Below are 57671 nucleotides of genomic sequence, written 5' to 3' on the forward strand. Positions count from 1 at the left end.
CACTGTCCTGATATTTCGCATCCGAAATACCTCGGCCAGCGCCCACACGAATTACTTGGTCAACTTTTTAAAGAGCGTTTGAGCTGTTGCTCAATCAAGGCCGCGTATTCTACATCGTTCCGCTGCCTTGTCAACCGTTAATCTGAAGAATTTTAAAACTCGCTTTCTTCAGTACTTTCAAACAGTTGCCTTCGTCTGGGAGGTTGCCGTTAGTGGCTTGTCCCTCAGAAGTGGTGCGCATTCTACAGGCGTCAGGAAAACTGTCAACGAGGTTTTTGAATTAATTTATAGCGGTCTCGGTTTCCACGTACTTCGCTGATCAGACAGTGATCATTTCGTTCAGTTTTCAGGCTGAAATCAGCCTCTGGCAAAAGGAATCACCCCTCGAGCCCCGCCCCATTTCCAGCGCAATGCCAGTAAACCCACGATTACCAGGCCGTAAGCGACCATTTCACCGATATCGCTTCTCGCTTGCCAGATGAAATGGATCCAGGCAACTATGGCAATCAGATAGACCAGCTTGTGCAGTGGCTTCCAGCTCTTACCCAACCGCTTCATCATTCCCTTGGTTGAAGTTAAAGCCAGGGGAATCAACATCAGAAAAGACAATGCACCCGCCACAATATAAGGCCGCTTGGTAAAGGTGGCCCAAAGATCACTCCAGCCCAAGATGAATTGCAGAAATGCCAACACGTGCAGGACGGCATAGAAGAACGCAAACAGACCGAGCATTCTGCGAACCCGGATCCAGCCCGCCCAGCCGGTCCAGCGCTTGAGCGGAGTCATGCATAAGGTCACTATCAACAACTGGAAGGCAGCAATACCCAATAACTCCGTCACTTCCTGCCCCGGGTCTGGCCCGAGCGACTGCCCTGCAATGTTGATAACCAGCACCAGAAGGGGAACGCTGGCGAGAAACGCGACCAACAGGCGAAAAATCAGAACAGAGCCTGAACGATCCACTATTCGCTTACCGCTCATCAATAGAACTTACTCAAATCCATACCCTTATACAGATCGGCAACCTGCTCGCCATAACCGTTGAACTTGACGGTCTCCATCCAGTTTGGCGAAAGCAAACCTGAAGGCAGCCTACGTTCCCGCTTCTGACTCCACCTTGGATGGTCAACGTCCGGGTTAACGTTGGCATAGAATCCGTACTCTTGAGGCGCGAGCATTTCCCAGGTGGTTTTCGGCCGCTCCTCCTGGAACCGTATCTTGACGATCGACTTGATGCTCTTGAATCCGTATTTCCAGGGGACAACCAGCCGGATAGGCGCGCCATTCTGGTTCGGCATGGTTTTGCCATAAAGCCCGACCGCCAGGAAGCTTAACTCGTTCATAGCCTCATCCATTCTCAAACCCTCCTGGTAAGGCCAGTCGATGGTGCTGAACAATGAGCGCTGCCCTCGCATCTGATCCGGATCATACAGGGTCTCGAAATAGACGTATTTCGCGCGGGAGTTGGGCTCAAGCCGTTTAATGATGTCGGCCAGCGGAATCCCGATCCAGGGGATCACCATCGACCAGGCTTCGACACAACGAAGTCGGTACACCCGTTCCTGATATTCATGGGGCTTGAGCAGGTCCTCCAGCGCATACTCACCGGGCCGCCCGCACTCCCCCTCAACCACGACGGACCAGGGATCAACGCTCATTTCATCGGCGTACCTGGCAGGATCCCCTTTGCCGGTGCCAAATTCATAAAAGTTGTTATAGCGAGTGACATCCTCGAAAGGCGTCTTTTTCTCATCGGTTGAGAAACCGGGCATTGCAACGTAGTCCAGCGCTTCCCCAGGGACCGGAAGCTCTGCAGCGGATAATAGACCCGGCATTGAAAGGCCAGCGGCAACGGCGACAGTGCCGGACATGAATTGCCGTCGGTTGAGGTAGACAGATTCGGGGGTAACTTCTGAGTGAGGCAAAGCCCAGGATGGGCGCTTCTTAATGAACATGGAAAGTCTCCGTCAGGGCGTCAGCCAGCTAGGGCGTTGACCGGAGACTGTGGTTAAAATTCCCGGACCTCGATGAGGAAGCCCGGGAAGCGAGAGCTCAGTCAGCGGCCCCTGAAGCTTTCCGGGGCTTGCCACGGAACAGCGCACGAACAGGGCCGGACAACGCGTATATCAGAAATCCGGTAAAGAGTACGGTAGCCGGATCCAGCGCGATCACTACAAACACCAGGACCACAAGCAGAATAGCAGCAAAAGGCACCCGACCACGCAGATCCAGATCCTTGAAACTGCGATAGAGGATGTTGCTGACCATCAGCACGCCCGTACCTGCAACCACCACCATTGTCAGCAACGTGAGCCAGGCAGCGGGTTCAAAGAGATGGAAGCACCAGACCAGGCCAGCTACGCACGCTGCGGCAGCCGGGCTGGGCAAACCAACAAAGAACTTCTTGTCGACCGAACCGATCTGGGTGTTGAAACGGGCCAGACGAAGCGCAGCGCCAGCCACGTATATGAACGTAACGGCCCAACCGACCTTATCGAAGGCGTTCAGCGACCAGAAAAAAGCGACAAGTCCCGGGGCTACGCCAAAGGCCACCATGTCGGCCAGGCTGTCGTATTCTTCACCGAATTTGCTCTGGGTATTGGTCATCCGGGCAACACGGCCATCAAGACCATCCAGGATCATGGAGACAAAAATGGCAATCGCGGCATTATCAAACACGCCGTTTGCGGCAGAGACTATGGCGTAGAAACCCGAAAACAGCGAAGCCGTTGTAAGCGCATTGGGGAGCAGGTAAATACCTTTGCGGCGGACCGGCGCACCTTCCACCAGCTCTTCTTCAACCACTTCCCCGGCCTCTACCTCAAAGTCCGGGTTCTGCTTGCCGTCGGCGGCTTTTCTTTCTTCAGTCATTCCCATTACTCCGGAAAGCGTTTGGGCGGAGTATATACGAAAAACGCGGCCACCCGGGCCGCGTTTTTCAAAACCAGGCGGAATTCCGCTTAGTTTTTGTCCTTATCCACGATCTTGTTCGCGGAGATCCACGGCATCATACCGCGCAGCTTCTCACCAACCACTTCGATTTCGTGAGCTGCGTTCTGGCGACGACGGGCGGTCATCGAGGGGTAGTTCAGAGCGCCTTCAGAGATGAACATCTTGGCGTACTCGCCGCTCTGGATACGCTTGAGTGCGTTACGCATGGCTTCGCGGGACTGCTCGTTGATGATTTCTGGGCCAGTAACGTACTCGCCATACTCCGCATTGTTGGAGATGGAGTAGTTCATGTTGGCGATACCGCCTTCGTAAATCAGGTCCACGATCAGCTTCAGCTCGTGGAGACACTCGAAGTAGGCCATTTCCGGCTCGTAACCGCCTTCAACGAGCGTCTCGAACGCCGCTTTAACCAGCTCCACAGTACCACCGCAAAGAACGGCCTGCTCACCAAACAGATCGGTTTCGGTCTCATCCTTGAACGTGGTTTCAATGATGCCGGTACGGCCGCCACCGATACCGCTGGCGTAGGAGAGCGCCAGGTTCTTGGCGTTGCCGGAGGAGTCCTGGAAGATGGCGATCAGGTCAGGAATACCACCGCCGTTGGCAAATTCGGTGCGCACTGTGTGGCCCGGTGCCTTCGGAGCAATCATGATGACATCCAGATCCTTGCGCGGAACGATCTGGTTGTAGTGGATGGCAAAACCATGCGCGAACGCCAGGGTGGCGCCCTGCTGCAGATTCGGCTCGATTTCCGCCTTGTACAGCTGTGCCTGGTACTCATCGGGAGTCAGAACCATGACGACGTCGGCGGCAGCAACGGCAGAGGGCACGTCGCTGGTCTTCAGGCCATAGGCTTCCGCCTTGGCAATGGAAGAAGAACCCGGGCGCAGACCCACGGTAACGTCGACGCCGGATTCTTTCAGGTTGCACGCGTGAGCGTGGCCCTGGGAGCCGAAGCCGATGATGGCAACTTTCTTGCCCTGGATGATGGAAAGATCGCAATCCTTATCGTAATAAACCTGCATGAGAAACCTCTGTTATTTGTGATGGCCCCAGAGGGCCATAATGTTCAAACCCTGTTTGAAATCGTTAAAGGCTGAGCACCTTCTCGCCCCGGGCAATACCGGATACACCGCTGCGTACCACTTCCAGCACACCCGACGTGCCAACGGCCTGAATAAAGCCGTCCAGCTTCTCGCTGTCACCTGCCAACTGAACCGTGTAGACGGAGCTGGTCACATCCACGATCTGGCCGCGGAAAATGTCCACCGTACGCTTGATCTCGGCACGCTGGGAACCGGTGGCTTTCAGCTTGACCAGCATCAGCTCACGCTCGATGTGGGCACCTTCGGTGAGATCCACCAGCTTGACGACTTCAATCAGCTTGTTCAGTTGCTTGGTGATCTGCTCGATCACCTTGTCCGATCCCGACGTGGTCACGGTAAGACGGGACAAGGTCTCGTCCTCGGTTGGCGCCACGGTGAGCGTTTCGATGTTGTAGTTACGCTGGGAAAACAGACCAACAACCCGTGACAGGGCGCCGGGCTCGTTTTCGAGCAAAACAGAAATGATTCGACGCATGATCAGACCCTCTCCGTCTTGCTGAGCCACATATCCTTCATGGAACCCCGGGCAACCTGCATCGGATAAACGTGCTCAAAGCGGTCCACGTAGATATCCACGAATACCAGATCGTCCTTCATTGCCAGCACTTCTTTCAGCTTGGTCTCCAGATCTTCTTTCTTCTCAATCCGGACACCCTTGTGCCCATAGGCCTCCGCCAGCTTGATGAAGTCGGGCAGCGATTCCATGTAGGACTCGGCATGACGGGACTCGTAGTTCATGTCCTGCCACTGCTTGACCATACCCAGCGCCTGATTGTTCAGATTGATGATCTTCACAGGCAGATTGTACTGCTTGCAGGTGGACAGCTCCTGGATGTTCATCTGGATACTGCCCTCACCGGTAATGCACAGCACTTCATCGTCCGGATGGGTCAGCTTGACACCCATGGCCGCCGGTAAACCGAAGCCCATGGTGCCGAGACCACCAGAGTTGATCCAGCGGTTGGGCTTGTCGAACTTGTAGTACTGGGCAGCAAACATCTGATGCTGACCCACATCGGAAGTCACGAAGGCTTCGCCGTTGGTCAGGCGACACAGCATTTCAATCACTTCCTGGGGCTTGATCACATCCGGGCTGGTCTCATAACGCATACCGTGGAATGCCCGCCACTCGTCAATCTGCTTCCACCAGGAGGCGATGGCATCCGCGTCGGGCTTTTCCTTCGCTTCCTTGACCAGCGACAGCATTTCCTTGAGCACAGCGTCTACCGGACCAACGATCGGCACGTCCGCATCCACCGTCTTGGAAATTGATGCCGGATCAATGTCGATGTGGATAATGCGCGCACCCGGACAGAACTTCTCGGTGGCATTGGTGACTCGATCGTCGAAGCGAGCCCCCACGCAGAGAATCAGATCCGAGTGGTGCATGGCCATATTCGCTTCGTAGGTGCCGTGCATGCCGAGCCAACCGAGATGCTGCTTATCGCTGGCCGGGTAACAGCCGATCCCCATGATAGTATTGGTGATCGGGTAACCAATCATCCGGACAAGCTCAGTCAGCTGATCTGAAGCCTTGCCGAGAATAACCCCGCCGCCGGCGTAGATAATCGGACGCTTGGCAGCCAACAGCATGTCCACTGCTTTTTTGATCTGACCGGCATGGCCGCGAATGGCGGGGTTGTAGGAGCGCAGCTTGACCTTCTTCGGGTAAGCGTACTCGTACCGTTCATTCGGCGTGGTCATGTCCTTGGGGATATCCACAACAACCGGACCAGGACGACCGGTGGCAGCAATATAGTAGGCCTTGCGGATAATCTCCGGGATTTCCTCGGGATGACGGACACTGAGGTTGTGCTTAACCACCGGACGGGAGACACCCATCATGTCGGTTTCCTGGAACGCGTCCTCGCCGATGAGAGTGGACGCGACCTGGCCGCACAGAACCACCATCGGGATGGAATCCATGAAAGCGGTAGCGATGCCGGTGATGGTGTTGGTGGCTCCAGGACCCGAGGTCACCAGTACGGTACCTGGTTTTCCGGTCGCGCGGGCATAGCCGTCGGCCATATGGACCGCCGCCTGCTCGTGCCTTACCAGAATGTGCTTGACTTTGTCCTGCCTGAACAGCGCATCATAAATATGAAGGGCTGCACCACCCGGATAGCCGTATATGTATTCGATACCTTCATCTTGAAGGGACCGGATCAGCATATCGGCGCCAGACAATAACTCCACGATTTTCTACCCTCTTCTACGAGTGAATGAGCCGGGACGGGTCCCGGTTGCCTGGATTCACGGTGTCCATGCTTCTTGTGAAAGCGGAACCGGCTGCTCCTCCACACCTTGTTAAGAGGTTGTCTCCTGGCCAGCCGCCCTCCTGAGGGTTGCGGAGAACGGCCAATCAACGGGTTGCACGTAAGCAACAACCATCCCGCGACGGATGCGCGGCGCGTTCAGTGTGGTAATTGATGGGGGATACTCGCTCGGGATTGCCTGCCGTATTGGCCCCAGTCTTCAGGCAATCGGTAATTCTGACAGCGCGAAACTCCCTGTCAATAGCCGCTGCAGGTTTCTGTGCCTATACTGGCCGAAGGTCTGCCATACTTGACACAAATCCGATACAAAGATTTGAACCAGACAGAAGAAAATCCGCAACACCAATGGCATGATAGGCAATAATAAGCTGAGAAAAAACGGGCCCGGTTTATCCAGGTTGTCTGCCTGCCCGGGAGCAGTGAACATACGCGAGTAGAGCCATGAACAGAAAAATCCTGACGCTGACCTTATTACTGGCCGTTGTACCAGGTGTCGCCATGAGCGCCTCTGTCTATAAATGGACCGATGAAAACGGGGTTACCCACTTCGGGGACCGGCAGCCCACGGGCTCAAAGGCCGAGCGCGTCAATGTTCGCTCCGGCACGTCTACCGACGCATCCGGCAATCGACAGAGCCCTCAGGAGCGTCTGCAGAGTATGCAGGAACAGCAAGCGGATGAAGCGGAGCAGCGCCAGGAAACAGCAGTTGAGGAAGCCCGCAGAAAACAGCGGGAAGCGAATTGCGTGACAGCACGCTCGAACCTGGACGTGATTGACCGTAACGCTCGCATACGGGTCGAGGAGAATGGCGAGCAACGCTACCTCAGCCCAGAGGAAATTGCCGAAAAACGGGCAGAATTTGAGCGGATTGCGGAAGAGAACTGCGGACCAGCGGAACAGTAAGAACTAAAAAAGGGGTCAGATGAAAGCGTTCATCTGACCCCGGCTTTCAAATCAGGCCTTGGCGAATGCCAGGTGGTGGTCCTCCACCGTCCCCTTGATGACATCCCCCGGCACAAACTCTCCCTGAAGCAGCCGCTGAGCCAGCGGGTTTTCGATCATCCGCTGGATCGCCCGCTTGAGTGGGCGCGCACCGTAAACCGGGTCATAGCCTACCTCAGCCAGCAACTCCATCGCGGCGTCATCCAGGTCCAGCTTCATATCCTGTTCTTTCAGGCGCTTGCTCAGCGATTCGATCTGAATCCGGGCAATACCCTGGATCTGGCTCTCCGCCAGCGGGTGGAACACCACCACTTCATCCACCCGGTTGATGAACTCGGGGCGGAAATGGGTGCCGACGACTTCCATGACGGCATTCTTCATAGCCTCATAGTTCTCCTCGCCCGCTTTCTGCTGGATGATGTCCGAGCCGAGGTTTGAGGTCATGACAATGACCGTGTTCCGGAAGTCGACGGTCCTGCCCTGCCCGTCCGTAAGGCGACCATCCTCAAGCACCTGCAGAAGGATGTTGAACACATCCGGATGGGCTTTTTCCACCTCATCCAGCAGCAATACTGAATACGGCCGACGGCGAACTGCTTCGGTCAGGTAGCCACCCTCTTCGTAGCCAACATAGCCCGGAGGCGCACCGATCAGACGAGCGACGGAATGTTTCTCCATAAACTCAGACATATCGATACGAACCATGGCTTCCTCGGTATCGAACAGGAAGGACGCCAGGGCCTTACACAGCTCGGTCTTACCGACACCGGTCGGGCCGAGAAACAGGAACGAACCGTTGGGGCGATTGGGGTCGGACAATCCGGCCCGGGAACGACGCACCGCGTTGGAAACAGCTTCAACCGCCTCATCCTGGCCGATAACCCGACCATGAAGCGCCTCTTCCATGCGCATCAGCTTATCGCGCTCACCTTCGAGCATCTTGGACACCGGAATGCCGGTCCACTTGGAGACGATCTCGGCGATTTCCTCGTCGGTTACCCGGTTCCGGAGCAGCTTCATCTCCATCATCTCGGCCTGGCTGGCCATATCCAGCTGGCGCTCCAGCTCGGGGATCTGTCCGTACTGGAGCTCGGACATCTTGCCAAGGTCGCCGGCGCGACGGGCGTTTTCCAGATCAATCCGGGCCTGCTCCAGCCGGCTCTTGATCTTCTGGGACCCGTGCAACGCAGCCTTCTCGGTATTCCAGACTTCTTCCAGATCCGCGTATTCCCGCTCAACACCGGTAATCACGTCCGACAACTCGGACAGGCGCTTTTTCGAGGCCGGGTCGGTCTCTTTCTTCAGAGCCTCCCGTTCAATTTTCAGCTGAATCAGGCGCCGCTCCAGCCGATCCAGGGGTTCAGGCTTGGAGTCCATTTCCATACGGATCTGGGAAGCTGCCTCGTCCACCAGATCAATGGCCTTGTCCGGCAGTTGACGGTCAGCAATGTAACGGTGAGACAGCTTGGCAGCGGCAATGATCGCGCCATCGGTCACTTCAACCCCGTGGTGCACCTCATAACGCTCTTTCAAGCCGCGCAGGATGGCAATGGTGTCTTCCTCGTTAGGCTCACTGACCAGGACTTTCTGGAAGCGACGCTCAAGGGCGGCGTCTTTTTCGATGTTTTCACGGTATTCATCAAGGGTGGTCGCGCCCACACAGTGCAGCTCGCCGCGGGCCAGGGCCGGCTTGAGCATGTTGCCGGCGTCCATGGAGCCTTCGGCCTTACCGGCACCGACCATGGTGTGGATCTCGTCGATGAACAGGATGATCTGGCCTTCCTGCTTGGACAACTCGTTCAGAACCGCTTTCAGGCGCTCTTCAAACTCACCCCGGAACTTGGCGCCGGCAATCAGGGCGCCCATGTCGAGTGACAGGACTTTTTTGTCCTTGAGGCCATCGGGCACTTCGCCGTTGACGATGCGCTGGGCCAGGCCTTCGACAATGGCAGTTTTACCAACACCAGGCTCGCCGATGAGAACCGGGTTATTTTTCCGACGACGCTGCAATACCTGAATGGTGCGGCGGATCTCATCGTCTCGACCAATAACCGGGTCCAGCTTGCCGGCCTCGGCTCGCTCGGTAAGGTCGATGGTGTATTTGGACAGGGCCTGACGGTTTTCTTCGGCACTGGCATCGTTGACGGCTTCACCACCGCGAACCTCGTCGATAGCCTTTTCCAAGGCAGCTTTATCGACGCCCTGCTCCCGAAGTACCCGGCCAAGGGTGCCCCGGTCTTCCAAGGCGGCCAGCAGCATAAGCTCACTGGAGATGTACTGGTCTTTGCGCTTCTGGGCGAGTTTATCGGCAATGTTGAACAGGCGGCCCATGTCATTGGACATGGAGACGTCGCCGGCGGATCCTTGCACTTCCGGCAGGTTCTCGATTTCCCGGGCGATCGCCTGGCGAATGCGTCCCGGTTCTGCGCCAGCCTGTTTGAGCAGTGGCTTGATGGCGCTGCCCTCCTGATCAAGCAACGCTTGCATCAGGTGCACCGGCTCAATGAAATTGTGATCTTTCCCGACCGCGATGGATTGCGCGTCCGCGAGGGCGGTCTGCAACTTGCTGGTCAGCTTGTCGATTCTCATGTGTACTTTCCCCAAATTTCTGCGAATACCGTGGTGCCGTGGGTGGCGGATATTCAATTGCTTTGACACTTAATGTAGGGGCAAGTAGGGGGACTTCAAGCGGGGCGGCGGCATATTCGTCAGAAAATTGACGGCCGTCAGTTTGGAATCTGGACTCGGAGGAAGGTCTGGCGCAGGACTATGTTCCAGAACACGCCGTGAATACATCCATGTAGGCTTGGCTGCAGCATCCATGCTGCAGACAGTTCTGGAACATAGTCCTGCGCCAGACCCCAGAATTTGCGGCAAAAACAGGGCCACACAATTCAAGACACCAATAATCAGCCTTTCAGCCAGATCAAAGTTGCCATCCGCCCGGTTTGACCATCCCTGCGGTAAGAAAAAAACCGATCGGGATCTTGAACGGTACACAGGCCACCGCCAGTAACGTTGTAAACACCGAGATGGTTTAACCGTAAGGTGGCGAGGGCATAGATATCCGCCATGAAATGCCCTGGCCGAGCGGCTTCCGCTTTGAAGGCGTGGGCGGCTTCCGGATCATGGTTCAAGAAAGCGTCACGGACTTCCGGGCCGACCTCGAAGCGTTCTGGACCAATGGCCGGGCCGAGCCAGGCTTGCAGGGTCTCGGGTGAAACGGCCATGGCGCTCACCAGATTCTCGATAACGCCGCCACACAGGCTTCGCCAGCCGCAGTGGGCGGCGCCGACGACTGTTCCTTCGCAATCTGAAAGGATAACGGGCAGGCAGTCGGCTGTGAGGATGGCGCAGGCGATGCCCGGATGACGGGTGTAGCTGGCGTCAGCCTTGACGGTTTGCCCGACGTTATTCGGGGTTAGCTCAACAACCTCTGTTCCGTGTACCTGGTTCAGCCAACCAATCCGGTCGCTATCCAGTCCTGTCCACTCGGCGAGTCTTCGCCGATTCTCTTGGACGTGTTCCAGGTTGTCTTCGACGTGACTACCGAGGTTAAGACTGTCCCAGGGTCGACCGCTGACGCCGCCAGCGCGAGTTGTGCTGACGGCCCGCACTCTATCGGGCGCGGACCAGCCCGGTTTCAGGGCGTTGCCTTCAATAGTCACGGGTTTCCAGCTCCCGGGCGTGTTTGCGCAGAGCGTGGATCAACGCAACCATATCCTCAGGCAGGGGTACCTCCCAGGTCAGTATTTCACCGGTTTCCGGGTGCTCCAGAGTCAGCTGCCGGGCATGGAGCGCCTGGCGGTTGAACGCTGAAAGCGCCTCTCGAAGCTCGTCAGTGGTTCCCTTGGGCAACCTGAGACGGCCGCCGTAGAGCGGGTCTCCGACCAGCGGGTGTTTTACATGGGCCATATGAACCCGAATCTGATGGGTTCGGCCGCTTTCCAGTTTGCAGCGAACATGGGTGTGGGCGGCAAAACGCTCCACCAGACGATAGTGGGTGACTGCCGGTTTGCCGGAGGCTACCACCGCCATCTTCTTGCGCTCCCGCGGATGCCGGCCAATGGGCGCATCAACCGTTGCGCCGCCTGTTAGGGTACCAACCACGACGGCCTCATACTCGCGCCCCATGGTTCTGGTTTGCAGCTGATCGACCAGGGACGTGTGCGCAATCAGACTGCGAGCAACGACCATGATGCCGGAGGTGTCTTTGTCGAGACGGTGTACGATGCCCGCCCGTGGCAAATTCTCGACTTCCGGTGCGTAGTTCAACAGGGCGTTGACCAGGGTTCCATCGGCATGGCCGGCAGCCGGATGTACCACCAGGCCCGCAGGCTTGTTGATGACCAGCAAGTGCTCATCCTGATAGACAATATCCAGGGAGATCTCCTCGGCCTGCCAGCTCACCTGGGCTTCCGGTTCCGCATCCAGCGCCAGGCGATCATCCAGCATCACTTTGTCCCGAGGCTTTCGCGTCTCTCCATTCACCGTCAACGCGCCGCTTTTGATCCAGGACTGCAGGCGGGAACGGGAGTGTTCGGGCATCAGTTCGGCAGCGGCCTGGTCAAGGCGCCGATCACTCAGTTCCGGCGGCACAACAAAGTTGGCGATGATTCGTTTTTCAGATGACATTAAGCCCCCAGGGCCTGTGTGTGTTACGTTTCGGTCAGATTATTGGAAACAGCGAGGCATTGCTCTGCACATGGAGCCACTTCCCCGCTACAATGACTGCCCTTGAATTAATCGACATTATACGGGATTCCGGAATGAGATCAGGTCTTCGTTTGCTGCTACTTTCCACACTGGTTGTTCTGGCCAGTGCCTGCGCCTCCAACAAGCAGGAGGAAGTACTTCCGGAGAAGACCTATTATGAGAACGCCCGCCAGGCTATGACCTCTGGAAACTTCAACGAGGCAGAGCAGAACCTGGATGCCCTGGAAACCTACTACCCCTTCGGTCGCTACGCGGAGCAGGCGCAGCTTGACCTGATTTATGCCCGTTACCAGAACCTGGATCTTGAAGGTTCCCGTGCCGCCGCCGACCGGTTTTTGCGCCTTAACCCGCAAAGCGACCACGCGGACTACGCCCTCTATATGCGCGGCCTGGCCTCCTATAATCTGGACATCGGGCTTGCCGCGCGCTACTTCCCGATTGACGTAGCCGCCCGCGATCCCGGCGAGCAGCTGCAGTCGTTCAGGGACTTTTCCGAACTGCTGAACCGCTACCCGGACAGCCAGTACGTGGCGGATGCCCGCCAGCGGATGATCGCGGTGCGCAATCGGATGGCGGAACTGGAACTTCACGCAGCCCGCTATTACATCAAGCGCCAGGCCTACGTGGCGGCCAATAACCGGGCGCGTTACGTCATCGAGAATTATCCGACGGCAACGGTTTCCGAAGAGGCCCTGATTATCCTGGCGGAAACCTTTCGCTTCCTGGAGCTGAAAAAAGGTTCACAGGACGCAATCGCCATGCTCCGGACCAACTTCCCGGAAAGTGAGGCGTTTAATGACAACGGTGAGTTTGAGGTGGATCTGCTGAAGGGCGAAAACCGCTCACTGACGAACGTTGTTACCTTTGGTTTGATGGGCGACGAGTAAAGACTGAAATTGGGGTCAGTCAGATGAAAAAAGGGTCAGATGAGATTCTCAGCTGACCCTTTTTTCATCTGACCCCGAACTCCTCAACCCCCCCTTCGCTACTTACCACTCTTCCAGCCGTTGGTAATCGGATAACGCCGGTCCTTGCCAAACCCTCGCTCGGTAATCCGGACACCAATCGGCGCCTGCCGACGTTTGTACTCGTTAATATCCACCAGGCGGATTACCCGCTCAACATCGACCCGCTCAAAACCCTCGGCAACGATCGCATCGGCACTGAAATCCCGCTCTACATACAGATTCAGGATCTGATCCAGCACATCGTAACCGGGCAGGCTGTCTTCGTCTTTCTGGTCCGGCGCCAGCTCTGCCGACGGAGGACGGGTGATCACCCGCTCGGGGATGACTTCGCCCTCCGAGAGCGTGTTGCGGTATTTAGCCAGGCGGAATACCAGGGTTTTGGGCACATCCTTGAGGACATCGAAGCCGCCAGCCATATCGCCATACAGCGTTGAGTAGCCCACTGCCATCTCACTCTTGTTTCCGGTAGTCAGCACCAGTGAACCGAACTTGTTGGAAAGCGACATCAGCAAAACCCCGCGCAGACGCGCCTGCAGGTTTTCCTCGGTTGTGTCTGGCGTGGTGCCCTCGAAAGGCCCCGCCAGAGTTTCCATGAAGGCGTCGTACATGGGCTCAATGGAAAACACATCGTACTGCACGCCCAGCGCAACCGCCTCGGCCTCGGCATCCTCAAGGCTCATGCTGGAGGTGTAGCGAAACGGCATCATCACCGCCCGAACGCGCTCCTTACCCAGTGCATCAACGGCAACTGCCAGAGTCACGGCCGAATCAATACCGCCAGAGAGCCCCAGAACCACCGACTTGAATCCGTTTTTGTTCACGTAATCCCGAACACCGGTCACCAAAGCGCTATAGACATTGGCCTCCAACGCCGGCTCTTCCGGCAGCGGCTGGGATACCGGCTGGCAATGGTGCTCGCAGAGGAAGTCGACCGGGTACAGGCCCTCACCAAACTGCGGGGCCTCTGCAGTCAGCACACCGGAATGGTCGAACACCATGGAGCCACCATCGAAAACCAGTTCGTCCTGGCCGCCCACAAGATTCACGTACACGATACTGACCAGATTCTCCCGGGACTTTCGCTCCAACAGGGCCTTACGACGTGCCTGCTTATCGATATCGTACGGTGACGCATTGAGATTCAGGATCAGACGGGCGCCGGCCGCCGCACAGTCTTCTACCGGGCCCTCCTTCCAAAGATCTTCACACACGGTGATACCTACTGGAACGCCGCGGATATCCAGAGTCAGGACACCCTGACCCTCTGCGAAGTAACGCTTCTCGTCGAAAACCTGATAGTTGGGCGGGAAACGCTTGAAATACCGACCGGTGATTTCACCACCGTCAATGACCACCGCCGCGTTATACAGTAGCGCTCCATTTCGCAGCGGCGCGCCAATCACAATGACCGGATCCAGCTTTTCTGCTTGCAGCCTTTCCAGCGCCTCATTTACGCGAACTTCCATGCTGGGCCGCAAGAGCAAATCTTCAGGTGGATAGCCGGTCAGGCAAAGCTCCGGGAACACCACCACGTCCGCCTGATGCTGGGACGATGCCCGGCGGGCTGCGTCCAGAACTAGCTCGGTATTGCCAGGAATGTCGCCCACCAGAAAATCCAGCTGGGCCATCACCACCCGCAGTTTTCTGGCAGACACCCCGGACGCTGCCTGGTTTCCGGACACGGACATAAATCGGCTCCTGTAACTCATTGCCATGAAAAGGCTATTATAACCCCGCATAGGCGTGGATTTCTTCCGACCAACAGCGGATTCCTGTAAATCATGGCAGCAGATACACCAGCACAGTCGGCCGAAGCGCTCGGCCAGGCCCCTTCGACACCGTCCGGTCAGCAGCAGGCAAAACTGTTCAGGATCTACAACCACTACCGCCTGGTGGTGAGCCTGATGCTGGTGGCGCTGTTATTTGTGGATCCCGTTAATTTCGACATGCGGTTCCGGCTGCTGGATTACTACCAGGCAGGCGTCTCCGCTTACCTGGGCCTGAATGCCTTCATTGCCCTGCTTCTGGTGGCAGGCTTTCACCCCAGCCAGCGCCATATAACGCTTTCGATCCTGCTGGATATTCTCATCATGCACGGCCTGCTGCTTGCCAGTACAGGCATTACCAACGGCCTGGCCAACCTGGTTATCGTGTCTGTTGCGGCGGGCAACATCCTGACCCCGAGTCGCATGGGAACTTTCTATGCGGCTCTGGCTGCGATCTGCTCCCTGGGCATATCCGGGTGGGCCGTGCTGGCGCTGGGTGAGTCCGCCGACGATATCGTCCGGGCCGGCTCCTTGGGCATCCTCTACTTTGCTGCGGCTTTCGTCCTGCAGAGCATCTCCCGCCGAATGATGCGCAGCGAGGCTCTGGCCAGCAGCCGGGCCCGCAGCATTGCCGAATTGGAGCAGATCAATCAGCAGATTATCCAGCGCATGCGTACCGGCATACTCGTACTGGACCGTTTCGGCCAGATCCGCGTTGCCAACGCTGCCGCCGAAGAACTTTTATACGGCGCACCCAAAACCTCGGTACCGATTAACCAGCGCGCAAACGTGTTACCCAAACCCCTCAAGCAGGGTCTGGATGCATGGCTCAAGGACCCTACACAGCGAATTGAGCCATTCCAACCCTCACCAACCTCGCCACTGCTGCAGGCCAACTTTACCCAACTGGATCAGGAACGGGGCGACCAGATCCTCGTCTTCATCGAAGACATGAGCAAGGTCACACAGCAGGCCCAGCAGATGAAACTGGCCTCGCTTGGTCGACTCACTGCCGGCATCGCCCATGAAATCCGCAATCCGCTGGGCGCCATCAGCCACGCTGCCCAGCTCATGGAAGAATCCCCCAATCTGGAGCCCGGCGACCGTCAGATGCTGGAGATCATCCGGCGCCACTCCCGGCGGGTGAATGGCATCATCGAGAATGTGCTGGATCTTTCAAGGCGCCAGGCCGCCAATGCGGACCTGATCGAAGTCGCACCCTGGCTCCAGGAATTTCGGGAAGACTTCCTGCAAACGCAGGACGAGGACTGCACCACGGCGAATATCGTTCTGAAAATCGATCCGCAACTGCCGCCGGCCCGATTCGACAAAAGCCAGATTGAACAGGTGATGGTGAATCTTTGCGACAACGGTTTACGCTACAGTGAACAGCACTCCGGGCAGCGAAAGATCGGAATCCACGCCGGTGCAACCGAAGATGGCGAACGGGCCTATATCGATGTCCGTGACCAGGGGCCAGGCATTGCACCCGAGCACAGAAACTCTGTGTTCGAACCCTTTTTTACCACAGACAAGACCGGAACTGGGCTCGGGCTTTATCTGGCACGGGAACTATGCGAGGCTAATCAGGCCCATCTTTCGCTGGTAGAAGATAACAAACCCGGCTGCTGTTTTCGAATTACATTTGCTCATCCGGGGCGGATGATCTGAACCGGCGCCGGCGGATATCGGGCGCTTGAACAACGACATGGAACCGACGACACAAGATGACCACATACACAGCGCTGATCGTTGATGATGAACCGGACATCCGGGAGTTGCTTGAGATCACCCTCACCCGGATGGGCATAACAACACTCACGGCACCCGACCTCACCAGCGCCCGGAAATTGCTGGAACAGAACACCACCCACCTCTGCCTGACCGACATGAACCTGCCAGACGGCAACGGCATCGAACTCGTGCAGTGGATTCAGAAACATTCGCCCGCCACGCCGGTCGCCGTGATTACAGCCTACGGCAATATGGACACCGCGATTGAATCGCTTAAAGCCGGGGCTTTTGATTTCGTGTCCAAACCGGTGGAGCTACCCCGACTAAGGGAACTGGTCAATAGCGCCCTCAAACTCGCTGAGCCCAAGCCGGACGCGGAAGATACAGCCGACGAGCCAGGCCTGCTACTGGGTAAGTCGCCGGAAATTCGCAAACTCCGAAACCAGACCCGAAAACTGGCCCGAAGCCAAGCCCCCGTGTTTATCAGTGGCGAGTCTGGCAGCGGCAAGGAATTGGTAGCCAGAATGATCCATCTGCAGGGTCCCCGCCGCGAAGGACCATTCATCGCTGTTAACTGCGGTGCGATTCCCTCGGAACTAATGGAAAGCGAATTCTTCGGCCACAAGAAAGGCAGCTTTACCGGGGCCGTGGAGAACAAAGACGGCCTGTTCCGCTCTGCCAACGGCGGCACCCTATTCCTTGATGAAGTGGCAGACCTGCCCCTGGCCATGCAGGTGAAACTGCTCCGCGCCATACAGGAAAAAGCCGTGCGACCGGTTGGCGATACCAAGGAAGTGCCTGTAGACATCCGGGTATTGAGCGCCACCCACAAGAACCTGCCGGAACTGGTTCAGGAGGGCAGTTTTCGCCAGGATCTTTTCTACCGGATTAACGTGATCGAACTCGCAGTCCCACCCCTGAGAGAACGTCCGGATGATATTCCGCTGCTCTCGAACCATATTCTTGAACGGATCGCGAAAGAGTATGAGTGCGACCCTGCCTCGTTAACGTCAGCGGCAGTCGAGCGGCTGAGCGGCTATGACTTCCCTGGCAACGTTCGAGAACTGGAGAATGTATTGGAACGAGCTTTTACCTTGTGTGACGCTGACCAGATAGACGCGGATGATCTTCATCTTGGGAATGGAGTACAGCATGCGGCCTCCGCAACCCAGATTATTGCCGAAGGACAGGCTGGCGTGGGAGAGAGCATTGCTGTGCCTGATGGAGAAATCGATCTGGAAGGGTATCTGGAAAAAATTGAGCGACAGGCTATCGAGAAGGCGCTAGAGGCGACTCGGTGGAATAAGACAGCAGCCGCGAAAAGGCTCGGGATTAGTTTCAGGGCGCTTCGTTATCGACTTAAAAAACTCGGTATGGAATAAATAGTATTTCACAGGCCTCGATTGGACCTTAACTCAATAAAGCCTACGTTCACGAAGGTAACATCCTGCTTTTCACAGGAAGTGAAAAGCGCCTCGCAAACCGACACGGAAGTCAAAACATGCAGATCTATATCATAACCAGGGGATTTACTCTGGTAGAGCTAATCGTCACCCTAACACTGGTTGCCCTCCTGGCAGGCCTTGCCCACACTTCCTGGACACAATTGCTGGTCTCAAATCGCCATAGGGATCTTACTCAAGACATTCAGCGCATGTTCGCCATGGCTCGATCCCATGCCGTTCATAGCAAAACGTTGACGACTATATGCCCCCTATCGCAAAAGCGCAGATGCACCGATGATTGGACATTACCAGTCGCCGTTTTCCCGGATCGCAACAACGACAAGCGGCCCGACAATGACCACGTTCACCATATCTTCAAGCTACACAATGGGCACTCCAACGTATATTCCCGGACGGCTGGAAGAGGCTACTTTCAACTAGCAGCGGATGCCATGAGCCACGGTACTATGGGCAGTTTGATTGCCTGCTCCCGAAAAGCCGACGGGGGAATTCAGATGAGTTATCTAGCGCTGAATATCGGGGGCAGAATTCGCGTGGTCCATGACGATGACGGCGACGGAGAAATTCGTCTTCCCTGGGGCGCGAATGTTGCTTGCCCGAATCCGTGAACACCTGCCAGAGCAATCCGTTAACACCTGAAAACGTGATCCCCATCACGAAACTGCCAGCAGAAGACCATTTATTCCAGATCTTGAACCGCTTGTCGCGCGGGTAGTGAATACAACCAACACCTTTGGTTAACTAGATTGGAGCTCACTGACAGGACATGGCATGTTGAAGAAAGATGAGGGTTTTACGCTTATCGAACTGTTGATCACGATGGTCATCCTCGTGATTATTGCAACGGTCGCGATTCCGGGCTTTGGTCGTTTGATTGAAAGCAACAGGCTGATGACGGGTACTAACCTTCTTGCCTCATCGATAAAGCTTGCACGAGCAGAAGCCATCAAACGCGGCACTAATGTCACATTTAGTACCGATGGCGGACTTGAGACGGGATGGTGCGTGCATGCCGGCGATGCGGGGGGTGACTGTGCCAACGATCAGATCCGCCGCTTCGAAGCCCCAGATGACCTCACCTTTACAGAGACAACTGGCGACTTGGTCTTCGACAGGCGTGGCTTTTTAGTTCCCCAAAATGCCCAGACCTTCACAGTAGCCCCGAATGGGTGCGCCTCCGGCGACATAACGTTCCGTACCTTACGTATCAGCCCTGTCGGAAGAACTGAAATAGAAGATGGAGTATGCCCGTGACCCCAGTAACACCCCTGATGATGCTGAAACGGCAACAACATCCATTTTGCATTACTAGCCAACGCGGACTGGGTTTGATCGAGATCCTGATTACCGTGCTCATTCTAGGTATCGGCATTCTCGGCGTGGCATCGACACAGGTCGTTTCTCTCCAGATGAACACCCAATCACAGAGCAGGAGCCAGGCGGTTCTGTTGGCAGAAGATCTGTTCGACCGTATTCGAGCTAATCCTGACACGCCGAATGACTACGCACTGGCACAGGGAGATGCACAAGGGGCAAACAATGGTGGATGTGCCACGTCCTTCGTACCCGCTAACGCAACGGTAGCAGCCAATGACATTGCTGCCTGGGAAAACAGCCTGGCCTGCCTGCTGCCGGAAGCTACTCGCGCGGTTACAGTCAACGGCAACGTTGTCACGGTCACCATTGATTGGGACCAGAACGACGCGAACATGAATCCTGTTGTAGTGAGGACCCAGATTTGAGCACTTCATCATCAATCCAGACTCGGCAGCTATTCGTCTCGGCGCAATCGGGCCTTTCTTTGGTTGAGCTTCTGATCGCAACGGCCCTTGGCCTTATCCTGACACTCGGAGTTACCCAAATATACCTGAGCGGAAATGAAACCTATCGCCAGACTCAGGGGCTGGCTCATGCCCAGGAAAGCACACGATTCGTGTCCGCCATCATGGCACCGGACCTTCGTTCGGCGGGTAGTTTTGGCTGCCTGGCCGAGATGGGAAGGCCCCTGGACCAGGTTGTTGACAACCGCCTCAACGGCGGCCTGACAGTTCCGCTTGCTCAGGCTCTTCAAGGATGGGAGTACAATAATACCGGACCAGGCGACAATGTAACTCTGGCTGGCGCGATGGCGACACCAGGTGCGGGCAACTGGGCATCAGGTACGGTCGGCGCGAACCTGCCAGCCAATCTTGTTGGTTCTGTGGTGACCAATTCAGATGTGCTCGTGGTCAACGCGATGACCCCGCTCGGAGTACCAGTCAATGCGGCAAATCCACAGAATGGCAACAGTATCAACTTGATCGACAATTCCGGAGTTCCCGTCAACAGGGTGGTACTCGCAACACTCGGAGACTGCTCTGCGGGCGAACTTTTCCAAAAGTCCAACAACGCAAACTCCAGCTCAATCACCATGGCAGGCGGCAACGTAAACCCGGGCAATAACGGCAATAACTTTAACCTAACATACGAACCTCAAACCCGAGTTTACGAATTCACTTCAACCGCTTACTACATAGGTCAGGGCACGAACGGGGAGCCTGCGCTGTTCCGTCGGCTACTGACGCCGCTTGAGGCACCGCAAGAAATGGTTTCAGGCGTTGAAACACTGCAGATCCTCTACGGCGTCGACACCTCAGGAACAAATGCAGCCGACGACTACCTTCCTGCCGACCAGATCGCCAACTGGAACACGGTCGTGAGTGTGCGTTTCTCGGTAATGACCCGGAGCCAGGATGAGGTACTGGACAACCCAAATAATCGGAACTTCGACATGCTTGGGAGCCAAGTTGCGCAAGCTAACAACGGGGATCGTCGAGTGAGACTGGTGTCCGTCGGAACAACCGCGATCCGGGGGAGAATGTGATGGCAAGTTTCCAGAACCTTTCCAGTGCACCCAAAGCGAACCACCCATCTCATCGTGAGCGTGGAGCCACGCTCATCGTGGCACTGGTTATGCTGCTTCTGATCTCATTGCTGGCTGTCGGCGGCATGCAAGGTTCGATCATGCAGGAGCGCATGGCGAGCAATGCCCACGATGGATCAATTTCCTTTCAGGCCGCAGAAACTGCCTTGAGACAGGGTGAGGCCGATATTCTGAACACCTTGGCAACTCGTCAGGCAGCGACTGTAACCGCAAGGCTGACAACGGCCTGGGATTGGGATGGTGCAAACCCAGCCCCATCAGGCAATGGCAATGTCGGCATACAAGTGAATTCTGAGCCAGTTTACCACCAGGCACGTTTGGCGGATGTTTGCTCTATCGATCCAACGGAACCGTGTTTTGAGCGCTTCCAGATTACGAGCCGGGCTGAAGGTGGTAGCGCAGAAGCGATTACAGTTCTTCAGTCAACCGCGCTGCTGCCTCCAGAATAACCGTTTCGCGGGAGCGAACCCATAGGCACTTTTTTGATTTATTTCTCCCAACAGGAGGAGATGTTATGAAAATTACCAGCCCTCGTTTTTCCAGGCGCGTGAGCAAGATTGGACATGCCGCTCTGGCCTTTGCTCTGTCCGCGGGGACAATGAATGCCGCCGTCGCCAATGTGAACCTTGCTTCCGCGCCGGTTTTTCTCAAAGAATCCGTGGACCCGAACCTGGTTTTCGTGTTCGATGATTCTGGGTCGATGGGCTGGGAATATATGCCTGACAGTGTCGGTTCCGACTTGGGGCTTTACATCGATAACAATGGCCCATTTACCTACCGCGATGGGAACGGTAACTTCCGATCCATTAACATTCGGAACTACTGGTATTACAGTAGCGCAGTCAATACCGTCTATTACGATCCCGACATAACCTACCGTCCACCGTTCAAACCGAACGGAACTGGTCGACGGCCGGATTCGAACTTCAGTAGTGCCTGGGTCGATGGGTACTCCCAATCCGGTTCGATCGACTTGGCCAACAGGTACCAGACATCACGTTTCGATTTTCGCAATGGCGCTTTTTACTACCAGTTCAATTCATCCGCCTCGTGCGATACCAACCCAAAGGACAACAGTTGCTACTCTCTGGTTTTCCTGGCGAACGAAAGCGCTGAACAACAACAGAACTTTGCAAACTGGTTTTCGTATTACCGGCTCCGATACTTTGCATCACGTGCCGGTATCAGTGAGGCCTTCTTTGATCTCCCCGAGAATATCCGGGTTGGATACGGTGCAATAAACTCCAACAACAACACTATTGATGGAGTTACAGGTGACACACTCATCAGTGGCGTTCGGCCGTTTAACACAAACCGCCGGGAACAATTCCTGGATTGGCTGCAAACCAAGAACGTATCGGGTGGAACACCGCTGCGGACGGCTCTGAAAGATGTTGGCACATACTACTCGCGAACAGACAACCCCGGCCCCTGGGGGAATACACCAGGTACCAACGACACCAACTCGCATGTGGAATGTCGTCCGAGCTACGCCATTTTGATGACGGACGGCATCTGGAACGGAAGCAACCCCTCTGTCGGAAACTCCGACGGGACACCTGGGCCTTCCCATACCAATCCAGACCCCACCGGGAGCGATTTCGACTATAAAGCCGTGTCCCCATTCAGCGATGGTCACTCTAACACTCTGGCAGACGTTGCCATGGAGTACTGGAAAAACGACCTCCGCCCCGATCTGGACGATAAGGTGCCGACGGCAGGGATTGATGAGGCGTTTTGGCAGCACATGACGACTTTCACCATCGGGTTGGGTGTCGAGGGCTCCGTCAGCGAGTCAGATGCCTTTGCTGCAATTAGCAATGGAAACACCATCAATTGGCCGCAACCCTTTTCGGATGCAGGCTCACAGAACATTGATGATTTGCTCCACGCAGCGGTTAATGGACGTGGAGGATTCGCTAGCGCCCAGAATCCGGATGAGTTTTCACGAGAAATCTCCGGGTTTCTTGACACGGTAATCGCACGAGCAGAAACCTCATCATCCGCTGCTGCGGTGAGCTCTGCGGTACTGAGAACCGATTCCGCTGGCTTCTTCGCAGGCTTCCGCAGCGAGGATTGGTCAGGCACCTTAATCGGCTTCAACTTCGATTCAGGATCTCAGATTTGGGATGCTGAAGAACAGTTGCGCCAGACTCTGCCAGCCAACCGTAACATCTTTACTTTTAACGGCAGTAAGGCAGTTGCGCTCAAGGACATTCAGGATCTTTCCGCAGCTCAGATCACGGCGCTGAATGCAGACCCAGAGAACCCCGGCCAGCTAGACAACCTTGGCAGCGACAGGATCAGCTGGCTTCGAGGTGCCGCCAACGTTCACCCGACTTTCAGAGATCGCAGCTTCACTAACGAATCCGGCACAACGGTCCGCCGCTTGCTCGGCGATATCGTGAACGCAAATCCGCTCTTCGTCGGCAACCCCAACTATGGATTCCGTCGCTTACCTGGCAATGAGGGTACAAGTTATGGGGCGTTCCGTTCCTCTACAGACTATCAAAGCCGAACCAAAGCACTGTATGTCGCTGCAAACGACGGCATGCTGCATGCTTTCGACAGTGAAACCGGTGACGAGTTGTTTGCGTTCATGCCGGGTGAGCTCCTACGCCCGGGACCCGGCAAAACCCATGCACAAATTTCCTCCCTTATCGAATCGGATTACGACCACCGCTACTTCGTAGATGGTACGCCGACGGCCCTCGATGCCTACGTTGACATCAATGGCTCAAGCCAATGGAGAACAATCTTGGTAGGGACTATGGGTGCCGGTGGACGCAGTGTCTTCGCCATTGATATCACGGACCCAACCGCTGTCACCGAAAATAGCGTCCTTTGGGAATTCAGTCATCCAGACTTGGGGTATGGCGTCAGTAATGCTGAAATAGCACGCCTTCCCAACGGCGAGTGGGCGGCTGTATTCGGCAATGGCTACAACGGTACTGATGATTCTGCCAGCCTATTCGTCGTTCGCCTTTCGGATGGAGCGCTTCTCAAGCAGTTTGAGACCGGTGTAGGTGGGAGCGGCAATTCGAACGGCCTTGCGGCACCGGTCCTGACCAGCTTTCCCGACGGCGGCGCCATTTCCCAGTATGCCTATGCCGGCGACCTAAAAGGTAACATCTGGCGATTCAGCTTCGTTGAGAAGCAAGTCAGTTCCTGGTCGGTTACGAAGCTGTTCACAGCTACTGATCAATCCGGAACTCCTCAACCTATTACCTCAGCGCCTCGCCTGACCGTAAATCCGTCTGATCTTGACGAACTGATACTTACCTTCGGAACGGGCAGTTTTATACAAACCGGCGATGATACAACAGACCAGATTCAGAGCCTTTACGCAATCAGGGACGATCTCAATCAGTCTGGGCTTGATCGCGGCGACTTACTTGAACAAACCATTACCTCCCAAAACGGTGTGCAGGTCGCTCGTACTGATGGAACGGGCAACAACAGCTATATCGTTCGGGAAACCTCCAGTAACGTGCTGACATCCGAGCAAGGCTGGTATCTCGACCTAATCTACAACTCTCAGAAAACGGGTGAACGAGTAGTCAGTCGATCCAGTTATCCGTTCGGCATTTTCCCGGATCGGGTTCGATTCAGCACCTTGATACCAGATTCAAACCCTTGCGGGAGTGGCCGGACCGGCTTCATTATGGATCTTAATCTCATTTCCGGCGCGGCTCCGACTGATCCAGTCTTCGATCTGGACAGTGATGGCGAGTTCACTACGGGAGATCTAGTCGGCTCTGGTGGTTCCGGTGGTTCAGGCGGCGGTTCCGGCGGCGGTGGCGGCGGCGGCGGCGGCGGTGGCGGCGGCGACGCTCCCAGCGGCATCAATATTGGCCAAGGCGCCGAGGTCCGGACTATAACCGAGGGCGATACAGAAGCATTCATCACTGATCCCAACAAGATCGACAGCGGTGATCCCTGCAAGACAGCACTCTGTGGCAAGGCCTTGGAAAACAACATTGGTAGGCAAACCTGGGAGCAGCTCCGCTAGGAGCTGCCCATCTAACTTAAAGGTAATTGCTATGCGTGATTCAGAATCCAAACACAGCAAATTCGTATTGGTGCTGTCAATGACTCTGGCCTCCCTCTTTTTCGCTGGGCCTTCCATTGCTGAGAGGACGATTCAAACCCCTGTCGTAGTCGGCGCTGGCGAGAGTAATCTCGGCGAACTGGCCGGGGTGGTAAACCGAGTGTCGGAAGATGGGCGAGCAGTGGTTATTGACGACCAGCTTGCTGAGCTCGCCGCTGTAGTGAGGTTCAACGGCGCGTTCTGGTCCAGAGAGAGATTGGTTAAGGAGCTGGATGAAGGGCTAAAGATCTATTTTGAGGTGGATCCTGAGGCCAAGGGGAAAACGCTACGCATCATCTCAATTCGGTCCCGAGATTGACGATTTTATTTCGATTGAACGAGGCTTGTTAATGCAACGAATTCAGGATGTCAGATCAATTTCACCCAGCGCAAATCGAGGTTTCACACTTATTGAGCTGGTGATCGTCGTCGCGATTATCGGCATTATTGCAGTCATCGCGTTTCCACTGTATCAAAACCAAGTAGAGCAAACCCGGCGCACCACGGCCCAAGCCGACCTGCTGGAACTGAGCCAGTGGATGGAACGACGTTACTCGAACGGATTCGATTACCGGGACGCTGGTGCCAATCCTGCGCTTCCCTTTACCCAATCACCCCAGGATGGAACGGCCTTCTACAACATAAGTTTCGTTGGGAACGCGACTAGGGATACGTACACTCTTCAAGCAGTACCTACCGCCGCGCAAGCCAATGACCATTGTGGCACGTTAACGCTGGATGAGCAGGGCAATCGGGGGGCAGCGATAGCTAATTGCTGGTAGCAGTGCCAACTCGGAATCGATGCTGGAGAGTTCAGCTAAGATCTACTGCATCGATTCTGAGTTCACGCGGCATAGAAAACACAATATTCTCCTCACGCCCGGCAATCTCCTCCGGAACGCTGCCACCCAGATCCCTGAGGCGGGCAATCACATCATTGACCAGCACTTCAGGTGCCGAGGCGCCGGCGGTAACGCCAACCGAGGTCTTCCCTTCCAGCCATGTGGCGTCGATCTGGGAGGCCTCATCAATCAGATAGGCCGGTGTGCCCATGCGCTCCGCCAGCTCGCGCAAGCGATTTGAGTTGGAGCTGTTCGGCGAGCCAACCACCAGCATCAGATCACAGTCGCCAGCCAGCTGCTTCACGGCGTCCTGGCGGTTCTGGGTGGCGTAGCAGATATCATCTTTGCGCGGCCCCTGGATCTCCGGGAATTTCGCACGGAGGGCGTCGATGACCCGGGCGGTATCGTCCATGGACAGGGTGGTCTGGGTCACGTAGGAAAGCTTTGCCGGGTCTTTCACTTCAAGGTTGGCCACGTCTTCCTCGTTTTCCACGAGGTAAATCTCGCCACCATTGCTGTGGTCGTACTGTCCCATGGTGCCTTCCACTTCCGGGTGGCCGTGGTGGCCGATCAGCACGCATTCCCGACCGTCGCGGCTGTAGCGCATGACTTCCAGGTGGACCTTGGTGACCAGCGGGCAAGTGGCGTCGAAGACTTTCAGACCGCGGCGGGCCGCTTCGCTCTGGACGGCCTGGGAAACGCCGTGGGCGCTGAAGATAACCAGTTTGTCGTCCGGCACTTCATCCAGCTCGTCCACGAAAATGGCGCCACGGTTGCGGAGGTTATCCACCACAAATTTATTGTGGACCACCTCGTGCCTTACGTAGATGGGCGCTCCGAACACGTCCAGCGCCCGGTTTACAATTTCAATGGCGCGGTCCACGCCGGCACAAAAACCTCGGGGATTGGCGAGTCGGATCTGCATATCAACCTGCTGCTCTGGTTAGTGGGCCGGGCCGACCGGCTCCACATCAATGATTTCTACTTCAAAGGTCAGTGTACGCCCTGCCAGGGGGTGATTGAAATCCACCTCCACTTCGTCACCTTCTACACGGCTGACAACACCGGGTAACTCGCTCTGGCGCGCATCGGCGAAGGAGATCATCACACCGGGCTCCAGCACCATATCAGGGCTGAACTCGTGGCGCTTGAAGGTCTGCACGTTATTCGGGTTGTGCTGACCAAAGGCTTTCTCGGGCGGCACCTGGAAACTGTCCTTGTCGCCCGCCTTCATGCCCATCAGATAGGCTTCAAAGTTTTCCGGCAGATTGTCGTCACCGATTTCCAGGGAAGCCGGTTCTTTCTCAAAGGTCGAATCAATCACTTCGCCATCAGGGAATTTGAGGGCGAAATGCAGTTTTACCCGGGTACCCTTGTCGACAGGCAGTTCATTCATAAGAGTTACTCACTCCTTTGCGCGTCCCCATCCGAGTCGGCGGGTTTGCGGAACATATCAAGAATCATCATGGCGGCACCGATGGTGATCGCGGTGTCAGCCAGGTTAAAAGCGGGAAAGTGCCAGTCCTGCCAGTAGAAGTGCAGGAAGTCGACCACGTAGCCGTGCACCACCCGATCGTAGACGTTGCCCAGGGCGCCGCCGAGTATGAGTACGATGGCAATGGCCGTCCAGGTTTCATGGCGCTGAAGGTTTTTCAGCCAGTAGATCAGTACCACGCTGACCACAAGGGCCAGAGTTACGAAAAACCACCGCTGCCAGCCGGCCGCTTCGGCCAGAAAGCTGAACGCCGCCCCGGTGTTGTGAAGCAGCGTCAGGTTGAACATCGGAATCACTGGAACCGGGTCGCCGTAGGTCAGCATGGCGGTGGCCATGGCTTTGGTGCCGAGATCCAGAACGATCACCAGCACCGCCAGCCAAAGCCACTTCAGTTTGCTCCCGGTGACCTGCTCAGCCATGGTCGCGTCCATCAGGCGTAGGCGCGGGCTTCGCCGGGCCCTTCCACGTTGGTCACACAGCGACCACAAAGATCGTCGTACTTGGCATTGCGGCCGACGTCTTCCCGGTGGTGCCAGCAACGCTCACACTTGGTATGGGCAGCCGGTGCCACCTTGACCCGAAGACCCTCGTGGGAAGTCATTTCCGCATCTCCAGCTTCTGAAACTGGCTTAACGCTGGCCTCGGAGGTAATCAGGACAAACCGCAGTTCCTCACCCAGGTGCTTCAGGTCGGCAGCGAGGTCGCCTTCACAGAACAGGGTGACTTCGGCGCTGAGTGAGCCTTTGATTTCACCCCGGGCCCTGGCTTCCTCCAGGCACTTGTTGACGGCCTCTTTCACACTGTACATCTCGCGCCAGTAGTCGCGACCAAGCTCGGCGTTATCCGGCAACGCGGTAAGGCCTTCATACCAGGTTTCATAGAACACGGTATCGCTGCGCTTGCCGGGCAGGTGCTGCCAGATTTCATCTGCAGTGAAGCTGAGGATCGGGGCGATCCAGCGAACCAGCGCTTCGGCCACGTGGTACAGAGCCGTCTGGCAGGAACGCCGCGCCAGACTGTCAGCCTGGGTGGTGTACTGGCGATCCTTGATAATATCCAGATAGAAACCACCCAGAGTGGCTTCACAGAAGTTGTACACCTTCTGGTAAATCCGCAGGAAGGCGTAGTTGCCGTAGTCCTCATGGAGCTCTTCCTGCAATTGCAGGGCACGGTCCACCATCCAGCGATCCAGCGCTATCATGTCCTTCGGCGCCACCATGTGCTGCTCCGGATCGAATCCAGTCAGGTTGCTCAGCAGGAAGCGGGAGGTATTCCGGATCCGGCGGTAACCATCGGCGGTCTGGCGCAGGATGTCCTTGGACACGGTCATTTCGCCGCTGTAGTCGGTTGCGGCCACCCACAGGCGCAGGATGTCCGCGCCCAGCTCGTTCATGACTTCCTGGGGCGCGATCACGTTGCCCAGGGATTTGGACATCTTGTGGCCCTTGCCATCGACGGTAAAGCCGTGGGTCAGAACCTGCTTGTACGGTGCCACGCCATTCATGGCGATGGACGTTTTCAGGGACGACTGGAACCAGCCACGGTGCTGGTCAGACCCTTCCAGGTACATATCCGCCGGGAACTGCCCCAGTTCCTCGCGAACCCGCAGGACCGACTCGTGGGTTACACCGGAATCGAACCAGACATCCAGAGTATCCGTTACCTTTTCATACTGCTCGGCATCACTGCCCAACAGGGAGGCCGCATCCAGCTCGTACCAGGCGTCGATACCGCCCTCTTCGATCTGCTGGGCCACTTTCTCGATCAGGTTCTGGGTGTCCGGGTGCAGCTCCTGGGTTTCCTTATGGATAAACAGGGTGATGGGCACGCCCCAGGTCCGCTGTCGGGAGATGCACCAGTCCGGCGACTGGTTGAACATGGCCTCGATGCGATTCTGGCCCCAGGCAGGCACCCAACGCACACCTTTTATCGCTTCAAGGGCATAAGCGCGCAGGTTTTCCTTGTCCATGCTGATAAACCACTGGGGCGTGGCCCGGTAGATCAGCGGGGTCTTGGTGCGCCAGCAATGGGGATAGCTGTGGCGGAATTTCTCGGAGCGGACCAGTTTGCCCTCGCGCTCGAGCGCACTGCAAACCGGCTCATCCGCCTTGTAAACATGCACGCCTGCCAGCTCACCGGCGGCCGAGGTGTAGGTGCCATCCGCCTGAACCAGATTGATGGTGCCGATGTTGTAGGCCTTGCCCACCTCAAAGTCTTCCATACCGTGATCGGGCGCGGTATGAACAGCGCCGGTACCGGCGTCGGTGGACACGTGATCACCCAGGATCACCGGCACCTGCTTGTCGTAGATCGGATGCTGGAGAACCAGGTTTTCCAGGGCAGCGCCGGAGCAGGTTGCCAACACTTCGTAGCTCTCGACCTGCCAGCGCGCCATGATGCCTTCCACCATGTCGGCGGCCAGAATCATGCGCTCAGGTCCCTGCCCGACATCGGTCTGCACCAACGCGTAGTCCAGCTCCGCATTCAGCGAAACCGCCTGGTTGGCCGGGATGGTCCAGGGAGTGGTGGTCCAGATAACCACGGACACATCGCCACTGCCTTTTTCGGTGCCGAGCAGTGACAGGGCTTTTGCCTGATCAACCGCGGTAAAGCGCACATCGATCTGGGTAGAGGTCTTGTCCTGGTATTCAACCTCGGCTTCTGCCAGTGCGGACTGACCCACCACACTCCAGTAAACCGGCTTGTAACCACGTACCAGATGGCCCTTGGCGACGATCTTGCCGAGGGCACGAACAATACCCGCCTCAACCTTGGGATCCATGGTCAGGTAGGGCTTGTCCCACTCTCCCATGACGCCCAGACGGATAAAATCGGTTTTCTGACCGGCGATCTGCTTGGTGGCGTAGTCGCGACAGGCCTGGCGGAAGGTCTTGTAATCCACCTTCACACCGGCTTTACCAATCTCCTGCTCCACCTTGTGTTCGATGGGCAGACCATGGCAGTCCCAGCCCGGCACGTAAGGCGCGTCGTAGCCCATGAAACTGCGGGACTTGACGATCATGTCCTTAAGAATCTTGTTGACCGCATGACCAATGTGAATGCTGCCGTTGGCGTAAGGAGGGCCATCATGGAGGATGAACTTTTCCCGCCCTTGACGCTGCTTGCGCAGGTTGCCGTAGACGTCGAGATCCTGCCAGCGCTTGAGCATTTCCGGCTCGCGCTTGGCCAGGTTGCCGCGCATGGGGAAGGCGGTTTCCGGCAGATTCAGGGTGTGCTTGTAGTCGCTCATGGTTTGTGTGCGTACTCTTCTGGTCTTGGTCAGTTTTGGTCAGTCGTTTATTCGTTGGGGCGCAGCCGGGCGTTTCAATCCGCGCTTTTCACAGCGCCGTTTTCGGCAATCCACGCCCGGGCATGTTCGAAATCACGGGCAATCTGATCTTTCAGCTCATCCACGGAACCGAATTTTTCCTCGTCCCGCAGGCCGTGACGGAATACCACTTCCAGATGCTGGCCATAAAGTGTGCCAGCAAAGTCAAACAGGTGCACTTCCAGCGAGGGCCGCTTGCCGTCCACGGTGGGCCGTACACCGATATTGGCAACGCCATCGAATCGGGCGCCGTCATCCAGGGTGGCGGCCACCACATAGACACCGCGCAGGGCCGGCGTTCTGTGCAGCAAAATATTCGCAGTCGGCGCCCCAATCTGGCGCCCCAGTTGACGGCCATACACGACCCGGCCCCGGATTCGATAGGGATGGCCAAGAAGCGATTCAGCCTTCTCAAGTCCATTCACGGTCAGCAAATCCCGAACCCGGGTACTGCTCACCCGTTCCCCGCCTACCGTCACTGTAAGGGTATTTTCAACGGTAAATCCGGCGTCGTTGCCAACCTTCTCGAGAAGTGCAAAATCGCCGGCGCGATCACAGCCGAAACGGAAATCATCGCCGACCACCAGGTGACGAACCGCCAACCCCTGGATAAGGACATCGTCTATGAAGCCCATGGCCGAATAGCTACGAAACGCCTGATTGAAGCGCAGGCACAGCACAATATCGATGCCTTCAGCCAGCAGGGCCTCGAACTTCTGACGAAATCCCATCAGCCTGGGTGGCGCTTCTTTGCCCTGAAAAAACTCCCGGGGTTGAGGCTCGAAAATCATCACTACCGAGGGCACCCCCAGGGCTTCAGCCTTGCTTTTCACCTGATCAATAATGGTCTTGTGCCCAAGATGCACACCGTCGAAGTTACCAATGGTGGCGACACACCCGTTAGCGAGCGGTGAGTCCTCCCGGCGGGAAAGCATTTTCAGGTTGGTCAGGCCCCGGATCAGACGCATGCAATGCGAACCTTCAATTGCCAGCTAGCTTTCAGCGCTCACTTTTACCGCAACGCTGGTGAGAAAACGCGCGATTATACCTTACCTGTGGCGGAAATGTCTTACCCGAACCCCGCCCAGCGCCAGTGCAACGAAGTAAACAGCGACACCTGCCCCCACCAGCAACGCCATATCCGCCGCCCGCTGATAACCGCCGTTTGCCAGCCACACCGACACCGGGGCATTGAGCCAGACAATGATGGCCGCCAGCGCACCGTTGGCAAACAGTAGCTGTAGCAGGAAACGGGGCCAGCCGGGCTGACTCTGCCAGGCCCCTTCCTTACGCAGTCCGCGCCACAGAAGATAGCCATTCAACCAGGCCGATATGGAGGTGGCCAGCGCGAGACCGGCGTGAGCCAGCGGAAAAATGAGAATCAGGTTGAACACCATGTTTGCCACCATGGCAATGATGCCGATCTTGACCGGCGTTTTGGTGTCCTCCCTCGCAAAAAACCCCGGCGCCAGGACCTTGATCAACATGAACGCCAGCAACCCGGCAGAATAGGCCCTCAAGCTCTGGGCCGACATGGCCACATCCCGATCGGTTACCGCGCCATAGTGGAACAGGGTGGCAATCAGCGGCTCGGCCAACAGCGCAAGCGCCAGGGCTGCCGGCAAGCCAATCAACAGAACCGCCCGAACCGCCCAGTCCAGGGTAGCCGCGAACTGGTCTGCTGACGCCGCTGCATGTTTACGGGAAAGGCTCGGTAGAATCACCGTGGCAATGGCTATGCCGAACACCCCGAGGGGAAGCTCCGAGAGCCGATCCGAGTAGTACAGCCAGGAAACGCTGCCGGTCTGGAGGAAAGACGCCAGAACGGTATCCAGTAGCAGGTTGATCTGGCTGACCGACACCCCGAACAGCGCAGGCGCCATCAGCTTGAGAATCCGGCTGACACCCTCGTGGCGATAATCCACTCGAGGCCTTGGCAACAGGCCGAGTCGCATCAGGAACGGCAACTGGAAAAACAATTGTAGGGCCCCGGCAATGAAAACACCCCAGGCGAGCGCCATCACCGGCTCATCCATCAACGGCGTTAACCAGATGGCCGCCGCTATCATCGCCAGGTTCAAAAGCACCGGGGTAAACGCCGGTACGGCAAAGCGATCGTAACTATTGAGAATGCCACCCGCGAAGGCGGTCAGCGAGATCAGCAACAGGTAAGGAAAGGTGATGCGCAACATATCGCTGGTAAGCGCAAATTTCACATCATCATCCAGAAAGCCAGGGGCAAAAACCGCCGTCAACACCGGAGCCCCCAGAATGGCTACCAGCGTAACGCCCAGCAGCACCAAACCGAGGGAGCCTGCCACCGCATTGACCAGCCGCTGAACGTCCGAAAGTGACTGATTCTCCCGGTAGGATGACAAGACCGGCACAAAGGCCTGGGAGAAGGCGCCCTCGGCAAACAGGCGGCGCAGGAAATTCGGAATCTTGAACGCCACGAAAAAGGCGTCCGCCCCGGCACCGGCGCCGAAATAGCGGGCAATGACCATATCCCGAACCAGACCCAGCACCCGGGACAGCATGGTCATGACACCCACAAGTCCAGACGACCTGAGTAGGCCGGGAGCCTTGGGCAATTGCTTCTGTTCAGGCGTTGTTTCAGGTTCCGACGACATGCAGGCCCTTGTCTGGCATTCTGGATATCCTTTTGGCGCGGGTATTTCGGGAATTACCTGCTTCCCGTTCAAGCCCGCGTTCAGTGAGCCGCGAGTTTACCACAGGCCTTCTGTGTCGGGGGATGAAATGGCTTTTAGCCTTGACATTTGGAGCTTTGAGCGGCATAGTTCCGCGTCATTTATTTCGACGCGCTGGTTTTGGCGCGCCCGCGATGTAACGAATCATTCAGCAACGAATTTGAGATTTTCAGGAGTTTTACGGTGGCAAATTCCCCGCAAGCCAAGAAGCGCGCACGTCAGAACGAGAAGAACCGCAAGCACAATGCAAGCCTGCGTTCCATGGCTCGTACTTATGTGAAAAAGATCCAATCCAAGATCGAAGCCGGCAACTACGAAGAAGCCCAGGCTGCTTTCCAGCAGGCTCAGCCGATTCTGGACAGCATGGTCAACAAAGGTATCTTCGCGAAGAACAAGGTTGCTCGTAGCAAGAGCCGCCTGAGTGCCAAGATCAAGGCCCTGAAGAGCGCCTAATTCGCTCGATTCAGGCATAAAAAAACCGGCCATCTGGCCGGTTTTTTTATGGGCGAACGATGATTACACAATCACCAGATTGTCCCGGTGGATCATCTCCTCGCCTGACATATAGCCAAGAATTTCGGTAATCCGGTCGCTGGACCGGCCGGCAATGGCCCTGGCTTCATCGGCGTCGTAGTTCACCAGGCCCCGAGCGATTTCACGACCATTCTGATCGAAACAGGACACCATTTCCCCACGCCGGAACTGCCCGGATACCCCTTTGACCCCCACCGGCAGAAGACTTCGCCCACCCAGGCAAAGCACTTTCACGGCACCATCATCGAGCGTCAGCCTGCCACGGGTCTGCAGATGGCTGGCGAGCCATTGCTTCCGGGCCGCAATCCGGCCCTGCTCCGGCAACAACAGAGTGCCGATCACATCACCCTGCCTCAGGCGGCCAATTACTTCTTCGATGCGGCCACCGACGATGACGGTAAACGCCCCGGAACGGGCAGCAAGCCGGGCAGCTCGCAACTTGGTTTGCATGCCGCCGCGACCAAGAACGCCGGCGCCACCACCGGCCATGGCATCCAGCTCGCGATCACCGGCTCTGCGCTCGGTCACCAGGCGGGCATCCGAATGCTTTCTCGGATCCTTGTCAAACAGGCCCAATTGATCAGTCAGGATAATCAGGCCATCGGCCTCAATCAGATTGGCAACCAGTGCGCCCAGGGTGTCGTTATCGCCAAACCGGATCTCGTCGGTAACCACCGTGTCGTTTTCATTAACGATTGGCACCACACCCAGGTTCAGCAAAGCGCGGAGGGTTCCTCGGCCGTTCAGGTAACGTTTGCGATCTGACAGGTCGTCATGGGTGAGCAGAATCTGCGCGGTGTGAATATCGTGGCGCTTGAACTGGGCTTCCCAGGTCTGCACCAACCCCATCTGGCCAACAGCCGCAGCCGCCTGAAGCTCATGGAGCTGCTCGGGCCTGACGGCCCAGCCAAGCCGACTCATTCCTTCCGCTACCGAGCCAGAGGAGACAACAACCACCTCAACACCGTCTTCGATCAGCTCTGCGATCTGATCAACCCACAAACCCAGAGCAGCCACGTCCAGGCCACGGCCGTCGTTGGTCAACAAGGCGCTTCCAATCTTGATAACCAAGCGGCGAGCCTGGCGTAGCTGTAGGCGTTCAGTCATGATGCGTGAGCGATCTCTCTGGTGTCAGTCCTGTTTTTTTTACTCCGGGGCGTAAACCACTTCGACGTCGTAGTCATCATCGTCAAAGTCGTCGTCATCGTCTTCTTCACGGGCCGCGCGGCGGGCCTGGCGCTCGGCTTCAATACGGGCGCGAGCCTCGTCGTCCATTTGCCGGCGCCGCTGGGCTTCCCGCTCGGCAAATTCCGGATTCTGAGCCTCTTCTTCGGCCTGCTCTTCAATCCAACGCATGACGGCCTGAGCCAGAGACTTGGTGCCCTCGCCGCTGAGCGCGGATATCCAGAATACCGGCCCTTGCCATCCGAGCTCGTCGACAATCGCCTGACAATGCGCCTCGCGATCTTCCTCGGCCACCATGTCCACCTTGTTCAAAACCAGCCACCTTGGACGATTGGCAAGAGTTTCACTGAATTTTTCCAGCTCATGCTCGATCGCTCTCACCGCATCGGCGGGCGAAGATCCATCGTAAGGCGCTACATCAACCAGGTGCAGCAGAAGTCGGGTACGAACAAGGTGCTTCAGGAAGCGGATACCGAGCCCTGCACCTTCAGCGGCACCTTCAATCAGGCCGGGAATATCGGCAATGACAAAGCTTTGATGCGCTTGCACGCTAACCACACCAAGATTGGGCACCAGCGTGGTAAACGGATAATCTGCAACTTTCGGGCGAGCCGCAGAGACGGAGCGAATAAAGGTGGATTTGCCGGCATTGGGCATGCCCAGCAAACCCACATCCGCCAGCACCTTCAGCTCCAGCCTCAGGTTGCGCAGCTCGCCCTCGGAGCCCTTGGTGGTCTGGCGTGGCGCACGATTCACCGAGGATTTGAAGCGGGTATTGCCAAGACCATGGAACCCACCCTGGGCAACCTTCAGGCGCTGACCAGCATGGGTCAGATCCCCCAGCACCTCATGGGTGTCCATATCGACCACGGTGGTACCGACCGGAACCGGCAAAACCAGGTCTTCGCCTTTATTGCCGGTGCAGTTTCGGCCGGAGCCTGGCTCGCCATTCCGGGCTTTGTGCTTGCGCTGGAACCGGTAGTCGATCAGCGTGTTCAGCGACTCCTCGGCTTCCAGATACACGGAACCACCATCACCCCCGTCGCCACCATCGGGGCCACCCTTGGGAACGTACTTTTCACGCCGGAAGCTCAGGCAGCCGTGACCGCCCTTGCCGGCTTCCACAATGATGGTGGCTTCGTCTACGAATTTCATGAATCAACCCTTTGCGCCATGCGCATAAACTAAAAAGCCCCGCAGCCTCAAGGAAGCTTTGCGGGGCTCCGGATGGCTCTGAACACCTGATGATATCAGGATATCAGCGCCACCCAAGGTTCGACAGAACCGGATCGCCGCTGCTTACGCAGCCGGAACGATGCTCACGAACTTACGGCTCTGCGGGCCTTTGACTTCGAACTTCACCTGGCCGTCTGCTTTCGCAAACAGGGTGTGGTCCTTACCAATGCCAACATTGCTACCAGCGTGGAAACGGGTGCCACGCTGACGGATGATGATGCTGCCTGCAGATACAGTCTCGCCGCCAAAGCGCTTCACACCAAGTCGTTTCGACTCGGAATCGCGACCGTTACGGGTACTACCTGCTGCCTTTTTATGAGCCATTACCAGCCTCCTTATTTAAGGGGTAATTCGAGAGCCTTAGCCCTTGATACCCGTGATCTTGACTTCAGTAAACCACTGACGGTGGCCCTGACGCTTCATGTGATGCTTACGACGACGGAACTTGATGATCTGAACCTTGTCGTGACGGCCGTGGCTTACCACTTCCGCTGTCACTTTGGCACCATCAACTACCGGCGCGCCTACCTGAACCTTGTCGCCGTCGGCGATCAGCAGAACGCGATCGAACTCAACGTTGCCACCGGTTTCAACCTCCAGCTTTTCCAGCTTCAGGGTTTCGCCTTCTTTTACACGGTGCTGCTTACCACCGCTAACAATAACTGCGTACATTCACTCGTTCTCCACGATTGACCCATCCCTGCTCTTATCCACCTGGTTCTAAGGGAGGCGCTCTGGCGACCCTATAGCAGGGAGCGCAGGTTGGGATGAGTTGGGCGCGTGATTGTACGAAAAGACGCACCGCAACACAAGCCAAGTTGACACTACCTTCGGCAATACCTAGCATTGCCGCGACCTGCCTTTAATATCAACGATCGTAACGACGATAACACCAGCAAGGGATCCACAAGCCGCATGACAGCCCAGCGCATTTACGACACCGTGGCCGACGACTTCAGCCGCGTTAATGACCTGATCATCCAGCGGCTTTCCTCAGATGTTCCCCTGGTGGAGAAAATCGCCCAGTACATCATCGAAAGCGGCGGTAAGCGCTTGAGACCGTTACTGGTTCTGCTTTCCAGCCAGGCCGCCGGCTACAGGAAAAACGATCATCTCAAGCTCGCCGCCGTGATCGAATTCCTGCACACCGCCACCCTGCTGCACGACGATGTGGTAGACACCTCGGACATGCGCCGGGGCCGAAGTACCGCCAACGCCCGCTGGGGCAACGCGCCCAGCGTACTGGTAGGTGATTTCCTCTACGCCCGGGCGTTCGAGATGATGGTGGAACTGAAAAGCCTGTCAATCATGGAGGTATTGTCTCACGCCACAGCCGTGATCGCCGAAGGCGAGGTCATGCAGCTGATGAACGTGAAAAACCCCGACTTGACTGAAGACCAGTATATGAAGGTCATCCACAACAAGACCGCCATGCTGTTTGAAGCCGCCTCCCACACCGGCGCCCTGCTCGCCAATGCCAGTGAGGAACAGGAACTCGGGCTGAAAGACTACGGCAAACACCTGGGCCTTGCTTTCCAGCTGGTAGACGATGTCCTGGATTACCGGGGCGACGCCGAAGCCATGGGCAAGAACGTTGGCGACGACCTGGCGGAAGGCAAAACGACCCTGCCCCTGATTCACGCCATGGCCCACGGCACGGAAGACGAACGCCAGCTTATCCGCCAGGCGATCCGCAAGGGCGGCCTCGATGACCTGCCCCGCATCCTCGAGATCGTCGAGCGCTCAGGTGCGATCGAATACACCATGACCAAAGCCCGGGAGCAGGCCGCGTTGGCCGCCGGCTGCCTGAAATGCCTTCCCGAATCAGCACACAAGGAAGCGATGGTATTGCTGACTGACGTTGCGGTTGCGCGGGTCAGCTAGCGCGCTTGTTCGCTAGCGGTTTGTCGGATTACGGCTTCGCCTAATCCGACCTACGTTTTTATATTTCGAGTCGACTCCGTGAACTGCGAGTGGCCCCGGCCAGGTCGGATTAGGCGAAGCCGTAATCCGACACTGGTCACCAGCAAGTCACCCCAATGAGAAAGAGGTCAAATGAAAGCGTTCATCTGACCCCGATGTCCGCCACGGACTTCAGTCCAAATTCTCGCGCCCGTGGGGCGCACAAAAGTCCAGCTCCGGCCCAACCGGCACGATCTGCGTCGGGTTAATGGTTCTCTGGCTTACATAGTAATGGCGTTTGATCTGATCGATATCCACGGTATCCGCCACGCCGGGCACCTGGTAGAGATCCCGCACGTAGGCTGAAAGCGCCGGAAAATCACTGATCCGCTGGCGGTTGCATTTGAAGTGGCTGTAGTACACCGCATCGAACCGGATTAACGTGGTAAACAGGCGCCAGTCAGCCTCGGATAGCCGACCACCCACCAGATACCGCTGACCAGACAACCGCTTCTCAAGCCAGTCGAGTGAGTCGAACAGCGCGTTGTACGCCTCCTCATATTTGTCCTGCGCGGTGGCAAAACCCGCCTTGTAAACACCATTATTGACCGTGTCATACACTTGGGCGTTTACCGCATCAATCTCCCCTTGCAGTTCCTCGGGATAGAAATCCAGGTCGGTACGAACACCTTCCAGGCCATCAAACGCCGAATTGAACATCCGGATAATCTCGGCGGACTCGTTGCTCGCGATTGTCTCCTTTTTCTTGTCCCACAAGGTTGGTACCGTCACCCGGCCGGAGTACTCAGGGGCAGCCTTGGTGTAAACCTGATGCATGAAGCGGAACCCATGGAGATGGTCCCGATGCTGTTCACTGTCGGGCCGAAACTCCCAGCCGTTTTCCACCATATCCGGGTGCACCACTGACACCGAAATATGCTTCTCCAGCCCCTTGAGCTTCCGGAAAATCAACGTGCGATGTGCCCATGGACACGCCATGGATACATAAAGGTGATAGCGACCGGACTCGGCCTTGAAACCACCTTCGCCATCCGGCCCCGGCGAGCCATCGGCAGTCACCCAGTTCCGGAACCGGGCCGCCTCCCGTTCAAACTTGCCACCGGTCTTGTCGGTGTCGTACCACTTGTCATGCCATTTGCCGTCAATCAGCAGGCCCATGATGCCCTCCCGTTAAAATTCCTGAACATGATGAAATCAATATGGGCAGAATACCGGGGACCCTGCTACGCTCTCAAACAAGCATTTCTGGCCAACAACCTCAGATAATTCGAACATGCATACAGCCATCACCATAGACGCCCTCAAAGTCCTCGATGCCATCGACCGCAAAGGCAGTTTTGCCGGGGCCGCCAACGAGCTGTTCCGGGTTCCCTCCGCCATCAGCTACACCGTGCAGAAACTGGAAGAAGACCTGAATGTCGCCATTTACGATCGTACCGGCCATCGCGCACGATTGACGCCGGCTGGCCGATACCTCCTGGAAGAGGGCCGCACCCTGCTGGAAGCAGCAGAGAACCTCGCGCACACCACCCGCCAGGTCGCCCAGGGCTGGGAAACCCGTTTACGGATCGGCTTCAACTCTCTCCTGCCTGCGGAATGCCTGTTCCCGGCAATCCAGGAATTCTATGGACTGGGCGTACCGGTGGATGTGCAAATTGTGGAGGAGGTTTTCGCCGGCACCTGGGATGCGCTGCAAAGCCGCCGGGTAGACCTGATTATCGGAGCCGATAATTTCAGCAAGCCGGCCGGCAACTACACGACCAAATCCCTGGGCGACATGCCGTTCGTTTTTGCCGTTGCCGCCGATCATCCCCTGGCCGACGCAGAAGCGCCGCTCTCCGAAGAAGACATCTCCCGTTATCCGGCAGCCGTCGCTGCAGACACATCACGGTCCCTGCCCCCTGGCCACGCCGGCATATTCCACCGCCAGCGAACCCTGACGGTCGCCAACATTGACCAGAAGATCGCCATACAGGTAGCCGGCCTTGGTGTGGGATGGTTACCCAGGGCAAGAATCAGCGAAGAGCTGGGCGAAGGAAAATTGATCATCAAGGAAGTTCAGGAATCGCGCCAGCCAATTAAACTGCACTTGGCCAGACATGCCGAGGATCAGGGCAAGGCCTTGATGTGGTTCTGGGACCGACTCAGCTCGGAGGGAGCCGTTTCGGACTGGCTAACAGGCTGAAAATAAAGTAAATGATATGACTTCAACTTGGAGCCATGCCAGGCAAATGAGTCAACCGTTTGCCGGAACACTTCGTTTATACTGCAGCTGAAACCAACGCCGAAGGGAGCTTTCTGATGCGGCAACTGTCGGAACTGGATGCCTCGTTCCTGTATCTGGAGTCGGAAACCACACCGATGCACATCGGGGGCATCTATCTCTTCGATGCCTCCGAGCGGGAGAAACCGCTGGCCTTCAGCACCTTTGTCGCCTACCTTCGAAGCCGCCTGCATGTTGTGCCGGTTTTCCGTCAACGCCTGAAAGAAATCCCCCTGCGCCTGGGCCGCCCCTACTGGATTGATGATCCCGATTTCAGCATCGAGCGCCACCTCGCCTATGTAAACCTGGGCGAACACGGTCGCAAGGCAAGCCTGATGACACTGGCCTCACGGATTCTGGAGGAACCGCTTAAAAGGGACCGCCCGCTGTGGCACATCACCTTTGTTGACGGCTTTAAACTGGACGAAGAGAACACCGGCAGCGACGGCTTCGCTCTGATCGTCAAATTGCACCACGCTGCCATCGATGCCTTCAGCGGAGAGGAGATAATTGGCAAACTGCTCGAGTACACACCCGAGCCTAGCCCAATTGCGCCACCGCGACCCTGGCAGCCCAGACCAGAACCCTCGGAAGAGCGAGTCATGCTTCAGGCGGGCGCGAACATCATTCGCACGCCACTGCAGTTCACCTCTCTTGCGTTCAACGCCGCCGAGGCCACCGCCCGCGGCCTGATCCAGAAGCAGCTCCGCAAGCTGCCATTGCCGCTTCCGCTGTTCTCAGCCCCGCACAGCCCCTTCAACCGCCAGATCACGGCGAATCGGCAGATTGTTGCGGCCAGTGTTGAGCTTTCGAGACTGAAAGCGGTCAAGGCATTCCTGGGAGACGTAACGCTCAACGATGTGGTTCTGGGTTTATGCGCTGAAGCACTGAAACGCTATCTGATCAGCGAGGGCGCCAATGCCGACAAGTCCCTGGTGGCAATGACTCCGATTTCGGTGCGTTCCAACAGCCTGCGCCGGGCAACCGGAAACCAGATGTCCGCCATGCTGCTGGATCTGGCAACCGATGAAACCAATCCTGCCCACCGCATCCGCCGGATACATTGGAACGCGGTTGCTTCGGAGCCCTATCGGGAGGCCATTGCTGCCGATCGGCTGACGGAACTCCTACCGTCCACCATGCTGGCGCTGTCCGCGAGACTTTACTCGGAGTTGCAAATTGCGCAGCGTTACCAGCCGGTGTTCAATCTGCCAATCACCAACGTTCCCGGACCACAGGTGCCACTTTATCTGCAGGGCGCACGCCTGGTTCAGCAATACAATACGGCGCCGCTGTTCGACAGCATGGGGCTGGTCATTGTTGCGGTGAGCTATGAGGGAAGACTGACACTGAACTTCACCACCTGTCCGGACGTGGTGGCTAACGGAGAGTCGCTGCAGGCTCACGTGGATGACAGCCTCAGCGCCATCGAAAATGCCATGCAGCGGCTCGGAGCGGACGCCGACAAGGAGCCGATAGCGGCCTCCCCAACACAGACCCTCGCGGATGACGCCATGACCGCCCTGGAGGGACTTCTGAAGAAAGCCCTGAAACGCTTCCGGGCCTGAACCGGCTCCGGAAACGATCAATCAAGACTCAGGTTACTCGAAAGCCCAACGAAGAAACGCCTTTTTCTCCTCGTCGCTCGCTGTTTCCCAGATGGTTTTCAGCTGTTCCAACGCGCTTTCAGAACTTGCCGGAGCGCTTTCGTAGGTAGACGCCGGAATCGGCGTGCGGGAGGCGGTCATCTGCTCTTTCGGATCCCAAACGGTTGAAGTTGCCACGGACGTTCCCGCCAAAGAGACGATCTCTGCGGAGAACTCCGGCATTTCCTGCTCGGCCTCCTGACGAGACTCGGGCTGATCAAATTCGAAACGATAGGTCTCACCGGCTTCCGCCTCGAAGCGAACGACCTGGGGCTCACTCTCAATCACGTGAACTTTTGATTCTCCGTTTCTGACCACACCACTCTTCGCCCAGATTGTCTTGTAGACAAACACAACCTCGTTTTCACCCGGAAGCAGGGCGTAGTCCAGCGCCAGATCGTCCATCAGGAAGTTGCTCATAGACCGTCCATTCACCCGGGTAACCCGGATTTCACCTGGCGCCTCAAGCGTGGCGGCATTGGACGCAGCCGCTGGATTGCCGTCCCAGGTTTCCACAACGCTGACACCGGAGGCACATCCCACCAGAGACATTACAACCACTGCAACCAGTGCGGCGCGAACACGAGCGACGCCTCTGCACCCCCCCTGTCTTGTTGAATGGAAAACACGGATAACGTGAGAAATGTTCATTTAGTCTCCTTGGCATGAGGATGGAAATGGCGTCAGGCTGGCGCCAGTTTTGTAGCATTCTGACGAGTGCATCTGACAAGGGCAAGACAACCGCGCGCTTCGCCGGCACCATTCCGGGTTTTTCATCCATCATCCCGATTGAGACTCAACCCGTAAAATTGTAAAAAAATGTTGAATTCGCCCTGAATTGGGTTAATTTTAAACAGATCGGCAGATATTAACGCGGCGCCCGAAAAGCAAAAACGAAAAGCGGGCAGTACAGGAGACGCCATGGACACCCAACGCAGGACCGGAGAAGAAGGGCCGGTTCCCTTTCGCAGTAGTCGATTCTTCTGCGTAGGGAGCAAATGGTACTTCACCACCCGGGAAGGGTTTGACAGTGGCCCGTTTGCTTCAAAGGAGCGAGCGGAGACAGGCCTGAAGCGGTTTCTGCATGTCGTCCGGATGTTGCCGGAAGAGCAGCAGCTACACTGAGAGGGCGGGGCTGGCCTGCTAAACCATTACGGGGACCAGCCACACATCCACTGCCCACAGGCAGATCAGTGCCATTAACCCGGCGATCACGTCGTCTACCATAATGCCCAGCCCGCCTGGCAGGTGCTGGTCCAGCCAGCTGATGGGCCAGGGTTTGGCAATGTCAAACAGCCGGAACAGAGCGAAGGCGCCCAGAACCCCGTAGATAGTGTCGGGAAACAGGCCAAGGGCAATCCACATCCCGACGAATTCGTCCCAGACAATGCCGCCATGGTCATGCACCTTGAGGTCTTCAGCGGTTTTTCCACAGAGCCAGATACCCGCGATAAAAGCAGCCAGCACCACCAGCCAGTAGCCGACGGGCGGTAACCAGACGAAGCCGTACCAGAGCGGAATGGCGGCCAGACTTCCCCAGGTGCCAGGCGCCCTCGCGGTTGCGCCACTGCCAAAACCAAAAGCCAGCAGGTGCACGGGGTTTTTCAAGAAACCCGGCGGCAGTATGACTGCCGGCGCCTCTGGTTCCGGGGTCTCGCCTTCCTGACTCATGATTCACTCCTGAAATGATCAAACCCCGCAGGTACAGATTCCAGACTGCAATCGACACCGTCGAGATACAGGCCCGGATCAGCGTCAACAACGCCAATCACGGTAAGTTGGCTCTTCAGCGATTCCGGGGCATGCTCCCAGTTTTCCGGGGAAAAACACAGGCAAAGCTCGTAATCGTCCCCGGAACGCAATGCGTAGTCCGTGGCCTTATCGCCTTTGAGCCTCGAAAGAGCGGGCGAAAGGGGCAGTTGGGCGCTCTCGATACGGGCACCGGCCCGGGAAGCGGCAAGAATGTGGCCCAGATCAGCCAACAAACCATCAGAGATATCAATCGCCGCATTGGCATATTGGCGCACAGCCACTGCCAGATCCAGCCTGGGCCAGGGCCGGTGGTAATGCTCCAGTACGGCCAGCATGTCAGGGGAGGGCCCAGGTTCAGCGAGATAGTCGAGGGCAGCGCCGGCGTCGCCGAGGGTTCCCGACACGGCAATCAGGTCGCCGGGACGGGCACCAGAACGACGAACAGCACGCCCCTGCTCGACAGTACCATGCACCTGCAGGCTCAGTGTGAGCGGACCGGAGGTGGTATCCCCGCCGGCCAATTCGAGACCAAAGGCGTCGCTGGCGCTTCTCAGCCCGGTTGAGAAGTCCTCAAGCCACTGCTCATCCACAGCGGGCAGTGTCAGCGCAAGCGTGAAACATTCCGGGTCGGCACCCATGGCCGCAAGATCACTGGCAGCTGCGGCGAGAGCACGCCAACCCAGATAATCTGGACGATAGTTTCGGGGGAAATGGACACCTTCAACAAAAGCATCCACGGAAAAGACAAGATCCCGGCCAGCTGGAATCCGCTGAATCGCGCAATCATCCCCGGGGCCCAGGATCAGGGATCGGGATTCCTGCCGCCCGCCAAGCGGCAGAAAGTAACGCCGAATCAGCTCGAACTCGCCCATCGGCTAGCGGGCGCGGGTCTCGGCAAGCCGGAGTCGGCCGCTCAGCTTGTCGAGGATGCTGTTGACGAATTTGTGGCCCTCGGTGCCACCGAAGCGTTTGGCCATTTCGATGCCTTCGTTGATGACCACTTTGTAGGGCACATCAAGCCGATGCTTCAGCTCATAGGCCCCCAAACGGACAATGGCCAGCTCCACCGGGTCCACCTCGTTGATAGGCCGATCGAGAAAAGGCTCGATCAGCTTATCCAGCTCGCCCTGCTCGCGATGAACACCGCGAAGCAAATCACGAAAATACAGCAGATCAACCTTGCTCATGTCATTGTCGACCATGAACTCGGCTTCAATGTCAGAAATCGCCGTCTTGCTGAAATGGCGCTGATAGAGCCCCTGCATAGCCAGAGCCCTGGCACGGCGTCGATCACCAGCTTTCGGTTGGCCGGACGGGGCCGGCTGCGGTGATGTACCTTCAGTTTCGCTCATTACTCACCCAGCTTCTTGAAGAGGCTGACCATTTCAAGGGCGGTGATCGCCGCTTCCGCGCCCTTGTTACCGGCCTTGGTTCCGGAACGCTCGATGGCCTGCTCAATGGAATCCACCGTCAGCACACCGAAAGTCACAGGCACATCGGTATCGAGACTGACCGCGCCAAGCCCACTTGAGGCCTCGCCGGCAACATACTCGAAATGGGGTGTGCCGCCTCGGATGACAGCACCCAGGGCGATAATCGCATCGTACTCACCGGTTTCTGCAACGCGCTTGACGGCCAGGGGCATTTCATAGGCGCCCGGGACGCGAACGATAGTGACGTCGTCATCGGAAATGCCGTGACGGCGCAGGGTGTCCAGCGCGCCTTCAACCAGACTTTCTACAACAAAGCCGTTAAAACGGCCCACCACCAGGGCATAGCGACCGCTACACTCGGTAAAATCACCTTCAATTACTCTGATATCTGCCATCGATGGCTCCTTCACGTGCCGCGGCATCGGGGGCCACGACCGGGTTTGTCATTCAGGGGTATAGGGAACGTACTCAACGACTTCCAGATCGAAACCGGAAATGGCCGAGAATTTGATCGGCGGGCTCAGCAGGCGCATTTTGCCAACACCGATATCCCGGAGAATCTGAGAGCCGGTCCCTACGGTAAAGTAAACACCGGAACTGCCTTTGCCCGAAGAGCCTTTCCCCTCATCAAAGAATTCCTGGATACGATCTTCCAGATTGTAGCTGTCCTCGGCACTGTTCAGCAGGACAACCACGCCCTTGCCTTCTTCCGCCACTTTTTCCAGCGCGTGATGCAGAGGCCAGCTCCGGGAATCCTTGCGCCGGGCACCCAGAAGGTCCCGCAAGGTATCGGTGATGTGAACACGGACAAAAGCCGGTTCGCCGGGGGAAATATCCCCCATCAACATGGCCAGGTGAGTCGCTCCCTGGATGTTGTCACGATAGGTCCGCAGCTTGAATACGCCGTACTCGGTATCCAGGTCGTTCTCTTCCACACACTCAACAGTGCGCTCGTTCATGGTGCGGTAATGAATCAGGTCGGCAATGGTGCCGATCTTGAGGTCATGCTCTTCGGCGAACCGCTCCAGATCTTCCCGGCGGGCCATTGAGCCGTCGTCATTCATAATCTCGCAGATCACACCCGCCGGCTCGCAACCGGCCAGAGCTGCGAGATCACAGGATGCCTCTGTGTGCCCTGCGCGGCTCAACACACCGCCGGGATCAGACATCAGCGGAAAGATATGGCCGGGCTGGACCAGATCACTGGCCTTGGCATTGCGGGCAACCGCTGCCTGCACGGTGCGTGCCCGGTCTGCCGCGGAGATACCAGTGGTCACGCCCACGGCAGCCTCAATGGAGAGGGTAAACTTGGTTCCGAAACCAGAGGCGTTCTGCTGGACCATCAGCGGCAACCCCAGTTGCTCACAGCGATCCCGGGTCATGGGCATGCAGATCAGGCCACGACCAAACCGGGCCATGAAGTTGATAGCTTCGGCCGTGCAATGCTCAGCAGCCATCACGAGATCGCCCTCATTCTCGCGATCCTCGTCATCCATCAGTATGACCATCTTGCCCTGACGGATATCTTCAATGATGTCTTCAATGCTGTTCAGTGCCATATGGTTTTGCACCCTTGCGGCGTTCCGGCAAAGTTGGTGTCCGGAACAGCCTGAGTTTATGGATTACCGGCGGGCAAGGATCAGACGCTGATCCTCACCTACCTGACGTCGGTCCAGCACTTTCCATTGTACTTTATCTGCCATGGTTTCCAGCGGCAGATGCGCGGTCGGACGCCCCGTGCTGCCGAGAAAAACCGGCGCCTGATAGAGCCAGAGCTCATCGACCAGGTTTTCGCTGATGAAGGTACCGGCCAGAGTGGGGCCTGCCTCAACCAGCAGCTCGTTGATCCCCAGCTCCCCCAGCGAGTCCAGGAGCTCCGCCAGATCAATACCGTTATCCTTCCAGGCGACGCCAGTAAGGCTGATGCCCAACGCCGCCAGATCCTGGGCCGCTGCTGTCGCCAGGGTCGATGACGCACAGAACACCTGCACGTTACCGCCTTGAAGGATTTTCGCGGAAGACGGCGTGCGCGCGTCCCGATCGGCAATCACCCGGAGTGGCTGCCTCGACGGCTCTGTCGCGTCGCCGATATCCCCCAGCTCTTCACGTCGGACTGTCAGTGACGGGTCATCGGCGAGCACCGTGCCGACACCGGTCAGGATGGCATCACTGATCGCTCTCAGACGCTGAACATCCTGACGGGCCTCGGCGCCGGTTATCCACTGGCTCTCACCAGAGGCCATGGCGGTGCGGCCATCCAGGCTGGCCGCCATTTTCAGTCGCACCCAGGGACGCCCGGTGTTCATGCGCTTCATAAACCCCGGATTCAGGCGGGCAGCTTCGTCCGCCAGCAGGCCTTCAGTCACACGCACGCCCGCTTCTCTCAGCATATCCAGCCCCCGGCCGGACACCGAGGGATTCGGATCCTTGGTCGCGGCGTAGACATGCGCAACGCCCGCATCAATCAGGGCCCTGGCGCAGGGCGGCGTGCGACCGAAATGGCTACAGGGCTCAAGTGTCACATACGCCGTCGCGCCCCGGGCATCGGGACCCGCCTGACTCAGGGCACGGGTTTCGGCGTGGGCTTCTCCGGCACGCTCATGCCAGCCTTCACCGAGTATCAGATCGCCCCGGGCAATGACACAGCCTACCCGGGGATTGGGATGGGTAGAGTACCGACCGCGCCAGGCAAGCTGGACAGCCCGCGCCATCATGGCTCTGTCGCGGTTCTCGATCATGCCTTTCCTTTCGCGGAGTGGTTATCCGCCAGCGCTTTGGCGACATCAACAGCCGCCTCGCCGTTGCTTGCCGACAACCTCTCAATCTCTTCCTTGAATTCGTTGATATCCTGGAAGCTGCGATACACCGAAGCGAAGCGGACATAGGCGACCTTGTCCAACTGGCGCAATTCGGTCATTACCTCCTCGCCCAGTTGCATGGATTTCACTTCTCGCTCGCCGGTCGCCCGCAAACGGTATTTGATCCGGTTCAGGGCCGCATCAATCTGCTCAATGCTGACCGGCCGCTTTTCCAGCGCTTTCATCAGCCCTGCACGCAGCTTTTCCTCATCAAACGGCTGACGGGTGCCATCCTGCTTGACCACACGCGGCATCACCAGCTCTGCAGACTCGAAGGTCGTGAACCGTTCCCGACAGGACAGGCATTCCCTGCGGCGACGCACCTGATCACCCTCGGCCACGAGCCGGGAGTCAATCACCTTGGTATCTGCTTCACCACAGAAGGGACAATGCATAGTCAGGAACTCCGAAGAGGAAGCCGGGCCGACGGATCGGCCCGGCGGGTCATGCCTGCAGTCTAGCTATAAAACGATCAGCCGTAGACCGGGAAACGGGCGCAGAGCGCACTCACCTGTTCACGAACCCGGCTGTTTACCGCGTCATCGTCCAGGTTATCGAGGATATCGCAGATCCAGCCGGCCAGGTCGCGACACTCGGACTCGCCGAAACCACGAGTGGTGATCGCCGGGGTACCAATACGCAGACCGGAAGTGACGAACGGCGAACGGGGATCATTGGGAACCGCGTTCTTGTTCACGGTAATGTGAGCACGACCCAGCGCCGCATCCGCGTCTTTACCGGTAATGTCCTGTTTGATCAGGCTGACCAGGAACAGGTGGTTTCTGGTGCCGCCGGAGACTACGTCATAGCCGCGATCAACGAACACCTGAGCCATGGCAGAGGCGTTCTTCACAACCTGCTGCTGGTAGGTCTTGAACTCGTCACTCATGGCTTCCTTGAAGCACACCGCCTTGGCGGCAATCACGTGCATCAGCGGGCCACCCTGACCGCCCGGGAACACAGCAGAGTTCAGTTTCTTCTGCAGATCGGCGTCATCACAGGCCAGGATCAGGCCACCGCGGGGACCGCGGAGGGTCTTGTGGGTAGTGGTCGCAATCACGTGGGCGTGGGGAACCGGATCCGGGTAAACGCCAGCGGCAACAAGCCCAGCCACATGGGCCATATCCACAAACAGGTAGGCGCCAACCTTGTCGGCAATCTCACGGAAGCGGGCAAAATCCAGCTCCTGTGAATACGCGGAGAAGCCGGCAATAATCATCTTCGGCTTGTGCTCAACGGCCAGCGCTTCCACTTCGTCGTAATCGATCAGGCCGGTTTCCGGGTTCAGGCCGTACTGAACCGCGTGATAGATCTTGCCGGAGAAGTTCACACTGGCACCGTGGGTCAGGTGACCACCATGCGCCAGACTCATACCCAGAACAGTATCACCCGGCTTGAGCAGGGCCATGAACACAGCTGAGTTTGCCTGGGAGCCGGAATGCGGCTGTACGTTGGCATAGGCAGCACCAAACAGTTCCTTGGCGCGCTCAATCGCCAGATCTTCGGCAATATCCACGAACTCGCAGCCGCCATAGTAGCGCTTGCCCGGATAGCCTTCCGCGTACTTGTTGGTCAGCACGCTGCCCTGGGCTTCCATCACCCGGGGGCTGGTGTAGTTCTCGGACGCAATCAGCTCGATGTGAGCTTCCTGACGCTTCTCTTCCGCCTGCATGGCGTTCCAGAGTTCGTCGTCAAAGCCGGCGATTTTCATTTCACGATTAAACATGGATGCGCTGCCCCTGTGTGCTTGGCTGGCCCGGAGAGCTTTGGCGATCTCCGCAGGCTCCCTGAAAAATTGGGCCGCTATTCTATCTTACAAACGGGTGAAAAATCATCCTTTATACCGTCCGCAGATACCGGCATGCGGCCAACTCCGGTTTCTGCTCAATTGCTATCAAAGGTACGTTTCGTTACCTTAGCCGATTACTGTTCTCAGGTACCGGCACCCGAGGTGTCGGCCTTCGGGGAGGGCGATCCGGGATACGCTGTAAATACGTCCCTGTACGCTCGACAAAATCATCCCTGATTTTGACGATCCCGGATCGCCCACCCCGAAGGCCTTGATCAGGCACCTGACGTGTATTCATTTCTCAAGCGATTGTTTGATAAAAGGATTCTGCCAACATGGCCCAATACGTTTACACCATGAACCGGGTGGGCAAGGTGGTCCCGCCCAAGCGCGAGATTCTGAAAGACATCTCCCTGAGCTTCTTCCCCGGCGCCAAGATCGGCGTTCTGGGCCTGAACGGTGCAGGTAAATCCACCCTGCTCCGCATTATGGCGGGCGTAGATCAGGATTACATCGGCGAAGCCCGTCCGCAGCCCGGCATCAACGTAGGCTACCTGCCCCAGGAGCCGGAGCTGGACGAAGAGAAAACCGTTAAGGAGATCGTCGACGAGGCGGTTTCCGGCGTCCATGACGCCCTGGCCGAACTGGACCAGGTGTACGCAGCCTACGCCGAACCGGATGCTGATTTTGATGCCCTGGCCAAGAAGCAGGGCGAACTGGAAGCCTATATCCAGGCCACCGATGGCCACGATATTGAACGCAAGATGGAAGTTGCGGCTGATGCGTTGCGTCTTCCACCCTGGGATCAGAAAGTCAGCGTTCTTTCCGGTGGTGAGCGCCGCCGGGTGGCTCTGTGCCGCCTGCTGCTGTCCGGTCCGGACATGCTGCTGCTGGACGAGCCCACCAACCACCTGGATGCCGAATCCGTGGCCTGGCTCGAGCGCTTCCTTCACGACTACGAAGGCACCGTGGTCGCCATCACCCACGACCGCTACTTCCTCGACAACGTCGCCGGCTGGATCCTGGAGCTGGACCGTGGCCACGGCATTCCGTTTGAAGGCAACTACAGCCAGTGGCTGGAGAACAAGGAGAAGCGCCTGGAGATGGAATCCAAGCAGGAAGCCTCTCACCAGAAAGCGATCAAGCAGGAACTGGAGTGGGTGCGCAGCAATGCCAAGGGCCGTCAGTCCAAGAGCAAGGCCCGCCTGGCCCGCTTTGAAGAGATGAGTTCCCAGGAATTCCAGAAGCGCAACGAAACCAACGAACTCTACATTCCGCCCGGACCACGGCTGGGCAACAAGGTGATCGAGGTGGACGGCATCAGCAAGTCCTTCGGTGACCGCCTGCTGTATGAAGACGTATCCTTCAGTGTGCCGCCCGGTGCCATCGTGGGCATTATCGGTGGTAACGGTGCCGGCAAATCCACTCTATTCAAGATGATCGCAGGTTTCGACAAGCCGGACTCCGGTGACATTACTGTCGGCGAAACTGTCGAGCTGGCCTACGTGGACCAGATGCGTGACCTGGATGGCAGCAAAACCGTCTGGGAAGAACTCTCCGACGGCAACGACATCATCAAGGTTGGCAACTACGAGACGCCCTCGCGGGCCTACGTGGGCCGCTTCAACTTCAAGGGCAGCGACCAGCAGAAGCGGGTTGGCGACCTGTCCGGCGGTGAGCGTAACCGCCTGCACTTGGCCAAACTGCTGAAACAGGGCGGCAACGTGCTGCTGCTGGATGAGCCGACCAACGATCTGGACGTGGAAACCCTCCGGGCCCTGGAAGAGGCTCTGCTCAACTTCCCGGGCTCTGCCCTGGTGATCTCGCACGACCGCTGGTTCCTGGACCGCGTAGCCAGCCATATTCTGGCGTTCGAAGATGATGGCGAGGTCGTTTACTTCGAAGGTAACTTCACCGAGTACGATGAGGACTTCAAGAAGCGCAAGGGTGATTCAGCCATGCAGCCCAAGCGCATGAAGTACAAGAAGCTCGCGTAAGACCCTGTGTCGGATTACGGCCCTGCGGGCCTAATCCTACAGCTGCGATATATCCCGCGTAGGTCGGGTTAGGCGCAGCCGTAATCCGACAGCCAACCCGGAAGGTAGCAACAACCCCATGGCCAAACCCAAAACCGCCTTTGTCTGCACCGAATGCGGTGCAGACTATTCCAAATGGCAGGGCCAGTGCACAGCGTGCCAGGCCTGGAACACCATCAACGAAGTCCGCGGCGTCAGCAGCAACGCCAAGGGTGCCCGCGGCGCCCGGTTTGAGGGTTTTGCCGGCAGCCTATCCGAGGTTCAGAGCCTGGACGACGTCAGCCTCGCGGAGCAGCCCCGCATCAGCTCCGGCATGCAGGAGTTCGATCGGGTCCTGGGCGGCGGACTGGTCGAAGGCTCTGCCGTGCTTATGGGCGGCCATCCGGGCGCAGGCAAGAGCACACTTCTACTGCAGGCTGTCTGCCATCTTGCAGCCAGCGTCCCTGCTTTATATGTCACCGGTGAGGAATCCCTGCAACAGGTCGCCATGCGCGCCAAACGGCTAGGCCTGCCCACCAAAGACCTGAAGATGCTGTCCGAAACCAGTGTCGAGCGAGTCATGCAGGTGGCTGAGGCGGAAAAACCCCGAATTCTGGTGGTAGACAGTATTCAGGTGATGCATATGGCGGATATCGAGTCCGCCCCCGGCAGTGTCTCCCAGGTACGCGAAAGCGCAGCCTACCTGACCCGTTTCGCCAAGCAGACCGGCACCATCCTGTTCCTGGTTGGCCACGTCACCAAAGACGGCAGCCTGGCCGGCCCGAAAGTCCTGGAACACATGATCGACTGCTCAATCCTGCTAGAAGGTTCCAGCGACAGTCGTTATCGAACGCTCCGTGGCATCAAAAACCGGTTTGGTGCGGTGAATGAGCTGGGCGTATTCGCCATGCTGGAACAGGGACTCAAGGAAGTAAAGAACCCCAGCGCGATCTTCCTCAACCGTGGCGAAGACGCGGCCCCGGGAAGCGTGGTTATGGTGGTCTGGGAAGGTACCCGCCCCATGCTGGTGGAAATCCAGGCTCTGGTGGATATGGCTCAGGGCGGCTACCCGAGACGGGTCGCGGTTGGTCTTGATCAGAACCGGCTGGCCATGCTCCTTGCCGTATTGCACCGCCACGGCGGCATGCACGTATCCGATCAGGACGTGTTCGTGAACGTGGTTGGCGGAGTAAAGGTCAACGAAACCAGCGCTGACCTGGCCCTGCTGGCCGCCATCGTCTCCTCCTTCCGCGACCGCGCCCTACCCCAGGACCTGGTGATCTTCGGAGAAGTGGGCCTCTCTGGCGAAATTCGCCCGGTGCCCAGCGGCCAAGAACGCATCTATGAAGCCGCCAAACACGGTTTCACCCGGGCCCTGGTGCCAAAATCCAATGCACCTCGCAAGGCTATAGAGGGCATGAAGGTAATTCCGGTGACCAAACTGAGTGATGCTCTTTCAGCTCTGGAAGAGCTCTAAGCTTTCGTGGTTTGGAGTTTACGAAGCGATTGGCAGGAGGGGCTTCCAAAAACCGCTACAAGCACCCCTCCGGGGTCCGGCCAGCAATCACAGCCAAGTAGGTCGGATTAGGCAAAGCCGTAATCCGACCAAACATGCCTAATCAATAAGATGCGCAAACTCCCTTTCCAGAAGAGCTTGATCACCAAGATTAAGTTCAACCAGACGTTTCAGGTGAGTGGCGCTATCCAGGTCAATGTACTGGCACTTAAATCCCAACCGGTGCGGTTCCACATGTCGCAACTCCACGGCCATGACAATACCAGCCTCATGATCATTGAGGTGAATAATCACCTCGCAGGGCTGCTTTAACGGCACATCCCAACCTTCCGGCCGCTTTACCAGAACGCCTTTCAAGGAAACATCCAGCACCTCGGTCTTCCAGACAGACTCCTGGCAGTGAAGCTCGCATGGCGCATCGAATTCGATCCGGTGGAACCGGCGTTTTTCGGGGGTTTTGGTGGGCAACGGGTTACTCCTGTTTACCAGTCTTGTTTCACCTGACTATAGACCGGACAGAAGATTGCATCCAGAGGAGTTTTTGAGTGGGGCTTCGGTTGTCGGATTACGGCGCGCGTTGCACGCCTAATCCGACCTACGGGACTAAGGTTGTCGGATTACGGCACGCGCTGCGCACCTAATCCGACCTACGGGATTGACTATGGTCCGGACAGTTTAATGCATCCCGGGGATCTTGAGCCCAGCAAGGGCCGTGGAATAGGCAGACATATCTCCGATGTAAGAGCGAGGCTGTTGTGGGGCCCTTTCCAAAAATGTCGGAGGCCATGGACGGCCGGAGACAAGCCACAGGGACGTGCTCGTAGCGGTTTTTGGAAAGGGCCCCACAACAGACTCAGACTCCAGGCTCGAAGGCTAGGAACGAAGTCCCAGCCCCTCAGCGATGATACTCTGGGCTCAGTTCAACCACGGCCTCAATGAACGCCTTGGCATGCTCCGGATCCACATCCGGCGTAATGCCGTGACCAAGGTTGAATATATGGCCAGGGCCGGAACCGAAGCGCCGCAGGATATCGGCCACTTCCTGGCGAATCCGCTCAGGCGGCGCATACAGCATGGCCGGATCCATGTTGCCCTGGAGAGCCACCCGGTCGCCAATGCGGGCGCGGGCGTTGCCGATATCCGTAGTCCAGTCCAGGCCAACGGCATCTGCACCGGAATCGGCAATGGATTCCAGCCACTGACCTCCATTCTTGGTAAACAGAATCACCGGCACCCGGCGACCGTCGCTCTCGCGAATCAGGCCATCAACGATTTTCTTCATGTAGCGAAGCGAGAACTCCTCATAGGCCCAGCTGCTCAACACGCCACCCCAGGTATCGAAAATCTGCACGGCCTGGGCACCGGCCTTGATCTGGCCGTTGAGATAATCAATGACCGCGTCCGCCAGATGGTCCAGCAAGCGGTGCATAACCTCTGGCTGGCCGTACATGAGCTTCTTGGCCTCCCTGAAATCCTTGGAAGAGCCGCCTTCAATCATATAGGTGGCGAGGGTCCACGGGCTGCCGGAGAAGCCAATCAGGGGAACACTGCCGTTCAGGGCACCGCGGATGGTGGAGACCGCGTTCATGACGTAATCCAGATCCACCTCAGCGTTGATCTTCGGCAGAGCGGCAACATCGGCTTCGGAGCGGATCGTGTTCCGGAATTTCGGGCCCTCGCCCGTTTCGAAATACAGGCCAAGGCCTAATGCATCCGGAATGGTCAGGATGTCCGAGAACAGGATGGCCGCATCCAGGGGGAAGCGCTCCAGAGGCTGCAGCGTCACTTCGCAGGCCAGCGGCGTGTTCTTGCACAAGCTTAGAAAATCTCCGGCCTTTGCCCTTGTCGCACGGTACTCCGGCAGGTAACGCCCCGCCTGTCGCATCATCCAGACCGGTGTGCGGTCCACGGGCTGGCGCATCAGGGCGCGCAGGAAACGGTCATTCTTCAGCTCGGTCATAGGAAATCCAGCGTGTTCTTTACAAAGGGGAAAATTGGATGGGGAGCCATAATACCCGGTTTGCGGGAATAAAAAAGGGCGGCTTTCCCTTAGGAAACCGCCCTTCTGATCAGGATCAATCCCGCAATCAGATATCCAGGTAATCCATGATACCCTCGGCAGCCTGACGGCCTTCCCAGATAGCGGTTACGACCAGATCCGAACCGCGGACCATGTCACCGCCCGCGAAGATTTTCTCGTTGCTGGTCTGGAACATGAACTCGGACTCTTCCGGCGCGGTTACCCGGCCCGAATCGTCGGTATTCACCTTCAGCTCATCAAACCAGTCGGCCGGGCTCGGGCGGAACCCGAAAGCCACCAGGACCGCGTCGGCAGGAATGACTTCCTCACTGCCCGGCACCACTTCCGGACGGCGGCGGCCATTTTCATCAGGATCACCCAGGCGGGTCTGAACCACTTTCACACCCTCAACCCTGTCTTCGCCGATGATGGCAATGGGCTGACGGTTGAAGAGGAACTTGACGCCCTCTTCCTTGGCGTTCGCCACTTCACGACGGGAACCCGGCATGTTGGCCTCATCACGACGGTAGGCACAGGTGACGCTCTCAGCCTGCTGACGGATTGAGGTGCGGTTGCAGTCCATGGCGGTATCACCACCACCCAGGACAACCACCCGCTTGCCTTTCATGTCAATGAAGTCCGCTTCGTCTTTCTCGAAGCCGAGACGGCGGTTAACGTTGGAAACCAGGAACGGCAGCGCATCGTACACGCCCGGCAGGTTCTCACCCGGGAAACCGCCCTTCATGTAGGTGTAGGTACCCATGCCCATGAAGACGGCATCGTATTCGTCAATAATGTCCTGAAGCTGAACGTCCTTGCCCACCTCGGTGGAAAGGCGGAATTCCACGCCCATTTCCTCGAACACCTTGCGGCGGCGGGTCATGACGGATTTTTCCAGCTTGAACTCGGGAATACCGAACGTCAGCAGACCGCCAATTTCCGGATAGATATCGAATACAACCGGCTTGACGCCATTGCGAACCAGAACGTCCGCGCATCCCAGACCCGCAGGACCGGCGCCAATGACGGCAACCTTTTTGTCTGTCCACTTCACAGCGGACATATCCGGTTTCCAGCCCAGCGCAAAAGCCGTGTCGGTAATGTATTTCTCTACCGAACCAATGGTGACGGCACCATAGCCGTCGTTCAACGTACAAGCGCCCTCACAGAGGCGATCCTGCGGGCAGACCCGGCCGCAGACCTCAGGCAGGGAGTTGGTCTGATGACACAACTCAACGGCCCGCATGATGTTGCCTTCCGAAACCAGCTTGAGCCAGTTCGGGATGTAGTTGTGTACCGGGCACTTCCACTCGCAATAGGGGTTACCACATTCAAGACAGCGGTGGGACTGGGACGCCGCGTTGTCCGCTGTGAAGGGATGATAAATTTCACCAAACTCTTTCTTCCGCTTCTTGGCCGGGACCTTCTTCGGGTCGACACGTCCAACCTCGACAAACTGGAAGTCGTTACTCAGTCGTTCTTTCATCAGGATGCTCTCATCAACTCAATTTCGACAAGGGCGGCAGCCAGGCCGCACGCCCCAAACCCTCTCAGCCTCTTATTCCGGACGTGCCCGGGTGCTGGCCAGCAGGCTACGCAGATTGGCAGCCTTTGGTTTCACCAGCCAGAAACGGCCAATGTAGTCGTCGAAATTCTCAAGAATGTGCTCAGCCCACTCACTGGCGGTTTCCGAAATATGCTCCCGAATAACGCCACGCAGATGGTTACGATAGGACTCCATGTCTTCGCTGGAAATCCGCTGAATCTCGACCAGCTCGTGGTTGTACTTGTCCACGAAGGTGTTGTTGAGATCCATCACATAGGCAAAGCCACCGGTCATTCCCGCTCCAAAATTGTGCCCGGTGGAGCCGAGTACAGTCACCAGGCCGCCGGTCATATATTCGCAGCAGTGGTCACCAGCGCCTTCTACAACGGCGTGGGCGCCAGAATTACGAACCGCGAAACGTTCACCCGCGGTGCCGGCTGCGAAGAGCTTGCCGCCAGTTGCACCGTACAGGCAGGTGTTACCGACGATGGAGGTTTCCTGGGTTTTGAAGGCGCTACCGCGGGGTGGCTTCACCACCAGCTTGCCACCGGTCATACCCTTGCCCACGTAGTCGTTGGCATCACCTTCAAGAATCAGGTTGAGACCACCCACGTTCCAGACACCGAAACTCTGGCCGGCGGTG

The 57671-nt window shown here is 57.3% G+C and carries 53 protein-coding genes (1 of these 53 running past the window's edge); 19 read left to right on the forward strand and 34 right to left on the reverse strand.

Annotated elements, in window-relative coordinates:
• Positions 1–357: 357 nt before the first annotated feature.
• The 6 genes from KEHDKFFH_RS17640 to KEHDKFFH_RS17665 all read right to left on the reverse strand — a co-directional run bounded on the left by KEHDKFFH_RS17640 (position 358) and on the right by KEHDKFFH_RS17665 (position 6254).
• On the reverse strand, positions 358–981 hold the full coding sequence (locus KEHDKFFH_RS17640; RefSeq protein ID WP_104323128.1) for a protein-methionine-sulfoxide reductase heme-binding subunit MsrQ: 624 nt from the start codon (positions 979–981) through the stop codon (positions 358–360).
• Positions 981–1955, reverse strand: a complete 975-nt coding sequence (gene msrP, locus KEHDKFFH_RS17645) for a protein-methionine-sulfoxide reductase catalytic subunit MsrP (RefSeq protein WP_104323129.1) — start codon at positions 1953–1955, stop codon at positions 981–983. The genes KEHDKFFH_RS17640 and msrP overlap by 1 nt, the downstream gene beginning before the upstream one ends.
• Positions 1956–2052: 97 nt before the next feature.
• Positions 2053–2871: a CDP-diacylglycerol--serine O-phosphatidyltransferase gene (pssA, locus tag KEHDKFFH_RS17650; protein ID WP_008170687.1), complete on the reverse strand. Its 819-nt coding sequence runs from the start codon at positions 2869–2871 to the stop codon at positions 2053–2055.
• 89 nt (positions 2872–2960) lie between these two features.
• Positions 2961–3977, reverse strand: a complete 1017-nt coding sequence (gene ilvC / locus KEHDKFFH_RS17655; RefSeq protein WP_104323130.1) for a ketol-acid reductoisomerase — start codon at positions 3975–3977, stop codon at positions 2961–2963.
• Positions 3978–4041: 64 nt separating this feature from the next.
• Positions 4042–4533 (reverse strand): acetolactate synthase small subunit, encoded by a 492-nt coding sequence (ilvN, locus tag KEHDKFFH_RS17660; protein ID WP_104323131.1) that lies wholly within the window; start codon positions 4531–4533, stop codon positions 4042–4044.
• 2 nt (positions 4534–4535) lie between these two features.
• A complete protein-coding gene (locus KEHDKFFH_RS17665) occupies positions 4536–6254 on the reverse strand; it encodes an acetolactate synthase 3 large subunit (RefSeq protein WP_104323132.1) in 1719 nt (572 codons plus the stop codon).
• A gap of 521 nt (positions 6255–6775) precedes the next feature.
• Here KEHDKFFH_RS17665 and KEHDKFFH_RS17675 point away from each other — a divergent pair.
• Entirely contained in the window at positions 6776–7237 is a 462-nt protein-coding gene (locus tag KEHDKFFH_RS17675) for a DUF4124 domain-containing protein (RefSeq protein WP_104323134.1), read from the forward strand.
• Positions 7238–7288: 51 nt separating this feature from the next.
• Here the strand turns inward: KEHDKFFH_RS17675 and clpB are convergent, their stop codons facing one another.
• The 3 genes from clpB to rluD all read right to left on the reverse strand — a co-directional run bounded on the left by clpB (position 7289) and on the right by rluD (position 11911).
• Positions 7289–9865, reverse strand: a complete 2577-nt coding sequence (gene clpB / locus KEHDKFFH_RS17680) for an ATP-dependent chaperone ClpB (RefSeq protein WP_104323135.1) — start codon at positions 9863–9865, stop codon at positions 7289–7291.
• Between the two features lie 320 nt (positions 9866–10185).
• Positions 10186–10944: a peptidoglycan editing factor PgeF gene (pgeF, locus tag KEHDKFFH_RS17690; protein ID WP_104323137.1), complete on the reverse strand. Its 759-nt coding sequence runs from the start codon at positions 10942–10944 to the stop codon at positions 10186–10188.
• Positions 10934–11911, reverse strand: a complete 978-nt coding sequence (gene rluD / locus KEHDKFFH_RS17695) for a 23S rRNA pseudouridine(1911/1915/1917) synthase RluD (protein ID WP_104323138.1) — start codon at positions 11909–11911, stop codon at positions 10934–10936. Before rluD ends, pgeF begins: the two co-directional genes overlap by 11 nt.
• Before the next feature lie 134 nt (positions 11912–12045).
• Between rluD and KEHDKFFH_RS17700 the strand changes: the two genes are divergently transcribed.
• Positions 12046–12879, forward strand: a complete 834-nt coding sequence (locus KEHDKFFH_RS17700; RefSeq protein ID WP_104323139.1) for an outer membrane protein assembly factor BamD — start codon at positions 12046–12048, stop codon at positions 12877–12879.
• A gap of 98 nt (positions 12880–12977) precedes the next feature.
• Here KEHDKFFH_RS17700 and KEHDKFFH_RS17705 read toward each other — a convergent pair whose 3' ends face one another.
• A complete protein-coding gene (locus KEHDKFFH_RS17705) occupies positions 12978–14648 on the reverse strand; it encodes an NAD+ synthase (protein WP_104323140.1) in 1671 nt (556 codons plus the stop codon).
• Between the two features lie 93 nt (positions 14649–14741).
• On the opposite strand from KEHDKFFH_RS17705, the gene KEHDKFFH_RS17710 reads away from it, so the two are divergent.
• From KEHDKFFH_RS17710 to KEHDKFFH_RS17755, 10 genes are all read left to right on the forward strand, one after another.
• On the forward strand, positions 14742–16397 hold the full coding sequence (locus KEHDKFFH_RS17710; protein WP_104323141.1) for a sensor histidine kinase: 1656 nt from the start codon (positions 14742–14744) through the stop codon (positions 16395–16397).
• A 56-nt stretch (positions 16398–16453) separates the two neighbouring features.
• Positions 16454–17842 (forward strand): sigma-54-dependent transcriptional regulator, encoded by a 1389-nt coding sequence (locus tag KEHDKFFH_RS17715; RefSeq protein WP_104323142.1) that lies wholly within the window; start codon positions 16454–16456, stop codon positions 17840–17842.
• Positions 17843–17961: 119 nt separating this feature from the next.
• Positions 17962–18534, forward strand: coding sequence for a GspH/FimT family pseudopilin (locus tag KEHDKFFH_RS17720; protein ID WP_104323178.1), 573 nt, complete (start codon positions 17962–17964; stop codon positions 18532–18534).
• Positions 18535–18697: 163 nt separating this feature from the next.
• Positions 18698–19180 (forward strand): GspH/FimT family pseudopilin, encoded by a 483-nt coding sequence (locus KEHDKFFH_RS17725; RefSeq protein WP_082905125.1) that lies wholly within the window; start codon positions 18698–18700, stop codon positions 19178–19180.
• Positions 19177–19668, forward strand: a complete 492-nt coding sequence (pilV, locus tag KEHDKFFH_RS17730) for a type IV pilus modification protein PilV (protein WP_192875803.1) — start codon at positions 19177–19179, stop codon at positions 19666–19668. Before KEHDKFFH_RS17725 ends, pilV begins: the two co-directional genes overlap by 4 nt.
• Positions 19665–20789, forward strand: a complete 1125-nt coding sequence (locus KEHDKFFH_RS17735) for a PilW family protein (RefSeq protein ID WP_146084235.1) — start codon at positions 19665–19667, stop codon at positions 20787–20789. The genes pilV and KEHDKFFH_RS17735 overlap by 4 nt, the downstream gene beginning before the upstream one ends.
• Positions 20789–21298 carry a pilus assembly PilX family protein gene (locus KEHDKFFH_RS17740; RefSeq protein ID WP_104323144.1) on the forward strand — a complete coding sequence of 170 codons (510 nt, stop codon included), beginning with the start codon at positions 20789–20791 and terminating at the stop codon, positions 21296–21298. The genes KEHDKFFH_RS17735 and KEHDKFFH_RS17740 overlap by 1 nt, the downstream gene beginning before the upstream one ends.
• A gap of 65 nt (positions 21299–21363) precedes the next feature.
• Positions 21364–24861: a pilus assembly protein gene (locus KEHDKFFH_RS20260; protein ID WP_104323145.1), complete on the forward strand. Its 3498-nt coding sequence runs from the start codon at positions 21364–21366 to the stop codon at positions 24859–24861.
• Positions 24862–24892: 31 nt separating this feature from the next.
• Positions 24893–25258 carry a hypothetical protein gene (locus KEHDKFFH_RS17750; RefSeq protein WP_104323146.1) on the forward strand — a complete coding sequence of 122 codons (366 nt, stop codon included), beginning with the start codon at positions 24893–24895 and terminating at the stop codon, positions 25256–25258.
• A 31-nt stretch (positions 25259–25289) separates the two neighbouring features.
• Positions 25290–25721 carry a type IV pilin protein gene (locus KEHDKFFH_RS17755; RefSeq protein WP_192875804.1) on the forward strand — a complete coding sequence of 144 codons (432 nt, stop codon included), beginning with the start codon at positions 25290–25292 and terminating at the stop codon, positions 25719–25721.
• A gap of 31 nt (positions 25722–25752) precedes the next feature.
• On the opposite strand, the gene ispH is transcribed toward KEHDKFFH_RS17755, so the two are convergent.
• From ispH to murJ, 6 genes are all read right to left on the reverse strand, one after another.
• Positions 25753–26706 (reverse strand): 4-hydroxy-3-methylbut-2-enyl diphosphate reductase, encoded by a 954-nt coding sequence (ispH, locus tag KEHDKFFH_RS17760; RefSeq protein ID WP_104323147.1) that lies wholly within the window; start codon positions 26704–26706, stop codon positions 25753–25755.
• Positions 26707–26724: 18 nt separating this feature from the next.
• Positions 26725–27177, reverse strand: coding sequence for an FKBP-type peptidyl-prolyl cis-trans isomerase (gene fkpB / locus KEHDKFFH_RS17765; RefSeq protein WP_104323148.1), 453 nt, complete (start codon positions 27175–27177; stop codon positions 26725–26727).
• 5 nt (positions 27178–27182) lie between these two features.
• A complete protein-coding gene (gene lspA / locus KEHDKFFH_RS17770; protein WP_104323149.1) occupies positions 27183–27707 on the reverse strand; it encodes a signal peptidase II in 525 nt (174 codons plus the stop codon).
• Positions 27707–30526, reverse strand: coding sequence for an isoleucine--tRNA ligase (gene ileS / locus KEHDKFFH_RS17775; protein WP_104323150.1), 2820 nt, complete (start codon positions 30524–30526; stop codon positions 27707–27709). Before ileS ends, lspA begins: the two co-directional genes overlap by 1 nt.
• Before the next feature lie 74 nt (positions 30527–30600).
• Positions 30601–31572 carry a bifunctional riboflavin kinase/FAD synthetase gene (gene ribF / locus KEHDKFFH_RS17780; RefSeq protein ID WP_104323151.1) on the reverse strand — a complete coding sequence of 324 codons (972 nt, stop codon included), beginning with the start codon at positions 31570–31572 and terminating at the stop codon, positions 30601–30603.
• An 81-nt stretch (positions 31573–31653) separates the two neighbouring features.
• The gene (murJ, locus tag KEHDKFFH_RS17785; protein ID WP_104323152.1) at positions 31654–33234 is read right to left on the reverse strand and encodes a murein biosynthesis integral membrane protein MurJ; all 1581 of its coding nucleotides are present in this window, start codon (positions 33232–33234) and stop codon (positions 31654–31656) included.
• A gap of 261 nt (positions 33235–33495) precedes the next feature.
• Here murJ and rpsT point away from each other — a divergent pair, with 261 nt between their 5' ends.
• A complete protein-coding gene (gene rpsT, locus KEHDKFFH_RS17790; RefSeq protein WP_008170735.1) occupies positions 33496–33765 on the forward strand; it encodes a 30S ribosomal protein S20 in 270 nt (89 codons plus the stop codon).
• Between the two features lie 63 nt (positions 33766–33828).
• Here the strand turns inward: rpsT and proB are convergent, their stop codons facing one another.
• From proB to rplU, 4 genes are all read right to left on the reverse strand, one after another.
• Positions 33829–34953, reverse strand: a complete 1125-nt coding sequence (gene proB / locus KEHDKFFH_RS17795) for a glutamate 5-kinase (protein WP_104323153.1) — start codon at positions 34951–34953, stop codon at positions 33829–33831.
• Positions 34954–34992: 39 nt separating this feature from the next.
• Positions 34993–36186, reverse strand: a complete 1194-nt coding sequence (cgtA, locus tag KEHDKFFH_RS17800) for an Obg family GTPase CgtA (RefSeq protein ID WP_104323154.1) — start codon at positions 36184–36186, stop codon at positions 34993–34995.
• A 144-nt stretch (positions 36187–36330) separates the two neighbouring features.
• Positions 36331–36591, reverse strand: coding sequence for a 50S ribosomal protein L27 (gene rpmA, locus KEHDKFFH_RS17805; protein WP_088829262.1), 261 nt, complete (start codon positions 36589–36591; stop codon positions 36331–36333).
• A gap of 36 nt (positions 36592–36627) precedes the next feature.
• Complete coding sequence (gene rplU / locus KEHDKFFH_RS17810) at positions 36628–36939, reverse strand: 50S ribosomal protein L21 (protein WP_008170744.1); 312 nt, start codon at positions 36937–36939, stop codon at positions 36628–36630.
• Positions 36940–37182: 243 nt separating this feature from the next.
• Here rplU and ispB point away from each other — a divergent pair, with 243 nt between their 5' ends.
• Positions 37183–38151, forward strand: a complete 969-nt coding sequence (gene ispB, locus KEHDKFFH_RS17815) for an octaprenyl diphosphate synthase (protein ID WP_104323155.1) — start codon at positions 37183–37185, stop codon at positions 38149–38151.
• Between the two features lie 210 nt (positions 38152–38361).
• Here the strand turns inward: ispB and KEHDKFFH_RS17820 are convergent, their stop codons facing one another.
• The gene (locus KEHDKFFH_RS17820) at positions 38362–39348 is read right to left on the reverse strand and encodes a glutathione S-transferase family protein (protein ID WP_104323156.1); all 987 of its coding nucleotides are present in this window, start codon (positions 39346–39348) and stop codon (positions 38362–38364) included.
• A 115-nt stretch (positions 39349–39463) separates the two neighbouring features.
• Between KEHDKFFH_RS17820 and KEHDKFFH_RS17825 the strand changes: the two genes are divergently transcribed.
• Positions 39464–40375: a LysR substrate-binding domain-containing protein gene (locus tag KEHDKFFH_RS17825; RefSeq protein ID WP_104323157.1), complete on the forward strand. Its 912-nt coding sequence runs from the start codon at positions 39464–39466 to the stop codon at positions 40373–40375.
• Between the two features lie 116 nt (positions 40376–40491).
• A complete protein-coding gene (locus tag KEHDKFFH_RS17830) occupies positions 40492–42021 on the forward strand; it encodes a WS/DGAT/MGAT family O-acyltransferase (protein WP_104323180.1) in 1530 nt (509 codons plus the stop codon).
• A gap of 33 nt (positions 42022–42054) precedes the next feature.
• On the opposite strand, the gene KEHDKFFH_RS17835 is transcribed toward KEHDKFFH_RS17830, so the two are convergent.
• Positions 42055–42750, reverse strand: a complete 696-nt coding sequence (locus KEHDKFFH_RS17835) for a DUF2057 family protein (RefSeq protein WP_104323158.1) — start codon at positions 42748–42750, stop codon at positions 42055–42057.
• A 270-nt stretch (positions 42751–43020) separates the two neighbouring features.
• On the opposite strand from KEHDKFFH_RS17835, the gene KEHDKFFH_RS17840 reads away from it, so the two are divergent.
• Positions 43021–43224, forward strand: coding sequence for a DUF6316 family protein (locus KEHDKFFH_RS17840; protein ID WP_104323159.1), 204 nt, complete (start codon positions 43021–43023; stop codon positions 43222–43224).
• A gap of 18 nt (positions 43225–43242) precedes the next feature.
• On the opposite strand, the gene KEHDKFFH_RS17845 is transcribed toward KEHDKFFH_RS17840, so the two are convergent.
• The 8 genes from KEHDKFFH_RS17845 to glyA form a co-directional block, all read right to left on the reverse strand.
• Positions 43243–43770, reverse strand: coding sequence for a phosphatidylglycerophosphatase A family protein (locus KEHDKFFH_RS17845; protein ID WP_104323160.1), 528 nt, complete (start codon positions 43768–43770; stop codon positions 43243–43245).
• A complete protein-coding gene (gene thiL, locus KEHDKFFH_RS17850) occupies positions 43767–44723 on the reverse strand; it encodes a thiamine-phosphate kinase (RefSeq protein WP_104323161.1) in 957 nt (318 codons plus the stop codon). The genes KEHDKFFH_RS17845 and thiL overlap by 4 nt, the downstream gene beginning before the upstream one ends.
• A gap of 3 nt (positions 44724–44726) precedes the next feature.
• The gene (gene nusB, locus KEHDKFFH_RS17855; protein WP_104323162.1) at positions 44727–45203 is read right to left on the reverse strand and encodes a transcription antitermination factor NusB; all 477 of its coding nucleotides are present in this window, start codon (positions 45201–45203) and stop codon (positions 44727–44729) included.
• Positions 45203–45679 (reverse strand): 6,7-dimethyl-8-ribityllumazine synthase, encoded by a 477-nt coding sequence (gene ribH / locus KEHDKFFH_RS17860; RefSeq protein WP_008170762.1) that lies wholly within the window; start codon positions 45677–45679, stop codon positions 45203–45205. Before ribH ends, nusB begins: the two co-directional genes overlap by 1 nt.
• Before the next feature lie 48 nt (positions 45680–45727).
• On the reverse strand, positions 45728–46843 hold the full coding sequence (gene ribBA, locus KEHDKFFH_RS17865; protein ID WP_104323163.1) for a bifunctional 3,4-dihydroxy-2-butanone-4-phosphate synthase/GTP cyclohydrolase II: 1116 nt from the start codon (positions 46841–46843) through the stop codon (positions 45728–45730).
• A gap of 63 nt (positions 46844–46906) precedes the next feature.
• Entirely contained in the window at positions 46907–48022 is a 1116-nt protein-coding gene (ribD, locus tag KEHDKFFH_RS17870) for a bifunctional diaminohydroxyphosphoribosylaminopyrimidine deaminase/5-amino-6-(5-phosphoribosylamino)uracil reductase RibD (RefSeq protein ID WP_104323164.1), read from the reverse strand.
• Positions 48019–48537, reverse strand: a complete 519-nt coding sequence (gene nrdR, locus KEHDKFFH_RS17875) for a transcriptional regulator NrdR (RefSeq protein ID WP_104323165.1) — start codon at positions 48535–48537, stop codon at positions 48019–48021. Before nrdR ends, ribD begins: the two co-directional genes overlap by 4 nt.
• 77 nt (positions 48538–48614) lie before the next feature.
• Positions 48615–49868 carry a serine hydroxymethyltransferase gene (gene glyA / locus KEHDKFFH_RS17880; RefSeq protein WP_104323166.1) on the reverse strand — a complete coding sequence of 418 codons (1254 nt, stop codon included), beginning with the start codon at positions 49866–49868 and terminating at the stop codon, positions 48615–48617.
• Between the two features lie 398 nt (positions 49869–50266).
• Between glyA and ettA the strand changes: the two genes are divergently transcribed.
• Positions 50267–51928, forward strand: coding sequence for an energy-dependent translational throttle protein EttA (gene ettA, locus KEHDKFFH_RS17885; protein ID WP_104323167.1), 1662 nt, complete (start codon positions 50267–50269; stop codon positions 51926–51928).
• Positions 51929–52046: 118 nt separating this feature from the next.
• Positions 52047–53423, forward strand: coding sequence for a DNA repair protein RadA (radA, locus tag KEHDKFFH_RS17890; RefSeq protein WP_104323168.1), 1377 nt, complete (start codon positions 52047–52049; stop codon positions 53421–53423).
• 138 nt (positions 53424–53561) lie between these two features.
• On the opposite strand, the gene KEHDKFFH_RS17895 is transcribed toward radA, so the two are convergent.
• The 4 genes from KEHDKFFH_RS17895 to gltB form a co-directional block, all read right to left on the reverse strand.
• A complete protein-coding gene (locus tag KEHDKFFH_RS17895) occupies positions 53562–53930 on the reverse strand; it encodes a PilZ domain-containing protein (RefSeq protein WP_104323169.1) in 369 nt (122 codons plus the stop codon).
• A gap of 427 nt (positions 53931–54357) precedes the next feature.
• Positions 54358–55422 carry a uroporphyrinogen decarboxylase gene (hemE, locus tag KEHDKFFH_RS17900; RefSeq protein ID WP_104323170.1) on the reverse strand — a complete coding sequence of 355 codons (1065 nt, stop codon included), beginning with the start codon at positions 55420–55422 and terminating at the stop codon, positions 54358–54360.
• 127 nt (positions 55423–55549) lie between these two features.
• The gene (locus tag KEHDKFFH_RS17905) at positions 55550–56968 is read right to left on the reverse strand and encodes an FAD-dependent oxidoreductase (RefSeq protein WP_104323171.1); all 1419 of its coding nucleotides are present in this window, start codon (positions 56966–56968) and stop codon (positions 55550–55552) included.
• 72 nt (positions 56969–57040) lie between these two features.
• Positions 57041–57671, reverse strand: the final stretch of a protein-coding gene (gltB, locus tag KEHDKFFH_RS17910; RefSeq protein ID WP_104323172.1) for a glutamate synthase large subunit. 3818 nt of this gene lie beyond the right edge of the window; 631 of the gene's 4449 nt are visible here — the last part of the coding sequence; its start codon lies beyond the right edge, outside the window — the gene reads right to left on this strand; it ends in the stop codon at positions 57041–57043.

The sequence above is a fragment of the Marinobacter maroccanus genome (assembly GCF_002933275.1).
GTDB lineage: Bacteria > Pseudomonadota > Gammaproteobacteria > Pseudomonadales > Oleiphilaceae > Marinobacter > Marinobacter maroccanus.

Excerpts from the sequence above, each read along its gene's own strand:
- KEHDKFFH_RS17750 (WP_104323146.1), top strand. The coding sequence starts at position 24,893 with ATGCGTGATTCAGAATCCAAACACAGCAAATTCGTATTGGTGCTGTCA.
- nusB (WP_104323162.1), bottom strand. The coding sequence starts at position 45,203 with ATGAGCGAAACTGAAGGTACATCACCGCAGCCGGCCCCGTCCGGCCAA.
- KEHDKFFH_RS17715 (WP_104323142.1), top strand. The coding sequence starts at position 16,454 with ATGACCACATACACAGCGCTGATCGTTGATGATGAACCGGACATCCGG.
- fkpB (WP_104323148.1), bottom strand. The coding sequence starts at position 27,177 with ATGAATGAACTGCCTGTCGACAAGGGTACCCGGGTAAAACTGCATTTC.
- murJ (WP_104323152.1), bottom strand. The coding sequence starts at position 33,234 with ATGTCGTCGGAACCTGAAACAACGCCTGAACAGAAGCAATTGCCCAAG.
- thiL (WP_104323161.1), bottom strand. The coding sequence starts at position 44,723 with ATGGGCGAGTTCGAGCTGATTCGGCGTTACTTTCTGCCGCTTGGCGGG.
- ettA (WP_104323167.1), top strand. The coding sequence starts at position 50,267 with ATGGCCCAATACGTTTACACCATGAACCGGGTGGGCAAGGTGGTCCCG.
- KEHDKFFH_RS17825 (WP_104323157.1), top strand. The coding sequence starts at position 39,464 with ATGCATACAGCCATCACCATAGACGCCCTCAAAGTCCTCGATGCCATC.
- KEHDKFFH_RS20260 (WP_104323145.1), top strand. The coding sequence starts at position 21,364 with ATGAAAATTACCAGCCCTCGTTTTTCCAGGCGCGTGAGCAAGATTGGA.
- ribF (WP_104323151.1), bottom strand. The coding sequence starts at position 31,572 with ATGCGTCTGATCCGGGGCCTGACCAACCTGAAAATGCTTTCCCGCCGG.
- KEHDKFFH_RS17820 (WP_104323156.1), bottom strand. The coding sequence starts at position 39,348 with ATGGGCCTGCTGATTGACGGCAAATGGCATGACAAGTGGTACGACACC.
- KEHDKFFH_RS17725 (WP_082905125.1), top strand. The coding sequence starts at position 18,698 with ATGTTGAAGAAAGATGAGGGTTTTACGCTTATCGAACTGTTGATCACG.
- KEHDKFFH_RS17675 (WP_104323134.1), top strand. The coding sequence starts at position 6,776 with ATGAACAGAAAAATCCTGACGCTGACCTTATTACTGGCCGTTGTACCA.
- KEHDKFFH_RS17740 (WP_104323144.1), top strand. The coding sequence starts at position 20,789 with ATGGCAAGTTTCCAGAACCTTTCCAGTGCACCCAAAGCGAACCACCCA.
- ribBA (WP_104323163.1), bottom strand. The coding sequence starts at position 46,843 with ATGGCACTGAACAGCATTGAAGACATCATTGAAGATATCCGTCAGGGC.
- ribH (WP_008170762.1), bottom strand. The coding sequence starts at position 45,679 with ATGGCAGATATCAGAGTAATTGAAGGTGATTTTACCGAGTGTAGCGGT.
- KEHDKFFH_RS17710 (WP_104323141.1), top strand. The coding sequence starts at position 14,742 with ATGGCAGCAGATACACCAGCACAGTCGGCCGAAGCGCTCGGCCAGGCC.
- KEHDKFFH_RS17720 (WP_104323178.1), top strand. The coding sequence starts at position 17,962 with ATGCAGATCTATATCATAACCAGGGGATTTACTCTGGTAGAGCTAATC.
- KEHDKFFH_RS17640 (WP_104323128.1), bottom strand. The coding sequence starts at position 981 with ATGAGCGGTAAGCGAATAGTGGATCGTTCAGGCTCTGTTCTGATTTTT.
- ilvN (WP_104323131.1), bottom strand. The coding sequence starts at position 4,533 with ATGCGTCGAATCATTTCTGTTTTGCTCGAAAACGAGCCCGGCGCCCTG.
- KEHDKFFH_RS17905 (WP_104323171.1), bottom strand. The coding sequence starts at position 56,968 with ATGAAAGAACGACTGAGTAACGACTTCCAGTTTGTCGAGGTTGGACGT.
- ispH (WP_104323147.1), bottom strand. The coding sequence starts at position 26,706 with ATGCAGATCCGACTCGCCAATCCCCGAGGTTTTTGTGCCGGCGTGGAC.
- lspA (WP_104323149.1), bottom strand. The coding sequence starts at position 27,707 with ATGGACGCGACCATGGCTGAGCAGGTCACCGGGAGCAAACTGAAGTGG.
- proB (WP_104323153.1), bottom strand. The coding sequence starts at position 34,953 with ATGACTGAACGCCTACAGCTACGCCAGGCTCGCCGCTTGGTTATCAAG.
- KEHDKFFH_RS17755 (WP_192875804.1), top strand. The coding sequence starts at position 25,290 with ATGCAACGAATTCAGGATGTCAGATCAATTTCACCCAGCGCAAATCGA.
- KEHDKFFH_RS17835 (WP_104323158.1), bottom strand. The coding sequence starts at position 42,750 with ATGAACATTTCTCACGTTATCCGTGTTTTCCATTCAACAAGACAGGGG.
- ileS (WP_104323150.1), bottom strand. The coding sequence starts at position 30,526 with ATGAGCGACTACAAGCACACCCTGAATCTGCCGGAAACCGCCTTCCCC.
- pssA (WP_008170687.1), bottom strand. The coding sequence starts at position 2,871 with ATGACTGAAGAAAGAAAAGCCGCCGACGGCAAGCAGAACCCGGACTTT.
- ilvC (WP_104323130.1), bottom strand. The coding sequence starts at position 3,977 with ATGCAGGTTTATTACGATAAGGATTGCGATCTTTCCATCATCCAGGGC.
- msrP (WP_104323129.1), bottom strand. The coding sequence starts at position 1,955 with ATGTTCATTAAGAAGCGCCCATCCTGGGCTTTGCCTCACTCAGAAGTT.
- rpmA (WP_088829262.1), bottom strand. The coding sequence starts at position 36,591 with ATGGCTCATAAAAAGGCAGCAGGTAGTACCCGTAACGGTCGCGATTCC.
- KEHDKFFH_RS17700 (WP_104323139.1), top strand. The coding sequence starts at position 12,046 with ATGAGATCAGGTCTTCGTTTGCTGCTACTTTCCACACTGGTTGTTCTG.
- radA (WP_104323168.1), top strand. The coding sequence starts at position 52,047 with ATGGCCAAACCCAAAACCGCCTTTGTCTGCACCGAATGCGGTGCAGAC.
- rplU (WP_008170744.1), bottom strand. The coding sequence starts at position 36,939 with ATGTACGCAGTTATTGTTAGCGGTGGTAAGCAGCACCGTGTAAAAGAA.
- KEHDKFFH_RS17845 (WP_104323160.1), bottom strand. The coding sequence starts at position 43,770 with ATGAGTCAGGAAGGCGAGACCCCGGAACCAGAGGCGCCGGCAGTCATA.
- KEHDKFFH_RS17830 (WP_104323180.1), top strand. The coding sequence starts at position 40,492 with ATGCGGCAACTGTCGGAACTGGATGCCTCGTTCCTGTATCTGGAGTCG.
- clpB (WP_104323135.1), bottom strand. The coding sequence starts at position 9,865 with ATGAGAATCGACAAGCTGACCAGCAAGTTGCAGACCGCCCTCGCGGAC.
- cgtA (WP_104323154.1), bottom strand. The coding sequence starts at position 36,186 with ATGAAATTCGTAGACGAAGCCACCATCATTGTGGAAGCCGGCAAGGGC.
- ribD (WP_104323164.1), bottom strand. The coding sequence starts at position 48,022 with ATGATCGAGAACCGCGACAGAGCCATGATGGCGCGGGCTGTCCAGCTT.
- nrdR (WP_104323165.1), bottom strand. The coding sequence starts at position 48,537 with ATGCATTGTCCCTTCTGTGGTGAAGCAGATACCAAGGTGATTGACTCC.
- rluD (WP_104323138.1), bottom strand. The coding sequence starts at position 11,911 with ATGTCATCTGAAAAACGAATCATCGCCAACTTTGTTGTGCCGCCGGAA.
- KEHDKFFH_RS17840 (WP_104323159.1), top strand. The coding sequence starts at position 43,021 with ATGGACACCCAACGCAGGACCGGAGAAGAAGGGCCGGTTCCCTTTCGC.
- KEHDKFFH_RS17705 (WP_104323140.1), bottom strand. The coding sequence starts at position 14,648 with ATGTCCGTGTCCGGAAACCAGGCAGCGTCCGGGGTGTCTGCCAGAAAA.
- glyA (WP_104323166.1), bottom strand. The coding sequence starts at position 49,868 with ATGTTTAATCGTGAAATGAAAATCGCCGGCTTTGACGACGAACTCTGG.
- hemE (WP_104323170.1), bottom strand. The coding sequence starts at position 55,422 with ATGACCGAGCTGAAGAATGACCGTTTCCTGCGCGCCCTGATGCGCCAG.
- ispB (WP_104323155.1), top strand. The coding sequence starts at position 37,183 with ATGACAGCCCAGCGCATTTACGACACCGTGGCCGACGACTTCAGCCGC.